This is a genomic window from Nocardioides sp., assembly GCF_029937575.1.
Lineage (GTDB): Bacteria > Actinomycetota > Actinomycetes > Propionibacteriales > Nocardioidaceae > Nocardioides.
The window spans coordinates 1,554-59,224 of record NZ_JAPYPS010000003.1; the positions used below are offsets into that span (position 1 = coordinate 1,554).

Consider the following 57,671-nt stretch of genomic DNA (forward strand, 5'->3'; position numbering starts at 1 on the left):
TCAGCTCGTCGGTCACGATCGTCTCGGGGAGCGGGATCTCCATCGTCTCGAGCATCCCCTCGAGGACGGCGTCACGAGCGGCGGCGGCCTGCTCGAGGCGCTTGCCCCGGACCAGGCGCTCGCGCACGTCGACGTTGAGCTCCTCGATCGTGTCGAACTCGGAGGCGAGCTGGGCGAACTCGTCGTCGAGCTCGGGCAGGTCCTGCTCCTGGACCTGGCTGATGCTGACGGCGACCTCGACCTTGGTGCCGACCAGGTCACCACCGACGAGCTCGCTCTCGAACGTCGTCTCGCCGCCGGGCTCGAGCCCGACGAGTGCCTCGTCGAGGCCGTCGATCATGCCGCCGCGACCGACGCGGTAGCTCATCCCGGAGACCTCGGCTCCCTCGACGACCTCGCCGTCCTGGCTGGCCTTGAGGTCGAGCACCACGAAGTCGCCGTCGGCCGCGGCACGCTCGACGTCGCGCAGCGTCGCGAAGCGCTCACGCAGGGCCTGCACCTGCTCCTCGACCTCGGCGTCGCTCAGCTCGATGTCGTCGACCTGGGCCGCCAGACCGGTGTAGTCGGGCAGGGTGATCTCGGGACGGACGTCCACCTCGGCGGTGAACTCCAGGACGTCGTTGTCCTCGAACTTGGTGACCTCGATCTCGGGCTGGGCGACGGGCGTCAGCGAGTTCTCCTCGAGCGCCTCGACGTACTTCTGCGGCAGCACCTCGTTGACCGCCTCGTCGAGGACCGCGGCCCGGCCGACCTGACGGTCGATGACCATCGGCGGCACCTTCCCGCGGCGGAAGCCGGGGACGTTGATCTGCTGGGCGATCTTCTTGTAGGCGGCATCAAGGCTCGGCTGGAGCTCCTCGAAAGGCACCTCGACGGTGAGCTTGGCCCGGGTCGGGCTCACGGTCTCGACGGCGCTCTTCACAGGGGTGTCTCCTCTTGGTCCAGGGGTGGTGCTGGTCAGGTCTGATCGATCGGTGGTGGTGCGTGGTGATGGCTCGTGGTGCTGCTAGTCAAGCCAGGCGTGCAGGTCGAACACAAACTCGGGGTCGGGGCGACAGGACTCGAACCTGCGGTCTCCTGCTCCCAAAGCAGGCGCGCTAGCCACTACGCTACGCCCCGCCAAGACGGCATCCGGGGTGGCCGGACGACCGCTTGGAGGGGATGACGGGAATCGAACCCGCGTGGTCAGTTTGGAAGACTGAGGCTCTACCATTGAGCTACATCCCCGCGCTCCGAAACGCGTCCGGAACCCCTGAATCGTGCCACAGGGGCCCGCACGACGCCCAACCGGCACCGGCCCGGTCGGAGACGGGACAGCTCAGGTGTGGCGCACGACCACCATCGCCCGGTCGTCGTCGCGCGAGCCCAACGACGTCACCAGGCGCTGGGCGGCACCGACGAAGGAGCCACGCAGCAGCGACTCGGCCTCTCCCAGCATCCGATCGATGCCCAGGTCGATGTCGCGCCGCGGCTCCTCCACCATGCCGTCGGTGTAGAGCAGCACGGCGTCGCCCCGCCCCAGGCGCCCCGGGACGCACGTGAACTCGGCGTCCTCGATCAGGCCGAGCACCGGACCGTCGCTGCGCAGCACCGACCACCGACCGGCACCCGCGGTGCGGTGGGCGGCCGGCGGGTGGCCAGCCGTTCGCACCTCGAAGTCGCCGGTGGCCAGGTCGACCCACAGGTGGATGGCCGTGGCGAAGCCCTCGGCCCAGTCCTGGCGCAGCAGGTACTCGTTGGCGGCCGGGAGGAATCCGTCCGGAGGCAGCGCGCCCAGCAGACCGCCGAAAGCACCCGAGAGCAGCAGGGCACGGGTACCGGCCTCCTCCCCCTTACCCGAGACGTCGACCACCACCAGCTGCATCGCAGAGCCGTCGGGGGCTCGAGCCGCGACGATGAAGTCACCGGCGAACGCCGTCCCGCCCGCGGAGTCCAGCGCCGACTCCACGACCCAGCCGACCGGCAGGTCCGGGATCTCACCCTGGTTGAGGATCCGGTCGCGCAGGTCGACGAACATCGTCTCGCCGCGCAGGCCCGCGACACCCAGCCGCGAGCGGCGCAGGCTGGTGAGGAAGACGATCAGGCAGACCGAGAACTGAACGCCGGCTGCACCGAGGGTCCGGCTGGTCAGGCTCTCCTGGTTGGCCAGCGCGATGGCGAGCATCCCGACCACGAAGAGGACGAACCACGGCAGCGTCCGAGGCCCGAGGAAGAGACTCCCGACGACGACCGGGATCACCAGGCTGGTGAACGGCATCGCGGTCGGGGCCAGGGCGACCAGCGAGGTGATCACCACTGCCAGGATCCCGAGACCGAGCGCGACGCGCAGCTCGAGGCTGTCGTTGCGTCGCCGCAGTCGGACCCACCGCAGCCGCAGGCCCGCCAGGGGCGACCTGGTGGTCGCCGACGTCGCGGTGGTCATCGGGGGTGTCGCCTCTCTGGTGCTGCGGTGCAGCCGAGTCTGGGTGCAGCAGGTGGTGGGCTCAGCCTACGGCTCGGGAGCGGAACACGGGCTGGCATCGCGAACACCAGTAGGAGTTCCTGGCCCGCAGGGCCTCGATGCTGACCCGCCGACCACACACGAGGCACGGCTGGCCGTGGCGGCGGTAGACGTAGACCTCTCCCCCGTGGTCGTCGACGCGTGGTGCGCGACCCATCGCCTCCGGCGTGTGCTCGGGTCGCACCGTGTCGATGCGACCGGTCCGCACTCCCTCGGTCATGAGGGGCACCAGGTCGTCCCACAGCGCCTGCCACTGCCCCGACCTCAGGGTGTTGCCCGGTCGCAGCGGATGCATGCCGGCCCGGAAGAGCAGCTCGGCGCGGTAGACGTTCCCCACGCCTGCCAGGACCGACTGGTCCATCAGCAGGGCCCCGATGGGCAGGCGGCTGCGTCGGATCCGGTCCCAGGCCCGGCCCGGGTCGCCGTCCTCGCGGAGCGGGTCGGGTCCCGCGGCTGCGACCACGGCGTCCCGCTGGCTCGCGGTCCACAGGTCGCATGCGGAGGCGCCCCGCAGGTCGGCGTACACCGACTCCCCGACGAGACGCAACCGCACCTGCCCGACCGGCGGCGGCACCTGGTCGACGTACGTGTGAAGGTCGAGCTTGCCGATCAGGCCGAGGTGGATGTGGATGAAGCGGTCCCCGGCAAGCTCCACGAACAGCTGCTTGCCCCACGCCTCGGCCCCCACGAGCACGTCGCCGTCGAGCTGTGCCGCCGACTCGGAGAACCGCCCCTGGGGGCTGGTGACCGAGACCGACCTTCCGGCGAAGGCCGCGGTCAGGTGACGGGCGAGCCGGTGGAGGGTGTGGCCCTCAGGCATCGGTCCCCGCGGGACCGCGACCCACCGCCGACTCCGGCAGCGCAGGCAGGTCGCGGGTCCGCTCGTAGTCGGCCATCAGACCGATCCGGCGGACGTGACGCCCGTCGTTGCTGAACGGCTCGGCGAGGAAGAGCTCGACGAACCGGGTCATCTCCTCGAGGCTGTGCATCCGCCCGCCCACCGAGATCACCTGGGCGTCGTTGTGCTCGCGGGCGAGTCGAGCGGTCTCGTCGGACCAGACGAGCGCGCAGCGGATGCCGACGACCTTGTTGGCCGCCATCTGCTCGCCGTTGCCCGACCCCCCGACCACGACGCCCAGGCTGTCGAGACCCTCGGCCCGGTCCCGGGCCACGCCCTCGGCGGCCCGCAGGCAGAAGACCGGGTAGTCGTCGAGGGCGTCGTAGACGAAGGGACCGTGGTCGACCGGCTCGTAGTCGTGGTCGCTCAGCCACTGGCTGAGGTGGTCCTTCAGCTCGAGGCCGGCATGGTCACTACCCAGGTGCACGCGCATGCGCGAAGTGTCTCAGCCGTGGGCCCGGAGGAACGAGGCCACCTGCCCCATGAGCGGCTCCGCGGCGGCGAACGCGTCCGGGTGCCGCCAGAAGCCGTGCAGCTGACCGAGGTAGCGCGTCGCGACGACCTGCACTCCCTGCTGCGCGATCATCCGAGCCAGGTGCTCGCCCTCACCGCGCAGCGGGTCGTGCTCGGAGGTCATCACCAGGGTCGGCGGGAGCGTCCAGAGCTTGTCGGAGAGCAGCGGCGCGAGGTCGGGGTCGTCGTACAGGCCGAGGTCGCCGCCGGAGTACTGGGTCCAGTACCAGACCACCTCCCGGGGGTCGAAGCCCTCGGTCTCGGTACGGTGCGAGTCGAAGCGCGAGGTGGGATCCAGGAACGGGTAGATCAGGGCCAGACAGGCGAAGCGGCCCGGGTGCCGTAGCGCCGCCACGAGCGCGAGGTTGGCTCCTGCGCTGTCCCCGTGGGCCAGCAGCGGTCCCGCGAGCCCGTGGCGGGGACCCTCCTGCTCGATCCAGTCCAGGACGGAGTCGACGTCGTCAGGGGCTGCCGGGAACGGGTGCTCGGGCGCCAGCCGGTAGTCGACGCTGACCACAGCGCGATGCGACCGGTTGGCCAGCCGGCGCGCCGAGGCGTCGTGGACGTCGATGTCGTTGAAGACGAAGCCTCCGCCGTGCAGGTGGATGACGCTCCCCGGTGCCGCACCTGCAGGTCGGTAGATCCGACACGGGACACCGCCGGCATCGACGTCGCTCACCTCGTCGACGTCCTCGCGCGGCTGCGCTGCCGCGACGAGCCTGGCCTGCTCCCGGGCGGCTGCGATGTCGTAGTCCGGGGCGAAGACGGGAGGCTCCCCGGCCGAGTGGTCGAGGGCAGCGCGAGACTCGGGGAACAGCACGGGGTCCACCTCCGGTCGGTGTCGGGACGCTGGGGCCAGCGGTCAGGCCGTCACCCTATGTCCGCGCCGCAGGCTCGCCGCTCACCGCGCTCCGCTGGCCGCCCTGACCTCCGGCCACGCCTCGACGACCTCACGGTTCCCCGGTGTCGCCAGGCGATCGAGCAGGTCGCGCCAGCGGTGCACCTGGTCCCGGTCGCCGAGGGGCACCAGTCCTCGGGCGAGGAACTGCACCGCCTCTTCCTCGGCCAGGCGGCCGGACTCCAGGAGCCGCGCGGTGTTGTTGGGCGGCAGCTGACCGTTGACCACGGCGTACTCCGCGGGAGTCAGGGTCCCGACCCCGTCCAGGAGCGCGAGCGCGACCCGGTGTCCGCCGTCCACGAGGACCCACCGGTCCTCGGCGAGGCTCCAGCCGTCGATCTCGGTGCCGGCCGGCACCCGCGTGACGGTGACCCTGCCGAGGGACTCCCGCCCGAGACGGTCCTGCCGGTCCAGCAGCTGCAGGCTCGAGCGGACGATCGAACGGAACGTGCGCTCCAAGGCTGCCGGGTCCGACCCGGGCACGTGGCCCTTGTGGACGAGGACCTCGTCGAACCACGCCCCGTAGCCGCCGGCCCGGGCGAGCCGCAGGAAGGCCGGCTCGTCGTTCACCCTGAGGTCGGCGTGCTCGCGAGCGAGTCGGAAGAGGTCCGCCCGTGCCAGCACGTCGGCGCGGAAGGGGCTGATCAGGTCGTCGACCCGCAGCGACGCGTCGTTGCTGCCGGCGTGACGGAGCTGGCGTTGCACCCGCCAGCGGCGCAGCTGGGGCAGCCGCAGCGAGATCGCGCGGGAGAGCGCGTCCCTCTCGGCTCCGGACAGGCCACGCAGGACCACCACGGAGCCGTACAGGCCGATGACCAGCACCGCAGCGACGGCCAGGCGAAGCCACTCGTTGGCCGGCAGCAGGTCGGTGACCAGCTCTGCCAGCAGCGCTGCCGCGAGCGCTGCGCCCAGGGACACCAGCAGCGGTCGACTCCAGGGCCACCTCCCGGTGGCGACCCGGCGCACCGTGACGACCCGGACCACGGCGCCGACGGCCATCGTGAAGGCCCAGGCGAACGCGGCGCCGTTGATGCCGTACACGGGGATCAGGGCGAAGTTCAGCCCCACGTTGACGACCAGCGACGACACGTTGATCACGAGGTTGAGACCGTTGCGCCCGATCTGGTTGAGCAGCACGGCCGAGGGTGCCCCGAGCACCTCTGCCGCGGCCCCGACCGCGAGGATGAGCACGACCGTGGAGGCGTCACCGAAGCCGGCACCGAACAGCTGGAGCACCGCGGTCGGCACCGCCACCAGGCCGGCCAGCATCGGCCAGGTCAGACGCGAGCTCCACAGGATGGTCCCGGTGTAGCGCTCGTCCACGGCGTCGATGTCGCCGCGGACCCAGGCGGTCGCGATGCGCGCCGACACCGCGGCGTTGAGAGCGGTGATGACGAACATGCCGATCAGGACCACGCGGGCGGCGACCTGGTAGACGCCGACCTCCTCCGTGGACACGAGCGCCCCCAGGATCACCACGTCGGCCCAGAGGAGACCCTGCGTCGCCATCGAGGCCACCCAGCTGGTGGCCGCAAAGCTGGTCAGCGCCCGGCCCGGGTAGGTCCGCTGTGCCGGCGGCAGGGTGCTGACCATCCGCACGAGCGTCGCCAGCGCCACGATCCCGGAGACCACGCTGGCCGCCAGCAGCGCCGAGGCGGCCGCCACGGTGCCCCCACCGAGCAGCAGGAGCAGGAGCGTGAGGGCGAACCTCAGTCCGGGCTCCAGCACCTGTCCGATCCAGACGTAGGCCTGCATCGAGGAGAAGCCCTGGGTCGCGGCGAGCGCGACGTTGACGAGGACGAAGAACGGCAGGCTCAGCGCCACGACCTGCATGGTGGTGGCGAGCTCGGGCTCGTCGAAGACCGAGGTCGCGAGCGCGTCGGCGGCGACGAACCAGCCGAGCGCAACCACGGATGCGACCCCGACCGGCACGGACACGCCGAGCACCACGGCGCCCCGGAGACCGCCGGGGTCGCCGGTGGCGAGGTGTGCCGCCACGAAGCGCGTCATGGCCGTGCGCATGCCGAGGCCGCACACCAGCAGCAGGATCGCCCGGACCGCGAAGGCGAGCGTGTACTCACCGACGGCGCCGACGCCCAGCATCCTGGCGATGACCAGGATGACCAGGACGTTGGCGACGTTGCTGACCACCGCACCGAGGACGGAGCGTCCTCGGTCGCGGGCCAGGCTGGGTCGCCGCGCCTGCGGCGTGGACGTCTGCGTCATGACGTCACACCCTTCCACGGGTCGGGGTCACGCGCGGGATCAGCCGCGGATCCTGATCCGCTTCCGCAGCGGCTCGGCGGGGCTGTTGCGGGTGCCGTCGACCGGGGTCACGTACACGACGTACTTCCCGGGCGACAGGTCGAGACCGAGCGCCCAGCGGCTCGTGCGAGCGCCCGGTGCGGCGAGGGTCGTGGACAGCGTCTTGGCCTTGCGGCCCAGCCTGCCCTTCTTGGTCACCCACTTCTTCTTGCCCTTGCCGGCCTTCTTGACCTCGACCTGGACCTTGCGCACCGACGAGTCGTCGCTGGCCACTCCCGAGACCTGAGCGGACCGCTTGGCCACCTTCGCCACCGGAGCCGACTGGTCGTTGCCCACCTGGAAGGGCACGAACGGCGAGCTCGGGTCCTTGTTGTCCGAGGTGTCGACGGCCTTGGCGTCCAGGCCGTAGAGACCGTCCGGCAGCGGGATCGAGATGCTCCAGCCGGTGCTGGTCGCCCCCGGGTCGGCCAGCGTCGCCGAGCGGAAGGCGTAGCTCGGTCCCCAGGTGCCGTTGGCCTGCAGCCACTTGTTGGTGGAGTCGACCCGGTTGTAGATCGCGACCCGCATCTGGCTGACGCCCTTGTCGTCGGTCGAGGTACCGGTGAAGGTGACCGGGCTGCCCACCGTGGCGTTCTTGGCGGGCGAGGCGACCGTCGTGGAGGGCGCCTGGTTGTCCGGGGCGGAGACGTCGACCTCGAACGGGTGGTAGGTGCTCGGGGACTGGTTGCCCGACGTGTCGGTCGCCCGGACGTCGAGGGCATAGCTGCCCGTCGCCAGCGTGAGCGGCAGGCTCCACGTCGTGCTCGTGGCCCCCGGGGAGGCCAGCGCGGGAGTGCGCGAGGCGAAGCCCGGAGCCCAGGAGCCGTTGTCCTGCAGCCAGTCGCCCGTCGTCCGGTTGCGCACCGCCACCCGTACGGAGTCGACCCCGACGTTGTCGCCGCTGGTGCCGGTCGCCGTGAACGACGTGGCGCGGACCGTGTCCCGCTTGGCCGGCGACATCACGGCGACCACGGGCGCCTGGGTGTCGGCCTGGACCGGGTTGTCGTCGACCGAGAACCTGCGGAAGACGCTCGACAGGTCAGCGTTCCCGACCCCGTCCACGGCGACCGCGTCCACGGCGAAGTTGCCCTCGGGCAGCGTGACGTCGATCGACCACGTGGTCGAGGCGACGCCGGGCTCGGCGAGCACCGGGGAGCGGTAGGCGTAGCCGGGACCCCAGGTCCCGTTCGGCTGCAGCCACCGGTTGGCGGCGTCGTCGCGGTTGTAGATCGCCACGCGGACCGACGTGACGGCGCGGTTGTCGCTCGCCGTCCCGGTGAACGTCACCGGACCGCTGGCGACCACGTCGTCCAGCTGCGGGCCCGAGACGCCGGTGTCGGGTGCGATGTTGTCCGGCTCCAGCGGCGCTGCGGGGGCGTCGACGACAGCCGTGGACACCTGGATCTGGGCGCCACCGGAGTTCTCGTAGAACTCCACGCGCACCGTGTGGTCCCCGCCCGAGAGCGCGGCGGAGGTGCCGGTGCGGGTGCGGGCGGAGCTGTCGACCCAGTCGTTGATGACGCGGACGCCGTCGACGTAGACGCGGACCCCGTCGTCGGCGGTCGCGGTGACCTGGAGGGCCTTCCCGTCGGGCACCGAGATGCTGCGGGTCCAGCTGGCCGAGAAGTTGTTGCTCGGCAGGTTGGTGCCCGAGGGCGCTCCGCTGCCGTAGTTGTAGTTGACCTCGCCCTCGCAGCGCATCGTGTCGGGCGCGCCGTCGAGCTCCTGGTTGGACCAGTACTTGGCGCGCCACGGGAGGCTCGTCGAGCAGGTGTAGTCCGGCTTCGTCGGCTGCACCGCGGCACCGGTGCCGGGCGTGGCGAAGAGTCCCTTGACCTGGCTCCAGTTGGTGGTGCTCGAGTCGACGAGGGAGTTGCTGTCGAAGTCGACCTCTCCGCCCGGAGCGTAGAAGCGGTACAGGCCGCCGTTGGACCAGGCCGCGTAGAGCCAGTCGCCGATGAAGGCCAGGCCTCGAGCGTTGGCGAACGACCGGCCCGACGCGACCTGCTCGCCGGCGTCGATGATGCCGCTCTCCAGCGAGTAGCCCCGCTTCATCAGCTTGCCGTCGCTCTTGACGTAGTAGATCTGCCCGTTGGTCGGGTTGTAGGTGGCGACGTTGGTCTCGGCCACGCCGTAGGGCTGGTCGTACGGCGTGAGGTTGGCGCTGTAGTCGACGTAGCCCACCGTGCTCGACAGGTTGGTCTCCGACCCGATGGACGAGGCACTGAAGGGGCGCGAGTAGAACGCCTGGGAGGATCCGAAGTAGTGAAGCTTGCCGTCCTGGACGAAGCCGCCGCGGAAACCGCTCCAGTCGATGCCGGTCGAGGCAGGCACCTGGCTCGTCGAGCCGAAGCTCGCGCCGTCGAAGGCGACCGAGCGCAGCTGGGAGCCGGTCACGTAGTTGAGCGTCACCGGCAGGTCGACGGGCGTCGGCTGGGGGTTGGCGAGGCCACCTGCCACCGGTAGCGGGGCGAGCCGCTGACGCAGCTGACCGGCGAAGAACTCGGTGTCGCTGCCCACGAGCAGGAAGTCGTCGGTGGCGGTGATCGCCTCGGCGCCGCGACCGCGGTCGCGACCCGGGTTCCAGGACAGCGGTGCGCCGGTGAGCGGGTCCAGCGCCACGATGCCGTCACGCTCGACCGAGCCGGGACCGTCGCTGTCGCCACCGGGCGAGGGGCGCGGGTTGTTGACCCAGCGCTGGTGACCGCCGACGTACACGGCGCTCTCGGTGACCTCGGCGGTCCAGAACGTGTCGCCGCCCGTGAGCGTCTTCCACGTCGGGCTGAGGTGGTCGCCCGACTGCGTGGGCGGCAGCTCCCAGCGCGCTGCGGAGTCGCACAGCGTGTCGGGCACGTAGGCGCCGGTGCCGGCCACGACCATGTAGGAGCTGTCCGGGGAGATGTTGACCGAGCGGACCCAGGAGTCGTCGTAGACGTCGGCGCAGTCGACGCTGTAGGCGTCGGTCGACCAGTTGGCCACCCGAGGCGTCCCGCCACCGGGCTCGAGGTCGATCAGGGCGACCTGGTTGCGCGCCACGGTGCCGACCGTCTGGAAGTTGCCCGCGATGGCGAGCCAGTTGCCGTCGGGCGAGGCGTCCATGTCCTGCAGGTACGGCGCGAACTCGTCGCGCGAGTCGGTCAGCGGCAGGTTGAAGTCGCTCTGGGTCGCCCCGGTCTGCGGGTCCAGGGAGACGAGCCGCTCGACCGGCTGCTGGTTGACCTTGCTGAACTCGCCGCCGACGATCAGGCGGCCGTCGGTCAGCTCGAGGTCGTTGACGGTGTTGTTGACGCTGGCCGAGAAGCCGGCGGTGAGCGAGCCGTCGAGGTTGAGCCGGACGACGCGCTGGCGCGACTGTCCGTTGACGCTGGTGAACCAGCCGGCGACGTACATCGACTTGCCGTCGGGAGCGAACTCGATCGCCTCCACGCCGGGCTGGTCGGCGACCAGTCCGGTCGTGGACGGCGCCGGTCCGCGCAGGGTCGGGTTGAACGACTCCACGATCTTCCCGGTCGCCGTGTTGTAGAGGAAGATCCACTGGCGGGCCTGGTCCGGCGAGCCACCGGCGCCGTTGCGGACCGAGGTGAACGTGCCGCCCACGGCCACGAGGTCACCGGCGGCGGCGATCGCGTAGATCCGTCCGTTGAGGACGCGCGGGTGGGTCTGGTCGGGCAGTTGGGTGACCACGACGTTCTGGGCAGCCTGCGCCGGCGGTGTCACGGCCGGACCGGCCGAGGCGACCAGCGCCAGAGCAAGTGCGCCCACGATCTTCGAGGCGCGAGAGGGAGACTTCATCGGTTGCTGCTTCCTGTTCTGAAACGGTGTTCGGTGCGTGGATCCCGAGAGGGACGACGAGGCACTCAGGCGTGAATGGCCTCGTCGCACCGGGCACCGGCCAGGTGATGGTTGACGCGGTGGAGCTGGTGGACGTTGCTGTTGCGCCGGCGACGCTGCCGGCGCGTGGAGTGCACGGCGGTCTCGTAGACGCCCTCCAGGGCGTCGACGCAGGCCGACCAGTCGTAGACCGACAGCACCGAGTCGCGCATGGCGACGCTGGAGGCCTTCTCGGTCGCGGTGTCCTGGGCGACCTTGCGCAGGGCGTCGGCGAGCCCGGTGAGGTCACCGTCGCGGAAGACCCGGGCTCCGGCCCGGTCACGGCCCACGATCTCGAGGTGCGGGTCGATGTCCGAGACCACGACCGGCAGCCCGCTGCCCATGGCCTCGAGCAGGGTCAGGGGCAGGCCCTCCAGCGCCGAGGGCTGCACGAAGCCGGCGGCGTTGGTGAACAGCTCGTCCAGCACGTCGCCGTACAGGTAGCCCGGCATGATCACGCGCGGGTCCTGCGCGGCGAGCGCCCGGAGCTCCGCGACGTACTCGTCGGTGTGGCTCGAGCCCCCGACGAGGACCAGCTTCTTGTCGGTCTCCACCTGCGCGAAAGCCTTGAGGAGCAGGTCGGGGCGCTTCTCGGGGACCAGTCGTCCGACGAACAGGAAGTAGTCGCGACCCGAGAGCCCGTAGGCCTCGCGGATGAGCTGCGGGTGACGGCGCGGCTTCATGTTGACGCCGTTGGGGACGTACTCGCAGGCCCGCTCGTAACGCGTCGCGTAGTGGTCGGCCAGGGCCTGGGAGACCGTGATGGTCGTGTCGGGCACTCGGGCGCTCAGCCAGGTGGCGGCGTTGAGCACCGATCGGGCGCCGCCGCCCCACTTGGCACGGTCGGCGTCGAGTCCGTGCACCGTCTGCACCACGGCGCCACGGGAGCCGAAGCGCGCCAACGGGGAGAGCAGACCGGGGCCGACCGCGTGGTAGTGGAAGACATCATGGCCGCGGAAGAGGCCGTGCACGGTGGACAGGGCCGAGTGGCACAGCGCCTCGAAGCCGCGCACCGGCACCGTGGGCATGGTGACCACGCGCATGCCGAGGTGCTCGGTCAACGCCTCGCCGTCGCCGTAGCGGCTCTGCGAGTAGACGGTGACCTCGTGGCCACGCTCCACGAGCCGCGCGCCGATCTGCTCGACGTGGTGCTCGACCCCGCCGAACGAGGCGGGCAGACCTCGCGTGCCGAGCATCGCGATCTTCAGACTCATCAGTTCTTCCCCCATGATGGTGCGGCGCGTCGTGCGACGACACGCTGGTAGATCTCGTCGAGCCCACGGACGTGGGCGTCGATCGAGAAGGCATGGGTGCGCTCCCGAGCGACCATCCCCATGCGGTGAGCGGTGGCCGGGTCTCCGGCCACCTCGGACAGCGCCGCGGCTAGCGCGGCCGGGTCGTCGTGCGTGACGAGGCGTCCGGTGACGCCGTCGTCGATCAGCTCCGGGAGACCACCGAGCAGCGACCCGACGACCGGGCGGGCGGCTGCGTAGGCCTCGAGGATGGTCATCGGCTGGTTCTCGTACCACCGCGAGGGGACGACCACGACGGCGTGGTCGCGCATCTGCTGGTGCAGCTCGTCGCCGGGGATCCGACCGAGGAACGTGACCCGGTCGACGACGCCGCGGTCGGCGGCCCGCTTCTCCAGGGCCGCGCGCTCGGGGCCGTCCCCGGCGATCGTGACGCGCAGGCCCGCGGGCAGGTGGGCAGCGGCATCGACGAGGACGTCGACGCCCTTCTCGGGCGAGAGCCGACCGGCGTACAGGATGCCCTCTCCGGGCTGGGCGGCCGCCGTGATCTGACGGAGGTCGCAGAAGTTGGGCAGGTGGACCAGGCGCTCGGGGTAGACCCGACCCTCGGCCATCTTCGTCTTCAGGAACTCGCTCGGGCAGATCAGGGCGTCCACGGCGTCGTAGGCGTGCGTGGCGCGGTGCACGCTCAGCTCGATCGTGGCCAGCGCGCTGCCGGCCAGCGAGCCCTGGTTGCACCGCTTCTTGGTCGCGTTGCGGAACTTGCCGGGCAGGCACGCCTCGCAGATCTTCCCGTCGGCGTCGAGGAACTGGTAGGTCGGGCAGGCCAGCTTGTAGTCGTGCAACGTCATCACCGCCGCGATGCCGCGCTTCTTGACCGGACGCAGGATGGACGGCGAGAGCTGGTGGTAGATGTTGTGGAGGTGGACGACGTCGGGGCGGACCCGGTCGAGGACCGCATCCATCCCGGCCCGCGCGTCGGGGCGGTAGATGATCTGGCCGGCCGTGCGCACCCGTGCCGCCAGGCCCTCCGGCGGCGGGTTGAGCTCCATCCGCGCAGGGAAGAGGTCGTCGTTGACGTCCCCGTCGTTCTCCGGGTGCTGCATCGCGAAGAAGTCGACGTCGTGGCCCTCGGCGCGCTGGGCGGCTGCCAGGTCGAGCATGTAGGCCTCGGCGCCACCGCGACGGTGCAGGAACTTGTTGACGTGCAGGATGCGCATCACGACACCGCCAACGGGGGTGCGAAGGGAGCCAGCGCGCTCCCGGCGCCGCCGATCGTCTCGGCCGAGTTGTCGTCGACGACGTGGAGCGCCAGGTCGATGCGCTCCATGTCGGCCAGGAAGCTCTGCTGGTCGCCGCTGGTCTCCTGGACCCGCCCGGCCATGGGGTAGCCCCAGGTCTGCTCGAACTCGTCGGTGACGCGCCCCTGCGGGCCCCACTCGACGGAGTAGGCCACCGTACGGCGTCCGGCGTCGTCGACCACGTAGGCGCCGTACTCCTGCAGTGCGGTGGCGATGATCCGGGCCGGCTCGGTGGCCAGCTCGTCGACGTCGAAGTCGGTGGCGAGCGCGAGCAGGGCACCCATCCGTGCCTCGGGGACCGAGCCGAGGTAGGTCGTCGCCCAGTCCACGTCGGCGCGGTCGGCCGGCCACCGGAAGCCGCCCTCGCTGCCCGACAGCTCGTCGCCGGAGACGGTGACCTTCAGGGCGTGCCGGATCCGGCCACCCGGCACCCACTCCCCCAGCCTGATGGTGCCGCCGAAGGCGGTCAGCCCGGAGCCGCCGTGGGAGCCGCCGCCGATGTCGCCGGCGACGCCACCGGTGATGATCGAGCTGCCGCGCCAGGCGGGAGCCGCGTACTGGGCGACGGGGGTGCCGTCAGGACAGACGTGGAAAGGCTGGAGCTCCAGCAGGGTGTCGTCGGGCAGCAGGATCGCCGTCGACTGGTTGGGCGTGGCGCCGTCGTAGCCGGGGTCGGTCGTCCAGTCCTCGGGGATCGGAAGATCCTCGACGAGCACCTCGTCGGTCACCGAGCCGCACCGGGTCTGGGCGGGGTCCCAGCCGGCCGTCGTCGCGTAGACGTCCTGCAGCGGGGCCTCCGGCGCGATGATGAGGAGGTCCTCCTCCGGCACGAGGGTGACGTCACTCGGCTCGACGGGGAACGGCACCAGGCTCGCCTCGTCGCCGAGCGGGTGGTTCCAGATGGAGTCGGACGGGTAGGGCCACGTGCGCGCGTCGCGCTCGCCGACAGGTGCGTCCGTCGCCTCCGGGGACGGGGCGGGGGTGGTCCCGCCCGACGGCGCCGTGGTCGGCTCGGGGGCGACGGCCTCGTCCGGGGCACCGCACGAGGCGCCCAGCAGCATGCCGACGACGCCCGCAGCGACGGCGGTCACGCGGCCCGGAGTGGTGTGGAGTCCTGCGGTGCGCACCATCAGAACGCACCGCGCCGGAGCAGGACGGCATCGATCGTGCGCAGCAGGATGCGCGCGTCGCCGGCCGGGTGCCAGTTGTCGGCGTAGCCCGCGTCGAGCTGCATGGAGCGCTCGCGGCTCAGCGACGAGCGTCCGCTCACCTGCCACGGACCGGTCACGCCGGGCTTGACCGCGAGGCGACGGCGCTCCAGCTCGTTGTAGACCGCGACCTCCTCCGGCAGGGCGGGGCGGGGACCCACGAGGGACATGTCCCCGAGGACGACGTTCCACAGCTGGGGCAGCTCGTCGAGCGACGAGGCCCGCAGCCACCGGCCCACGCGCGTGATCCGTGGGTCGTTGCGCATCTTGAAGAGCACCCCGTTGCCCTCGTTGAGCTCGAGCAGCGTCTGCTTGACCTCCTCGGCGTCCACGGTCATCGTGCGCAGCTTGAGCAGGGTGAAGGTGGCCCCGTCACGGCCCACGCGGGTCTGGCGGAAGAAGGCAGGACCCCGGGAGTCGAGGCGCACCACGAGGGCGAGAATCGCCAGCAGGGGAAGGAAGCACACCACGAGGACGAGGGCGAGGACACGGTCGACGATGCTCTTGACGGCGCGGGCCACGGTCGAGGAGGGCGATGCGATGACGCTGAAGGTCGTGCCGTCCACCGCCGTCCAGCCCAGCCGGCGCGGCGCCACGTGGCCGGTCTCCCCGGCGCACAGCACCGCGACGCGCGCGTCGGCCAGCTGCCACTCCAGGCGACGCACCTCGCCGGGCACGGCCGCCGTACGGCTGTCGACGATGACGGCGTCGGCACCGGAGCTGCGAACGAAGTCGGTCAGCGAGGCCGCCCCGGCGACCAGCGGGACACCGAGGTCGCCCGCGTGAGCACCTCGACTCAGCGAGCGGGGACCGGTGGCGCGGAGCAGCGCGCCGGCGACGTGAAGGTGGCGCCCGCTGCCCCATCGGACGAGGAGCTCGGCGACGCCGGCCTCGTCACCGACGACCACGACGCGGGGCACGGCGCGCCGGGCAGAGACCAGCAGGTACCCGAGCGAGGCGCCGAGCGCGGCACAGGTGCCCAGCAGCGCGAGCTCGGTGCGCAGCTGGGTGGGCTGCTGGAGCACGGCGAGCGCCAGGACCACGAAGGCGGTGGGGACCGCCAGGGAGCGCGCGACGACCGCGGCGCCGCGCAGGCGGCTCTCGGTGGACGGGTGGCACAGGCCCAGGGACCGGGTGGCGGCGGCAGCGGCGACCGCGACGGCGAGCCGGGGCTCGGCCGAGGCGAGGACGGCGGCCAGGCCGACGGAGCAAGCGGCAGCGAGCGGTACGGCGATGCGCAGGTGGCGGTCACGTCGGTGAGCGGCGCGTGCAGGGCCGGGCGTGGCCGGGCGGGCGTCGTCCTGTGCGAGGGGAAGGAGAGAGGTCTCCCGGACGATCGACGGATCGTCGAAAAAAGCCTGCCGCACAGAAATCAGCCCCCCAGCTGTCGACCCAGTCCCCCACGGACACCCACCAGGCCGAGTCGATAGCCCGGCGGGATAGGGAAACACTAGTCAGAACGGGTCGGGGTGTCATGCCCGAACGGGCCTTCTGGAGAGACCGTGGCGCAGCCTTGGTAACCCTGATGGCTGCTGTGGACGTGCCGTTGGTGCAATGTGGATTTTGTGTGGGGCGAGCGTGGTGCTGACGTGGGTCGGCGCGGGCACGCACCGATGAGGTTCAGCTGTTGAAGGCACCCTGCGTGCGGGCCAGGCCCTGCTGGATCAGGCTCTCGACGGCGTCGGCCGCGGTGTCGACCTGGAACGGCAGCTCCTTGCGCTCGGTCGAGGAGTAGTTGGACAGCACGAAGTCGGCGACGTCCTGCCGGCCGGGGGGGCGACCGATGCCGGCCCGCACCCGGTAGAAGTCGCCGGTCCCGAACGACGAGCGCAGCGACTTCAGGCCGTTGTGGCCGTTGTCGCCGCCCCCGAGCTTGACGCGCAACGTGCCGAAGGCGATGTCGAGCTCGTCGTGGATCGCCACGATCCGGTCGGGATCCACCTTGTAGAAGCTCGCCAGCGCCTTGGTGGGACCGCCGACCTCGTTCATGAACGAGCGCGGTCGCGCGAGGACGATCCGCGGACCGTCGGAGCCGGGGGCGCCCAGGCGACCCTCCACGACCTCGGCGCGGCCGCTCTTGTGCGCACGCCAGCTTGAGCCCAGGCGCCGGGCCAGCTCATCGGTGACGAGGTAGCCCACGTTGTGCCGGTGACCGGCGTACGCCGGTCCGGGATTGCCGAGCCCGACGACGAGCCACACCTCACCAGCGGTCATGTCCTGCTCCTCGCGAACGGGTGAGACCAGGCGGCCCAGGAACCACCTGAGCCGCGCGCCGATCACGACCCGATCACTCGTCGGGGGTCTCGGTGCTCTCGCCCTCGCCGGACTCCGCGTCCGACTCGTCGCGCTCGATGCCGGCATCGGCCTCGGCGGACTCGAGCTCGGCCTCGAGCGCCTCGGCGCTGACCTGCTCGGTGATGTTGACGATGAGGGTCTCGGGGTCCAGGAGCAGGACCGAGCCCTCGAGCAGCGTGAGGTCGGAGGCGAGGATCTGGGTGCCGGCCTCGAGGCCCTCGATCGAGACCTCGACGTACTCGGGGATGTTGGTGGCCTCGGCCTCGAGCTGGATCGTCGAGGTGCCGACGACGACCAGGGTGTCGCGGGCGGCATCGCCGTTGAGGTGCACGGGGACCTCGACGGTGACCTTCTCGCCCTTGGTGACGGCCACGAAGTCGATGTGCTCGAGCGTGCGGCGGATCGGGTCGATCTGGATCTGCTTGGTCAGCGCGAGCTGCGAGGAGCCGTCGATGTCCAGGTCGAGCAGGGCGTTGGCGCCACCGTGCTTGAGGGCCATCATCGTGTCGTGACCCGGCAGGGTCAGGTGGAGCGGCTCGTTGCCGTGGCCGTAGACCACGGCGGGCACCTTGTCGTCGCGGCGGATCCGGCGCGCGGCGCCCTTGCCGAACTCGGTGCGGGTCTCGGCCTGGATCTTTTCGGCAGCCATGGTGTGTCTCCTCGTGGGTTGTGCTCGTCAACGGCATGGGGCCACCGGCGGAAACACAGAACGCCGCGCGACAGCGCGGCGTCCACACCTACTGGTCAGCCGGCCCTGTCGATCACGGAGCAACCGCTCCCTCGCCGAGGCAACCTGGCGATCCTAGACGTCCGGGCCCACCCAGCGCGAATCGTTGTTGCTCGTCAGCTGCCGGCCCCGGTGACTCTCACCGAGTCCTCGGCGACGAGGAGCTTGCCGACCTCGACCTCGATCGAGCAGCTGCGCCCGCCGCCCACCAGGCCGCTGACCTGGTTCTGCGCCGTGACCTTGACCGCCGGGCACGCACTGAGCCGTACGCCGTCGTAGCCCCCGGCGATCTGTCGGAGGAATCCGGACGGAGCCCCCGAGGTCGTGAAGCTGTCGAAGAAGGCGGGCCCCCGCTCCCCGGTCACGAACTGCGGGCCGACCTCGACCCGGATCTCCTCGCGCAGCCGCACGCTGAACGGCGACGCCTCGAGCCACACCCCCGTCACCCGTTGGGCAGGGAACTGGTCGTCGCGCACGCTCTCGCCGGCCAGCGCCAGGGTCGTGGCCGCGGAGACGTCCTCGAGCCAGTCCTGCAGGGCCCCGGGGTCCTGCGCCGTGTCGAGTCCGACGCCCGAGACGACCACGCTGACCTCCTCACGCCCCTGCGCGGGGAGCGCCGGGACCTCGACGACGTAGGCGGCGCACTCGGTACGCACGCCCGACGAGGTCGTGGAGGTGCGCTGCTGCTGGCGCCCGTCCCAGGCGGCGAGGGGGCAGCCCGACCCGTCGGCAGCCGGCGGGAAGACCTCGAGGAAGGGTCCGGTCAGCGGAGCAGTCGAGGCGGAGTAGGCGATGGTCAGGTCGATCGCACCGCTCGTCGGGTCGTAGGTGGCCGACCGGGATACCGTCAGTCCGAGCGGCAAGGTGGTGTCGGTCCGCTGGGCGGTCGCTGCCGGACCGCCTCCTGGGGGTGCCGGCTCTGCTGTGGGCTCCTCACGCGGGGAGTCTCCGCCGCGCGCGGTGGCCCACGTGATGCCACCGACCCCGAGCAGGACGACGGCAGCGGCAGCGGCCGCCCACGGGACCCAGCGCGATCGGGTCGGCGCAGCAGCCCGCCGGCGTGCGGGCGGTATCGGCGGATGCTCGGGGGGTGGGCCCTGACTGCGCCGATCGGACCCGCCCTCGGTGGTCGGCGCGCCGGAACCGGTGCCGGGGTCCGTCCCGGGCGCTCCCTGCGGCCAAGTCGGCTGGGCGGCGGAGGCACGCCGTGCCTCGGTGGCTTCGCTGCCGAGTCCCGAGGGGCCCGCCGACGCCGGACGCCGTACGACCGTCTGCGCGACGTCCTCCCACACCTCGGGCACGGGCTGGAGCGGAAGCGCGTCGGCACCCAGGGCGTCGCTCGGCAGGCCACGCAACAGGCTCGCCGTCGCGGCGGCGCGCAGCCGGTCGCGCGGGTCCTTGGCCAGCATCTGCTCGATCGCGGCCCACAACGGTTCCGAGACGGGGAGCCGGGGAGGCAGGGACGAGACGTGCCGGTTGCCCATCGTGTGGGCGGTTCCGGAGCCCGCGAACGGAGTGCGTCCGCCGAGCATCTCGTAGAGCAGGATCCCCGTGGCGTAGACGTCGGAGGCGGCACTGAACTGACCCACCCGGAACAGCTCGGGCGGCATGTAGTTGGGGGTGCCGAGCAGGCCCGTGGACTGAACGGTCGAGTCGTGCGCGAGCCGGGCGATGCTGAAGTCCGAGAGCCGGAGGTTCTGGGGCCGGGCCACGTCTCCGTCGACGAGCAGCACGTTGTCGGGCTTGACGTCGCGGTGCAGGCAGCCGGACTGGTGCGCGGAGTCGAGGGCATCGAGGACGACGCAGGCCAGCGGCACCGCGTGGTCGGCGGCGATGGGCCCGTGCTCACGCAGGTGGTGCCTCAGGTCCCCGCCCTCGATCAGGTCCATCACGATGGCCAGGCGCTCGCCCTCCACGACCAGGTCGCGGACGCGGACGATGTTGGGGTGGGTCAGCCCCATCAGGATCGAGCGCTCCTGGATGAAGCGGGTGACGATGTCGGTGTCGCGGGCGAACTCGGCCCGCAGCACCTTCGCGGCCACGCGCTGACCGCTGCGCCGGTCGAGGGCGCGCCAGACCTCGCCCATGGCGCCGACCCCGAGCTTCTGCTCGAGCTCGTAGCGGCTCCCCAGTGCGTTGGGGCCCTCCACGCAACACCTCCGTCAGGTGGCCTCGGCCGTCAGCGGGACCCGGGGTCGAGCGCGAACCAGAAGAGTCGCGCGCCACCGTCGGCGACCGGCGGCCGCACGCCCGGATCCTGCACCGTCGCGAGCAACGGTACGACGGCGGAATCGGCGAGCGTGTCGGAGTCCGAGAAGTCGAGGTCCGGGCCGGCGAGCCCGTCCGTCGTCGAGACCGTCAGTCCGCCCAGGGACTCGAGCACGGCTGCGGGCTCGAGCGATTCCGCTGCGGCCGCGGCCGCGGCGATCGCGATCACGGCGTCATGACTCGCGATGTCGGCCTCCCCCGCGGCGTCGGAGAAGGGGCCGTCACCGAAGAGGTCGGTGACCGCGTCGTCGCCGGCGGCCAGGCGCAGCGCGGCGAAGTAGGCGGCCACGGCGTCGGCGGCCGGGCTGCTGGTCATCGTGGTCGCGTCGGAGGCGTCCACTCCGGCGCTGGAGAAGCGGGAGGCGATGGTGCCCGCCTCGGTGTCGAGCGACGTGGCGAAGGTCGGGGTCTGCGCCTCGGGCGTCAGCACGATCGGCAGGTCCTCCAGCCGGCCGCGCAGGGCACTGACGATCTCGGCCTGCGTCGCCGCGGCAGCGGCGATGACGACCGAGTCGATCCGCCCGTTGCCACGCGCGACCGTGATCCGGCGGGCGAGCTTCTCGACGTTGTTGCCGCGATAGGCCAGGGCGTCGGCGGAGCCGACACCGTCGGCCGAGAGGCCGTCGGCGGTCAGCACGAAGGGCTTGTCGAGGCCCTGCTCCCCCAGTGCGGCGAGCAACGCCGCGTCGACGTCGTCCTCGGTCGGCGCCGTGCGGAACGCATGGGCCGGCAGCCCTCCCGACCCGCGGTAGTAGGGCAGCAGGACCGGGGTCTCCGAAGCCGCCGAGGACTCCAGCGCTCCTTGCACGTGGTCGCCGTCCGTGGCCAGCACGATGCCGGCGACCCCCGACTCCACGAGCTGCTCGACAGCGGTGATCGCTCCGTTGGCCGTGCCCTGGTCGTCGAGGACCTCGAGGTCCACGGCGCCGCCGCCCTGGTCGAGGCGGTACTCCGCGACCCGGGCGCCCTCCGCCCCGTCGAGCCAGTCCTGGCCCTGACCGGGGTCCGAGGTCAGCGAGACCACGACGCCCACCCGCAGCGGCGCCTGCGCCGTGCCGGCGTTGGCGACGCCCACGGGCTGCGGCGAGATCGCCGATCCGTCACCGGGGGACCCGGCACCGGGCTCGTCGTCGGAGCCCGAGCAGCCGGCGACGGCCAGGCTCAGTGCCGCCAGACCGACGAGGCTGCGGCCCACGAGACTGCGGCCCCGGCAGGTCCCGCGGCCCCCGTGGTGCTCGAGCACGTCGCGTCGAAGGCCTCGCGTCACCGCTGACCCACGTGGAAGGAGAAGACCGACACGAAGCGGCTCCCCGCGGGCAGCTCGAGGCCGAAGGCGGGCAGCTCCTGCTGCAGCTCGAGGGACCGCGCGAGCTGCGCCTGCTGGAGGAGGGTGTCCTCCATCGCGGCGCTACGCAGGTTGCGGAACGCGCTGGCCGTGTTGCTGACGCGCACGATCGACTCGTTGGCCAGGCTCGTCTCGCTCGCACCGCTCGCCAGGGCACCGAGCAGTCCGGAGCCGTCCCGGCTGCCGATGTCGGTCAGCACGCGGGCCAGGTCGCTGACCAGACGCTGCTGGGACTCGCCGAGGTTGCCGTTGGCGGTGCGCACGCGGCTGTCGATGAGTGAGACCGCGCTCTTGATGTTGTCGCTGAGCAGCTGGGTCACCGTCTTGACCTCGGTGTCGAGCCGACGCCGCTGAGCGGCGATCTCCCTGGCACCCTTGGTCCGCAGCGCGTTGCCGGCCTTGTCCAGGCGCTTGCTCAGCTGCTCGGTCGTGCTGTCCACGGTGTCCTGGGCGGACGTGCGGGCCGAGTCGGCGTCCTCCTGGCCGTCGGCCAAGTCGTCCTGCACGTCCCCGAGAACGGTCCCGGCGTTGCTGAACTGGTCGGCGATGTAGCTCTCCAGCCCGACCTGCTTGCAGTAGAGCCGGCCGAAGGAGCGGTTGAGCGCGGTCAGGGCGTCCTCGTCGTCGTCGGTGGCGGCGGGGCACGCCGTACCGCTGGGCAGCGTGTCGGTGCCGACGCCCAGTGCGTCGAGCCTGTCGGCGAGCGCCTTGACCCGGCCCTTGAGACCGGCACCGTCGTCGGTGATCAGGCCGATCACCAGCGTGAGCAGGTCACCGACCGAGAGTCGCAGGTCGCTGAGCTGCTGGTTGACCGGGTTGGCGGGGTCGGAGAGGTCGGAGAGGCCGACCATCTCGTTGACCGCTCCGAGGGCCGAGTCCGCGCGCTCGGCGACCGAGACGCCGCCGTACCCGCTCGGGACGGCGGTGTTGCCCCCGGCGCAGGTGCGCCCGACGAGCAGGGCGCTGACCTCCTCGCGCAGGTCGACGGTCGGCGTGGGCGGGGGGTCGGTCGACTCCGAGGCTCCTTGGTCGTCGACCGGGCGCGGGGCGGCCGGCACCGGGTCGGCGATGTCGCAGGCACGCTCGGCTGCGTCCTGGGCCTGCTGGCTCACCGAGCCACCACCGGCGCCGGCCCCGAGGGCGCCCTGGGCGATGCGGGCCTGCGTGTTGATCGCCGCGAGCTGGGCCGGGATGCCGTTGGACGAGCCCGGCTGCAGGGCGGCCTGCAGGTCGGTCAGGCCGCCCTGCAGCTCGCCGAGGCGCTCGAGGAACGGGTCGAGCGACGAGCTGCCGTTGGCCAGCCCTCGCGCGGTGCTCTGCAGGCCGCCGACCGTCTCGTTGAGGTCGTCGACACCGGAGCGCACGTCCAGGAGCCGGTCGGCGTCGAACCGGTCGGCGACGTTGGTCCCGACCGTGGAGAGGTCGACCGCCTTCTGCTCGATGCTCAGGCTGGTCTGCCCCAGGGCACAGATCAGGGCCTCGGAGGCGGCCTCGCACGTGTAGCCGGGATCCGTGGAGCCGATCGCCTCGCGCAGGTCCTCGGCGAGCACTCCGGCGCACTTCTGCGACGCCCCACCGATGGCGGTCAGCTGGGCCTTGACCCGCAACAGCTGGGCGTAGACGGTGGCGTCGGAGCCGAACAGCTTGTCGGTGAAGTCGAACGCACAATCCGTCACCTTGATCGGCTTCGGCTCGGGTGTCGTCGTCGGGTCGCCCAGACGCTTCTTGATCGCCGCGACGGTGTTCTCCAGCTGGCTCAGGGTGGAGGACTGGGTCGTCCTGAGCTGGGAGTCGATGTCGTCGTTGAGCGTGCCGAGGTCCTTGGCCAGGCCGCTCAGCTCCGTGGTGATCCGGTCGGAGCTGCCGGTGAGGTCGGCGATCGTGCGCTGCCCGATCGTGCGGGCCGAGGTGTCGAGCAGCTGCTCGATGTCGGAGAGCCCGTTGGAGGCGACCTCGAGCGCGCCGGTCACCTGGCCGATCAACGCGATCGTGCGGCCCTCGAGCCGCAGCGTGCTGCCTGCCTCGTCGGAGAAGGCGGACTCGAGGAGGTTCTGCACCGAGGTGTCGGTGACCAGGCCCGGTTGGACGTTGACGTCGAAGGTGGGGACCTCGAAGCTCTCCGTCTCCTGCACCAGGCGGAACGTCGCGCTCGGGCTGAGGCGCGGCGGCGCCAGCAGGCTGGCCCACTGGACCTTGACCCTGTCGTCCTCGCCCCGGCTGAGCACGCCGTTGGTCGCGGCCTCCGAGGCGGCGTTCCCGCCGTCGTCGGTCACCACCCGGGCCAAGCCGGCTTCACCGAGGTCGGCGGTCGCGACGACGGTGAGGGGAGCGCCGACGAGGGCGAACTGGCTGCGCTCGGTGGAGTCGACGTCGTAGGTGAGCCTCTGCGGACGCACCGTGGTGTTCTGGACCACGACCTCGATCTCGACACGACCACTCTCGCCGACGATCTCGCTGAGGTCGGTGCCCGAGCGCTCGCCCAGGCGGTACGACGTCAGGATCCGCACCGGGAGGTCGCCGGCCACCGACGCGGGATCGAAGCTCTCGTCGGCGGTCGTCAGGTCCGACGAGTCGGTCTTGCTGATGCTGGTGCTGTCGATGCCGGTGATGCTTCCGTCGGGGCCCACGCCGACCGAGACCGACTGCAGGACGCGCTGCGGATCGTCGTCCGCAGCAGCCAGGGACTGCGGCGCTCGCCCGGCGGTGGCCGAGGCGGAGCTCGTGATCGTCGCGGTGCCCAGCAGGGACAGCGCCAGCAGGGCGACTCCCCCGCGCGCTCCCCAGCGACCGGTGGCCGCGCGGGCTCCCCTGACGTGCTTGTGGCGGTTGTCCGACCCCATGCTCACTATCCCGATCCGATCGACGCGACGACTGCTCGACGGCAGGCGGTCCACCTGCGCTCGCAGGGCCCTTTACCCAAGCCGCGAGGAGGGTAACCCACCGGTCTGGACCAGGGGGAAATTTAACCGGGACTACGCGTGGCCGTCGAACATCGAGGTGACCGAACCGTCCTCGAATACCTCGCGGATCGCCCGGGCCACCAGGGGGGCGATCGACAGCGTGGTGAGCTTGTCGAACTCCTTGTCATCGGCCAGGGGCAAGGTGTTGGTGATCACGATCTCGGTCGCCGGGGAGCTCTTGAGCCGCTCGACGGCCGGGTCGGAGAGCAGCGCGTGGGTCGCGGCGATGATGACACCGGCCGCACCCTCCTCCATCAGCGCGTCGGCGGCCTTCACGATCGTGCCGCCGGTGTCGATCATGTCGTCGACCAGGACGCACATGCGGTCCTTGACGTCACCGACCACGCGGTTGGCGACCGTCTCGTTGGGGCGGTCGATACGGCGGGACTTGTGGATGAAGGCCAGCGGTGCGCCACCCAGGCGGGCCGACCAGCGCTCGGCGACCTTGATCCGGCCGGCGTCGGGCGACACGACGGCGAGTGCCTGCCCGCCGTACTTGCCCTTGACGTAGTCGGCCAGGACGGGGAGCGCCATCAGGTGGTCGACGGGGCCGTCGAAGAAGCCCTGGATCTGGTCGGCGTGCAGGTCGACGCAGATCAGCCGGTCGGCGCCGGCGGTCTTGAAGAGGTCGGCGACCAGCCGCGCCGAGATCGGCTCACGACCGCGGTGCTTCTTGTCCTGGCGGGCATAGCCGTAGAAAGGCATCACGACCGTGATCCGCTTGGCCGAGGCGCGCTTGAGCGCGTCGACCATGATCAGGTGCTCCATGATCCACTCGTTGATCGGCGCGGTGTGGCTCTGGATGACGAAGGCGTCGCAGCCGCGCACCGACTCCTCGTAGCGCACGTAGATCTCGGAGTTGGCGAACTCGTAGGCCGACGTCGGCACCAGCGGGGTGCCGAGGAGGTCGCTGACCTCGGTCGCCAGGGTGGGGTGGGCCCGTCCGGTGAAGACCATGAGGTTCTTCTCGGTGGTCTTCTGGATGCCCGTCACGCGCTGCTCCTGGGTGGTTGCTGGGTGTGGCTCGATGCACCGGTCAGTCTCGCCCATGTCCTGCCGGTCGCATCACCCCGGGTCGGTATCGTGAGACGCCTCACCCGGCGCCTCCTCGCGCGGGGCACCGGCTGCCTCGGCGGCGTGCGCCTGCGGTGTGCCCGCGCGGCGCCGCAACGCCCACCCCATGATCGTGCGCTGGGGTCCGGCGCTGACCGCCAGCGCGCCCGCCGGGACGTCGCGCCGTACGACGGTGCCGGCTCCGGTCGCGGCACCGTCGCCGACCTCGACCGGCGCCACGAACGTGTTGTTGGAGGCGGTCTTGGCGTGCCTGCCGATGCGCGTGCGGTGCTTGGCGACACCGTCGTAGTTGGCGAAGATCGTGCCGGCACCGATGTTGGTGCCCTCCCCGATGTCGGCGTCGCCGACGTAGGAGAGGTGCGGCACCTTCGCCCCGTCGCCGATCACGGCGTTCTTGGTCTCGACGAAGCCGCCGATCTTGCCTTCGCTGCCCAGCCTGGTGCCGGGGCGCAGGTAGGAGAAGGGGCCGACCTCGGCCGACGCCCCGACGACGGCCAGCTCACCGTGGACACGCACGACGCGCGCACCGGCGCCGATCTCGCAGTCCTTCAGGGTGGTGTCCGGCCCGATCACGGCGTCCTCCGCGACGACGGTGACCCCCAGCAGCTGGGTGCCGGGCAGGATCGTGACGTCGCGCTCGAGCACGACGTCGGAGTCGATCCAGGTGGTCGTCGGATCGATGATCGTGACGCCCTCGCGCATCCAGCGGGTGACGATCCGGTCGTTGTGCTCGCGGGCGAGGGCGGCGAGCTGGACCCGGTCGTTGACGCCCTCGGTCTGCATGACGTCGTCGATCGGGTAGGCGCCGACGGTCAGGCCGGCGTCGCGCGCCAGCTGCACGGTGTCGGTCAGGTAGTACTCGCCGTTGGCGTTGTCGTTGCCGATGCGAGGCAGCGCCTCGGCCAGGAACTCGGCATCGAAGGCCAGGATGCCGGAGTTGATCTCCGCGATCTCGCGCTGCTGCGGCGTCGCGTCCTTCTCCTCCACGATGGCGAGCACGTCGCCGTCCTCGTCACGCACCACGCGGCCGTAGCCGAACGGCCGGGCCACGATGCCGCTCAAGATGCTGACCGCACACTGCGCCGCCTCGTGCTCGGCCGCGAAGGAGCGCAGCGAGTCACCCGTGAGCAGCGGGGTGTCGCCGTACGCCACGACGACGGTGCCGCGCAGCGCCGTACCCGGCTGACCGTCCGAGGATCCGACGGTGAGCGCCTCGACGGCGACCCGGACGGCGTGGCCGGTGCCCTGCTGCTCGTCCTGGACCGCGAGCACGGCCTCGGGCATCAGACTGGTGATGTGGGGGCCGACCTGGTCGCGCTGGTGGCCGACCACGGCCACGACGCGTTCGGGCTGCATCGCCTGCACGGCGGCCAGGACGTGGCCGATCATGCTGCGTCCGCCGATGGGGTGCAGGACCTTCATCGTCTTGGAACGCATCCGGGTGCCACCACCGGCGGCGAGGACGATGACGGTCAGGTTGCTGCTGCTCACGCGGGCTCCTGGAAGTGGGGGTGGAGTCGAGCGGCTGCCTGTCCGATGGCCACGATCCTCGGCGACGGGGCGCGACACGGCCGCTCCTTCCCCATGACGAGCCACCTTACTCACGAGTCGGCCGCGCGCCAGAGCCGTCACTGCTCGCGCGACCGCCGGGCAGAGGCCCGAGGTCAGCCGGCCGTGGTGCCGATCGGCTTCGCGGTGACGACCACGTTGGAGAGGTAGACCGACCCGTCGTAGTCCTCGCACGTGATGACCACCAACCGGCCCGGCGAGGTCTGGCTGAAGAGCTCGGTGGCGCGCTCGGCGACCCGGCCCTTGTCGAAGACCTGCACGTCGCGGACGCGGTAGCCGATCCGGCCGTTGACTGTCCGTACGGCGATCCGGTCGCCGACCTCGAGCGTCTCCAGGTCCTGGAGGGCCGCTCCACCCCGGCTGAGCGTGTGCCCGGTGACGAGCGCGCTCCCCGTCCTCGCGCCCGGCTCGGCTCCCGGCGACCACCAGCCCACCTGCTGGGCGTCGGCCGGCGGCGTCAGGGTCCCACCTGGTGCGGTGATCGGCACGATCGCGCTGTCGACGCCGAGGCTCGGGATGAGCAGGCGCTCCGGCGAGCCCGCCTGGATGCGGGGCTTCGGCTCGGGGGTAGGCGTCGGTCTCAGCGGCGGGATCTCGATCCGGAACTCCGGGTCGGGCCCGGTGCGCGGGATCGGAGACGCCGGCGCCCCCTTCGCTGCCGCAGGGCCGTCCCCGGAGTCGTGCTGGACGGACCACACGATCCCTCCGACCGCCAGGATCCCCACGGCCCCGGCGCTCGCCCACACGAGCAGGCGCGACCGCCGCCGCGGCTGGGGGCCGGGAGGGTCGGTCTGGCCGCTGGGGGTCGGCGTTCGGCGAAAGGGGACTCGCACCCCTTCAGTATGCGTCGCGCGTGGGCGCCGCGACGTGCACCGGCCCCACCCCGGACCCGCCAGGAGACAGCCGGCGAGGAGGACGGGTGGGCGGCGGGTCCGCCGCGCCCCGGAGTCGTCCGCGCGCTCGCCGCGGCGAGTGGAACCGGGCCCCGGCAGTCTGCCGACGATGGTCGGGCTCCTCGATCCAGATCGTGCGTCAGCACCTGCTCCCCGGGATGGAGTCGAACCATCGTCGCTAGTCCTGATTCAAAGTCAGGCGGGCCCTGCCGGCAGACCAACCGGGGATAGGGCGCTCACTTTAGTGCCCCTGTCGCCCTGGGCGCAGACGGCTGCGGTCTCACCGACGCCTGCCCCACGCGGGAACCGACGAAATGGCCCCTGGAAGCAGTCCCTCGGGGCCATTTCGTCGATTCCCGTCGCGCCGGGGGCCGGCTCCTCCCGCGGGCGTCTAGGTTGGGCTCGTGGACCTGCCCGTGATGCCACCCGTGCGCCCGATGCTCGCCAAGGCGGTCACCGGCGTGCCCGACCCGGGCAAGCACACCGTCGCCGAGATCACCGGTCTGAGCTTCGAGCCGAAGTGGGACGGCTTCCGCTGCCTGGTCTTCAAGGACGGCGACGAGATCGAGCTCACCAGCCGCAACACCAAGCCGCTGACCCGCTACTTCCCCGAGCTCGTCGCCGCCGCGCGCGAGCAGCTGCCCGAGCGCTGCGTGCTGGACGGCGAGATCTTCGTGGCGATCGGACCGCGGCTGCAGTTCGAGGTGCTCCAGGAGCGGATCCACCCGGCCGAGTCGCGGATCACGATGCTGTCCGAGAAGACCCCGGCCAGCTTCGTGGCCTTCGACCTGCTCGCGCTGGGCGACACGTCGTACGTCGACCGGCCGTTCGGCGAGCGTCGTGCGGCGCTCGAGGAGGCGCTCGGCGGGCTCGACGGGCCCTGCTACCTGACCCGCACCACCGAGGACCCGGCCCTTGCGGAGGAGTGGTTCCACCAGTTCGAGGGAGCCGGACTCGACGGTGTGATCGCCAAGCCGCTCGGGGCGCCGTACGTCGAGAACGGCCGCACGATGATGAAGGTCAAGCACGAGCGCACCGCCGACGTGGTGGTGGCCGGCTATCGCGAGCACAAGACGAGCACGCCAGAGCGGCCGCTGCTCGGCAGCCTCCTGCTGGGTCTGTACGCCGACGGCGAGCTGCAGCACGTCGGCGTCAGCGCCAGCTTCACCGCGGCCCGGCGCGCGGAGCTCATCGAGGAGCTCCAGCCCCTGGTCTGCGACATCTCCGACCACCCGTGGGGGAAGTGGCAGGAGTGGGCGATCGCGAACCCGGACCGCGCACCCGGCACCCAGAGCCGCTGGAGCGCCGGCAAGGACCTGTCGTTCACCCCGTTGCGTCCCGAGCGGGTGCTCGAGGTGAAGTACGACGCGATGGAGGGGCGACGCTTCCGCCACACCGCCCACTTCAAGCGGTGGAGACCCGACCGTGAGCCCGCGTCGTGCGGCTACGACCAGTTGGAGCAACCTGTCTCCTACGACCTCGCTAGTGTCCTGTCCGGAGGAGAGTGACGATGACCAACACCCCAGATACCCCTGACGGCCCCCCGTCCGCAGCAGCCCCCAGCTACGTGGTGGTCCTGCTCGTGGAGCAGCGACTCAGCGACCAGGACGCCGTGCAGGTGCGCTCGTTGCACGAGTCCATCGACGAGCCCGTGCGCTACCACGTGCTGCTGCCCGTGGACGACGCCGCCGCCCGCGTCGAGGCGTCCCTCGGCTCACTGTCCGGCGGCGAGATGCTCGCCGCCCCGGCCATGCCGATGGCCGACGTCGACCTCGACGCCGTCGAGGAGCACGCCCGCAGCCGGACCGAGCAGGAGCTGCACGACACCGTCGCCGCCCTCGAGCGCGCCGGAGCCATGGTGGGCGACAGCGCACTGGTCAGCGGACCCCCCGCCGACGAGCTCGCTGCCAAGGTCGCCGCCATCGGTGGTCGCGAGGCGATCGTGCTCACCCGCCCCCACGTCGTGACGGAGTTCTTCCACCTCGACTGGACCTCGCAGGCCCGGCGCAAGCTCGGCGTCCCCGTGCTGCACCTGCTCGAGCACCAGACCTTCGACGAGCAGGCCGAGGGTCTCTGACGCTGTGAAGCTGGCCCTGCGCCGACGCTCGGGCCGGTCGAGCGAGCCCCCTGCCGCCTCCTTCGCCGCGATCCTGGACGGCCACCTGCTGTGGGTGGCGGTCCCGGCACGGCCGGGCCGGCTCGCGCTGCGCCGTGCCGACACGGCGGAGGTGCTGGACGTCGCTGTCGAGGACGTCACCGACCAGTCTGCGTATCTCGCCGCCCGCATCCACCTGAGCGGGCTGGACGGCGCCGAGAACCGCTACGACGTGGTGCTGGTGTCGCCGGGCCAGGACCCCGTCGCGCTGCTGACGCCACCACTCCCCCGCGCCGCCGTGCGACCCAGCCGTGACGACCGCACCGAGCACACCCTGGTCCGCAGCCCCGACGGGACGCTGCGGGTCCGGACGACCCTGCTCCCCGCCGCCGCGAGCCTGCTCGCCGTACGGCGGCTGGACGACGCGCTCGAGGTCACCCTGACCGGCGCCGGTCGAGAGCTGGCGGTGCTCGACGACGACGACCGTCCGCTCGTCTCGTGGCCGGTCGCCGGCGAGGTCGTGACCATCACCCGCGAGAGCCTGGCCGGGCTCGCGCCGATCACCCGGCCGGCCGTGACGGGCTCCACGGGCCACTGGCGTCCGGTCCGGCGCCGCGACAACGACCTCGCCGACCCGCGCAGCGGTGCCCCGCTCCCCCAGATCGACCACCCCGAGGACGATCGCCCACTGTTGCGGCTCCCCTGGTCGCGCGCGGGTCTGCTGCAGGTCCGCGTCTTCGGCGAGGACGGTGACGACGCGTGAGGATCGGCTTCCTGGTCTTCAACCTCGACGGCATGGGCGGCACCAGTCGTTCGGCGATCACCCAGGCGAACGCCCTGGCGGCAGCCGACGACGGAGCGCACGACGTCCGCATCCTCAGCGTCACACGCAGCGCCGACGCGCCGCACTACGACCTCGACCCCCGCATCGCGGTCGAGTACCTGGTCGACGTCCGCGAGCCCCGGTCGGACGAGCGACAGGCCCAGGAGTCCTCCCTGGTGCCGGCGCGCTGGGACGCCCAGTTCACCGCGGCCACCGACCTCGCCCTCGAGCAGCGCCTGCCCCGGCTCGAGTCCGACGTCCTGGTCACCGTCACCCCGGGGCTGCTGGCCTGCGCGATCACGCTCACGCCCGACTCCGTCGTCGTGGTCCACCAGGAGCACCGCTCCTCCAACGACCGCACCTCCGGGCTCGAGCCGCTGCTCGCCTTCGCGCCCCGCGCGGACGTCGTGGCCCTGCTGACGCCCACGATCGAGGAGTGGCTGCACGATCGGCTCGGCGCTCTCACGCCTCCCACCGTGGTGATGCCCAACCCGCTCCCGCTCGGCTTCACCCCGCGCGCGGCGCTCGAGTCGCCGGTGATCATGACCGCGGGGCGCCTGGTGCCGGAGAAGCAGTTCGTCAAGCTGGTCGAGGCCTTCGCGCTCGTCGCCGACGACCTGCCCGACTGGCGGCTGCGGATCTGCGGCGACGGCCCGACCCGGGGCGAGCTGGTGCGCCAGATCCGCAAGCGGGACCTGTGGGACCGCGTCGAGCTGCCTGGCAGCCTCCCCGACCTGGCGGCGGAATGGCCGAAGGCCTCGATCGCCGCGCTCTCGTCACGGGCCGAGGGCTACCCGCTCGTCCTGCAGGAGGCGATGGCCGCCGGTGTGCCGGCCGTCAGCTTCGACTGCCCGTCCGGGCCGCGCGAGATCATCGACCACGAGGTCAACGGCCTGCTCGTCGGGCCGCAGTCGGTCCCGGGCCTCGCCGCAGCACTCCGCTGGGTGGCCACCGACCACGACCTGCGCCGACGCCTCGGCGCCGGAGCCCTGCAGACCGCGCGCGCCTGGGAGGCCGGAGCCCTGGCCGAGCGGTGGCTCGGCATCTTCGACGACGCCGTCGTACGGCGGGCCGGTCGCGGCCGACTCGCGGCTCGTGCCGCCGAGCCACCCACCCGCGCCGGCGACCAGCCCCCGACACCGGGCACCGCCGGGCTGACCGGCCTGGAGGGTGTCACCCCGGCCCAGGCTCGGCAGCACGCCCTGCAGACCTGTGCCGTCGCGGCATTGCGGGCCGCCCCCGGCTCGTGGCTGGTGATCCCGGCCCACGAGCACCCCGAGCCCGTCGTCGTCCTGCCGATCGGGCGACGCACCGCTTTCCTCGACGCCCTCGCCGCCGCACCCGGCGCGCCGTACCTCTCCTTGCGCGACCCCGCCCTGCACGGCTGGCACGAGCGACGTGGCCCGGTCGCGACCTTGGCCGCCGACCTGCGCCACGGCATGACCCAGACCCTGTACGTCGAGCCGTGGCCGGAGGTGGATGGTGCCGCCAGCCTCCTCGGCGCCGACTGCGGCGTGCGCGTGGAGCTCTGGGAGCCAGACGCCGCGGGAGGTCTCGTGGCCCCGGGACCGAATCCCTACGCCACGCGGATCGGTGCCGCGACGCTCAGGAGCCTGGTCCCCGCCGACGTGCACGGGGTGGAGGTGCCGACGGTGCCGCTGATGACCGCTCCGACGATCACCGAGTGTCGCTTCCCGATCGACGTGGTGCTCACCTGGGTCGACGGCGCCGACCCCGTCTGGGACGACGCCCGCGAGCGCCGACTCGCGAGCCTCGGCACCGCCGAGGACACCGCCCACCGTCGCGAGGCCAGCGGCCGCGCGCGCTTCCTCGACCACGGGGAGCTGCGCTACGCGATGCGCAGCCTCCACCTCTTCGCGCCATGGGTGCGTCGCGTCCACCTCGTCACCGCCGGGCAGCGCCCCGACTGGCTCGACGCGGACCACCCGCGGATCAACCTGGTCGACCACCGCGACCTCCTGCCGCCCGAGGCGCTGCCGACCTTCAACTCCCACGCCATCGAGACCGCCCTGCACCGCATCGACGGCCTCGCCGAGCACTTCGTCTACCTCAACGACGACACCATGCTCGCGCGTCCGACCCGCCCCGAGCGCTTCTTCAGCCCGTCCGGACTGACGGCCGTCGCCCTCTCGTCGGTGACGGCCGACCTGGGCGACGACGAGGCGGCGCCGCCGTTCCTGCAGGCGGCCTGGAACAACCGCGCCTTGCTCGCCGACGCCTTCGGCGCGAGCCTGACCCACACGCTGCCGCACGCGCCGTACCCCCACCGGGTCTCGGTCATCGAGGCGCTGCACGAGCGCTTCCCCGGAGCTCTCGACGCCACCGCCCACTCGCCGTTCCGCAGCGCCACGGACGTCTCCCCCCTCAGCTCGCTGGCCCAGCACTTCGGACTGCTCACCGGCACCGCCTTCGTCCAGCCGGTGGACCTCGCCTACGTCGACCTGAGCAACGCCGACCTCGAGCGGCGCCTGCACGCCCTGGCGTCGCGCGAGCAGGACGTCATCTGCCTGGCTGACCACCACGACCACGCCCTGCGACCCGAGCGGCTCGAGGTCGTGCTGCGCGACTTCCTCGAGGGCTACTACCCGGTCGCCGCCCCCTGGGAGCTGGACGCCTAGGAGCGACCGAGCAGGGCCTTGATCCGCGCCTTCGCGCCGCCGCCCACCCGCAGCGACTCGACCTCGGCCTCGAGCGCCTTGATCCGGCCGGCCTGCCGCTCGACCCGCTTGGTCTTCTCGCGCAGCCGGCCCTCGTGGTCGCGCTTGGTGCGGACGACGTGCATCGCGGTCTCGTCGTTGGCGATCGCCGCGGCGACCTCGAAGTACGCCGCGTAGTCGGCCGCGAGCCGGTCGAGCTCGGCCATCGCGGCCTCGTCGTGGGGGGTCTCGACGAGCGTCGTCGCCGCGGCCCAGGTCGCCTCGGCCTGCGCCCGTAGGTCGTCGGGCACCGCCAGGCCGTCCCACGAGTCCGAGGACCGGTTGAGCGAGGTGGTCAGGAAGTCGTCGACGTCGTGCGGCGCCGTCAGGTCACCGGGGTCGAGGCCGAGCTGCCCGCAGGCACGGGTCATCGCCGCGCGCCAGTCGCCGATCAGGTCGTAGTACGGCACGAAGGCACGCGGGTTGTCGCGAGTGGCGCGCTCGGTGACGAAGATCGAGTTCATCCACGCCGCGACGTTGGCGACCTCGCGCTTGCGGCGCAGCTCGTCGCTCTTGTCGGCCAGGTAGGCCGAGTCGCGCGAGCGCACCACCTGGGTGGGGTGGCGCAGCATCGTGAGGCTCGAGACCTCGGCCCCGGTCGCCTCGGCGACGCGCTGCCACAGCGGGTAGACCCAGTAGGCGCGGGTCTCCTTGACCACCACGACCGCCCCGTCGTCGTACGGCGCGAGCTCGGCGGCCAGCCAGACGCGCAGCTCCTCCTCGCGCTCCGGGGTCACCGAGTCCATCGCGAGGTCACCGGCGTTCGGGCGGGTGTCGATGGTGCGCACCGGCAGGTCGTTGAGCCAGTACTTGTGGAAGTCGGCCACCCACAGCGGCTCGTAGTAGCCGCGCGGGTTGTTGTCGTCGGTGGGCACCTCGGGCTGCGGAATGTGGAAGCCGAGGCGCTTCAGGGTCCCGGCGACCGAGCTGGTGCCGCTGCGTCCGGAGCCGGTGACGATGAGGAGCTTGACCACGACCGCGAGGCTACTCGAAGCGCTAGTCCACCCGGTTGCCCTCGTCGTCCCAGTGCTCGGCGACGCGTCTGCTCGGCTGCACCCGCGGCGGCTCGCCGGGCATCTTCGGGTGGTCGGGCGGGAAGTTCAGCTCGCCGTGCCCCTCGGCCACCTGCGCCTCCCACAGGTCGAGCAGTGGCTCGAGCGAGTGGTGGGTCTCGTCGATGCCGGCCCACGGGTCGCCGTCCGCGAGCCGGTCGGGGACCGAGAAGAGGTGGTACTCGCCGGGGTCGGTGACGCCGGCCAGCTCCGACCACGTCATCGGGGTCGACACGGGCGCGCCCGCGATCGGTCTCAGCGAGTACGCCGACGCGATCGTGCGGTCGCGACAGTTCTGGTTGTAGTCGACGAAGATCCGCTCACCGCGCTCCTCCTTCCACCACGCGGTCGTGACCTGCTCGTCGCGCTGCTCCAGCTCGCGACCGAAGCCGATCGCGGCGTGGCGCACCTCGGCGAACTCCCAGCGCGGTGCGATGCGCACATAGATGTGCACGCCCCGGTTGCCCGAGGTCTTCACGAAGCCCACCAGGCCCAGCTCGCGCAGCAGCTCGTCGGCGACCCCCGCCACGCGGACCGCGTCGGAGAACGACGTACCGGGCTGGGGGTCCAGGTCGATGCGCAGCTCGTCGGGGTGGTCGACGTCGTCGCGCCGCACCGGCCACGGGTGGAAGGTGAGCGTGCCCATGTGCGCGCACCAGACGGGTACAGCGATCTCGGTCGGACAGATCTCGTCGGCGGTGCGCCCGCTGGGGAAAGTGATCCCCACCGTCTCCAGGTAGTCGGGCGCCCCCTTGGGCACCCGCTTCTGGTAGAAGGCATCTGCGCCCTTGTCCTGCGGCCCGGTGGCCAGCTTCATGCCCGGTCGTACGCCGGAGGTCCACCGCTCCAGGGCGGTCGGCCGGTCGCGCAGGGCCCGCATCAGCCCGTCGTCGACCGAGACGACGTACTCGGCGACCATCAGCTTGGTCACCTCGGGCGTGCGCTCGGTGGCCTCGTAGATGACCCGGTCGGGGCTCGACACCCGCACCTCGCGGTCGCCGGCCTGCACGTGCGCCGCAGCGGTCTTCGCCATGCCCGCAAACCTACTCGTGCCGGGCGGCCGCTCCGCGTAGGTTGCGCCCGTGACCACCACCGAGCTCCCGGGACTCATCTTCCACACCCTGACCGCCGAGGACGGCGACGGCGACCGGGCCGCCCTGCTCCGCGGGTGGAACGAGGCGCTCCTGCGTGGTTTCCACGAGGGCCGGCTGTCGGAGGACCACGAGCGACACTGGCTGGAGGCCACCCGCGCCGACGGCATCCGGATGACGGGGGCCTGGCCCTCGTCGGTCGCCGTCGGGGACGCGGCGATGCCGGTGGCGACGTACGCCTCGTGGGGCGGTGAGCTCAACGTCGGAGCCGGGCACCGGGTGCCGCTGCACATGATCAGCGACGTGACGGTGAGCCCGACCCACCGGCGCCGCGGCCTGCTGCGTCGGCTGATGGTCGACGACCTCCGACGGGCCCAGCAGCAGGGCCTCGCTCTGGCTGCTCTGACCGCCAGCGAGGGCGCGATCTACGGACGCTTCGGCTTCGGGCCGGCCACCCGGCTGCGCGTGGTCGAGGTCGACGTGACCTCACGCTTCGCGCTGCGACAGCCCCCGGTCGGCGACGGCAGCCTGGAGCTCGTCGAGCCCGAGGCCGCCTGGGAGACGATGCGGGCGGTCATGGAGCGGCACTGCTCGGCGACCCGCGGCGCCGTCCCCTGGCCGGCCTTCTACGAGCCCATCATGAGTGGCCGCTACGACTTCGACGCGGGCGGTCCCAACAAGAAGTCGCGCGTCGTCGTGCACCTGGACGCCCATGGCACCGCCGACGGCTTCGCCGTCTACGAGCACGCCGGCCAGGTCGAAGGTCGCGGGACCGTCGACGCGAAGGCCCTCGTCGGCCTGACCGATGCCGCTCACCTCGCCCTGTGGCGCTTCCTCGCCGACGTCGACCTGACCGAGCGGGTGCGCTTCCGCCGCCACCGGGAGGTCGACCCGCTCGACTGGGCACTGGTCGACCACCGCGTCGTGCGCACGACCAGCGCCTACGACCTGCTGTGGCTGCGCGTCCTCGACGTCGTCGCGGCGCTCGAGGCCCGCCCCTGGTACGGCGACGGCACGGTCGTCCTCGGGGTCGAGGACTCGCTGGGCCTGACCGACGGGAGGTGGCGGGTGAGCGTCTCGGAAGGTCGCGCCGACGTGGCGCCGACCGACGAGCCCGCCGAGGTGCGCCTGTCTGCGGAGACGCTCGGTGCTCTGTACCTGGGCGGGATCGACGTAGCGACCCTGACCGCCGCCGGACGGGTCGCCGGTGAGGACGGCGCCCTCGAGCAATGGTCGGCGATGGCCGACGGCGGGCCCGCGCCCTACTGCGCGACGGGCTTCTGACCCCTCCCGGTGCGTGCGGCCCCACCGGTCGCGATGTGGTGGCGCTCGCACGCCAACCCGACGTGGCAGCCAGTGAGGATCGGGTCAGAGCAGCGAGTTGGGCTCGAACGTCGGTCGCTTGTCCTCGTCGTGCTTGGCGGGGCGGACGAACTCGAACCCCCCGGTCAGCACCGTCTCCCACGAGGGGTCGAGCAGCCGCCGTACGTCCGCTGCGCAGGCCTCGTGCAGGGGCGGGGCGTGGAAGGCGTTGCGGCCCACCTCCTCGGCCGTGCCGACGAAGGCGACGGGGCGCGCCAGGGACCCCCCACACGCCCCGCACACCCGCGACAGCGCGCACTGGGTGACCTTGGCCTTGACCAGGGCACCGTCGTCCCAGGCGAACAGGACGGTGCCGTCGACCCTGCTCACGAGGCCGAGCGCGACCAGCCGCCGAGCTCGAGGCGGCGCTGCTGACGCTCCTCGTCCTGACGGCGACCGTGCTCCACGGTGATGTCCTTGCCGGTCGGCGGCTTGTCGTCCTGCGTCAGCTTGTTGGGCAGCGACAGCTTGTGGATCACCCGCAGCACCTGGCCGTACTGCCGGTGCAGCGGCCCGGTCGTGTAGGGGATGTCGTACTTGTCGCAGAGAGCCCGCACCTTCACCGAGATCTCGGCGTAGCGGTTGCTGGGCAGGTCGGGGAAGAGGTGGTGCTCGATCTGGTAGCCGAGGTTGCCGCTCATCACGTGCAGCAGCTTGCCGCCCTCGAAGTTGGCCGTGCCGAGGACCTGTCGCAGGTACCACTCGGACCTGGTCTCGTCCTCCAGCTCGTCCTCGGTGAAGTGCAGAGCCCCGTCGGGGAAGTGACCGCAGAAGATGATCAGGTAGGACCAGACGTTGCGCATCACGTTGGCGGTCGCGTTGGCCTTGAGCGTCGACCTCCACTGCTTGCCCGACAGCGCCGGGTAGAGCACGTAGTCCTTGAGGATCTGGTTGCGGCCCTTCTTGGCGATCTGCTTGAGCTGCCGCTTCATCTCCTTCGGGTCCTTCTTGCCCTTGCGGATCGCCTCGAGGTCGAGGTCGTGCAGCGCGACTCCCCACTGGAAGAGGCTGGCCAGCAGCGCGTTGTAGACGGGCTGGCCGAGGTTGACCGGGTGCCACTTCTGCTCGCGTGCCATCCGCAGCACGCCGTACCCGATGTCGTTGTCGAAGCCGAGCACGTTGGTGAACTGGTGGTGGATGTAGTTGTGGCTGTGCTTCCACTGCTCGGCCGGCTGGCCGGTGTCCCACTCCCACGTGGAGGAGTGGATCTCGGGGTCGTTCATCCAGTCCCACTGGCCGTGCATGACGTTGTGGCCGATCTCCATGTTCTCGAGGATCTTGGCCAGCCCCAGGGAGACGGCACTCGCGGCCAGCACGGGGCCGCGCACCTTCTTGTCCATCGGCGAGCTGACGATCATCCCGATCCGGGCCGCGGCCGCCATCCAGCGCTGGACCGTGATGACCCGGTTGATGTACGCCGCGTCGGCGTCACCGCGCGACTCCTCGATCTCGGCGCGGATCGCGTCGAGCTCGGCTCCGATCTGCTCGACCTCCTCGGGCGTGAGGTGGCAGTACTCCTTGACGTCTGCGATGGCCATGGGTGTCTCCTCAGATGTTCAGGACGCAGGGCCCGACCGGGACGGTCACGCACGTCTGCACCTGCTCGTTGGGCTGGTCGAACTCCGCGCCGTTGCGGAGGTCGCGGACGGTGCCGCTGATCTTGGTGACGGTGCAGGTGTGGCAGATGCCCATCCGGCAGCCGTAGGGCATCCCGACGCCGGCCGACTCCCCGGCCTCCAGGACGGTCGTGGCGCCGTCGACGTCGATGTTCTTGCCGGAGTTCTGGAAGCTCAGGCTGCCGCCCTCGCCCCCGTCGCCGCCGAGGCTGAGCGAGAACCGCTCGAGGTGGAGCGAGTCGGCGATCCCGGCCTCCTCCCAGTGTGCCTCGGCCGCGTCCAGCATCGGCCCGGGCCCGCACGCCCAGGTCTCCCGCTCGCGCCAGTCGGGGCAGATCGCGTCCAGGCCGGCGTCGCTGGATGCGAGCTCGAAGATGCCGTCGGTGTCGGTGTGCCGAGCGTGGAAGCTCAGCCCGGGGTGACGCTCGTGCAGGGCGGCGATCTCGTCGCGGAAGATCATCCGCTCCGGCGTCGTGGACGAGTAGTGCAGGACGATGTCGCCCATCGTGCCGCGCCGGTCGAGGGTGCGCAGCATGGACATCACCGGGGTGATGCCCGAGCCGCCGACGAGGAAGAGCATCCGCGCAGGCGGCGGGTCGGGCAGCACGAAGTCGCCCTGGGGCGTGGCCAGGCGCACGATGGTGCCGGGAGAGAGCCCCTTGACCAGGTGCTCGGAGAGCTTGCCCTCCGGCATCGCCCGCACCGTGATCGCCAGCGTGCGGCCCGAGCGCTTCGGCGCCGAGCTCACCGAGTAGGAGCGCCACTGGAACTTGCCGCCGACCTGGACGCCGATGCCGACGTACTGACCGGGGCGGTGGTCGTAGTGCCAGCCCCAGCCGGGACGGATGACCAGGGTGGCGGCGTCCTCGGTCTCGGGGATCACCTTCTCCACGCGTCCGCGCAGCTCGCGTGAGCTCCACAGCGGGTTGAGCAGCGTGAGGTAGTCGTCGGGCAGCAACGGTGTCGTGAGAGTGTCGGCCGCCTTGCGGAAGCCCTCCCACGAGACGCGCGGACGCCGCTCCGGTGTGGTGCTCGTCATGGAACCAGTGAACAGTTGTCTACTGACCGCGTCAATGCCCCGACGGGGTGGCCCGGCTCGGGGCCCGGGCTAGTCTCGAGGCCGTGTCACTCTTCCGCAGGAGCCGCAAGCCGGCCCGCTGGGCCGAGACCCGTAGGCTCGAGGGCATGGCCTACGACGTGGAGAAGACCGACGACCAGTGGCGCTCGGAGCTGTCCGCCGAGGAGTACCAGGTGCTGCGCAAGGCCGGCACCGAGCGTGCCTTCGTCGGCAAGCTGACCGACACCGAGACCACGGGCGTCTACAAGTGCAAGGCGTGCAGTGCCACGCTCTTCGAGTCCGACACCAAGTTCCACTCCGGCTGTGGCTGGCCGTCGTTCTACCAGCCGGTGACCGACACGATCGAGTACCTCGACGACTCCACGATGGGGATGAAGCGCACCGAGGTGCGCTGCGCCGCCTGCGGCTCGCACCTCGGACACGTCTTCCCCGACGGCTACGGCACGCCGACCGGCGACCGCTACTGCATCAACTCGGTCAGCCTCACCCTCGAGCCCGCCGACGGCTCGGGGTCGGTGGCCGGCTGAGCCGAGCCGGAGCCCACCGGTCAGCCGACGTCCACGAGGGCGGCGCTCTGCACCACGACGGTGCCGGCGCCGTACTCGCGGTCGAGCCACGCCGCGATGGTGCCGTCGTCGTAGACCAGGTCGACCTCCACCACGCCTCTGCTGCTGCCGCTGCCGAGGAGCCCGGGGACGCGGTCCATCTCACGCTGGATCGCGCGCAGCGACCTCTGGGTGTGATCGGCGGTGCCGACGCAGAGCCCTCCTCCCCAGACCTCCCGGATCGCCGCCTCGGCCACGGCCGGGTCACCGGTGACGAAGACGTTGACGATGTCGCTCGACACGGCGCCCTCCTGCTGCTCGGCGAGGGCCTGCTGCTCGGCGTCCTCGTCGCTGAGCCCGTCGAGCGAGGGCTGGTCGACGAAGGAGTGGCCGAAGTCGTCGAGCCGCGAGGCGACCCGGAACGCGCGCGACTCGTCGGCCAGGCCGGCCCGCGACGCATCGACGACCCAGCCTCCGGCGGGCTCGGGGCAGGCGGTGACGAACGGGTCGTCGTCGGGGTGAGCAGGTGCGTCGTACTCCTCGCCCGCCAGCACGGAGGTCGGGGTCAGGTCGGTCCCGTCGAAGGTTCCGGACACCACGAAGTCACCGAACTTCGTGCCCGAGACGTCCTCGTAGGCGCCAGGGTGGTCGTCCCAGTCCCACCCGATCAGCCGCGGCCCGCCGCACTGGGGAGGAAGCGACTGCGGGACCCCGCCCAGGCACAGCTCGGGCCCGTCGCCGTCGTCGATCACCGTGACCGGCCCCAGCGTCGTCACCTCACCGCGCGTCGGCGGGATCGCGGTCGGGATGCTCGTCGGCGTCACCACGGCCGGTGACGGCGACGTCGCGGTCGAGGCGCCGGTCTCGCTCCCGCAACCGGCGGCGAGGACCGAGAGCGCCAGCGCTGCGGCCGCCGCTGCGACGGACCTCATGCCTCGAGCAGGGCACCGTTGACGACGACCACGCCGTCACCGTACGCCTCGTCGGCGTAGGCCTGCAGGCTCCCGTCGTCGTAGACGACGTCGACGAGCACGTGCCCGGCCTCGTCGGCGTAGGACCCCTGGTAGCCGGGGAGCTCCTCGGACAGCGCCCGGGAGATGTCGTCCAGCTCGGCGGCGCTGTAGTCGACCGTCGGCTCCGGCAGCTCGACCGGCGTCGGCATCATCGGGTCGTAGAGCGGTCCGGGGATCGAGCTCGTCACGGTGAAGGCGCTTCCGTCCCAGGTGCCGGTGACGGCGAAGGTGCCCCACCGCACCTGTCCCTGCTGGTCGAAGACGCCGTCCTGCGCCGCCCAGTCCCAGTTGGTGATGCGCGGACCACCGCACTGGGGCGGGTACGACTCGGCGATCGCGCCCAGGCACAGCTCGGCACCGTCACCGGTGTCCATCACGGTCGGCAGTCCGGCGGAGCGCACCTCCCCCGACGAGGCGGGGACCGCGGTGGGCGGTGTCGGCGGGTCGGCCGGGGCCCCGGGCGCGGCCGGGTCGGAGGCGGTCGCCGGGCCGTCGTCCCCGCTGCAGGCGGACACGCTGAGGCTGAGCGCAAGGACCAGGGCGGCGGCGACGAGGCAGGTCTTCATGGCTCTAGGACGCCTCCGGGAGGCACCCGGTTCCCGACGGGTCAGGGCAGCCGGTCGACCAGGTCGGCGACCGGCGCCAACGACCCCGTGTAGAACGGGATCTCCTCGCGCACGTGGCGCCGCGCCCGCGACGCCCGCAGGTCGCGCATGAGGTCGACGATCCGGTGGAGGTCGTCGGCCTCGAAAGCCAGCATCCACTCGTAGTCCCCCAGCCCGAAGGACGCCACCGTGTTGGCGCGCACGTCGGGGTAGGGCCGGGCCTGCATGCCGTGCTCCTTGAGCATGTCGCGCCGCTCCTCGTCCGGGAGCAGGTACCACTCGTAGGAGCGGACGAACGGATAGACGCACACGTGGCCCCGAGCGGGCTCGCCGTCGAGGAAGGCCGGCACGTGGGACTTGTTGAACTCCGCCGGGCGGTGCAGGGCCATCTGCGACCACACCGGGGCGAGGCGCGAGCCGAACGCCGTACGGCGGAACCGGTGGTAGGCCGCCTGCAGGTCCTCCGAGCGGGCGGAGTGCCACCAGATCATCACGTCGGCATCGGCGCGCAGACCGCTGACGTCGTAGACACCGCGGACCACGACGTCGTCGGCTGCGAGCGAGGCGAAGAGCTTCTCGACCTCGGCGCCCTCGGCCGTCCGGTCGGCGTCGGCGCCGAGCACGTCGTCGAGCCGGAAGACCGACCACATCGTGTAGCGGATCGAGTCGTTGATCTCTCGCAGCCGGGCGGCGTTGGTCTGGGAGTCACTCATGTGCATCATTGTGCCGTGATGACCCAGATCACCCGTGCCCTGTCCGTGCTCCGCGTAACTCCCGCCGCGTCCCGGCGTTGACCCGACGTGGGTAGGGGGAGATTCTCGCGCGGCGGAGCCGTGCTCTCGCTGGTGTTCGCCGTGCTGGTCGGACTGCTGGCCACCGTGACGACCGTGATCGTCACGTCGTCGGCGTCGACGTCTGCTCGCCCGGAGCCGACGACTCCCCCCTCGAGCGGCGCCGGTGAGGCTGCGGCTGAGCTCCGCCTCACCTCGGGCGAGCCGGTCAGCCCGCGCTCCCAGGACGACGCCCCGCAGCCGACGACCACCACGGCGGTTCTGCCCGCCCGCTGCCTCGACACCGGGGACACGCTGCCCAGCCGTCCGGGTGCGTGCGCCCTGACGTCGTACGGCACGAAGCGACCGACGGTCGTGGTGTGGGGCGACTCCCACGCGTGGCAGCAGCTGCCCGCACTGCGCGCCCAGGCCGAGCGCACCCGCACCAACCTCGTGGCGTTCGTGATGGGGGCCTGCCCTCCCATGGACCTGAGGGGCCTCGGCTACCGCGGGCTGTGCGTCCAGCAGACCGAGAGGGCGTTGGCCTACATCGGCAAGCGGGTCAAGCGCCAGCAGCCGATCAAGGTGGTCCTCGGCGGGTTCTGGGAGCTCTACCGCGACTACGACGTCCGCGCTGCCGCAGGGTGGGAGCCCACCGACGTCCACGAGCGCTTCCTCGTCACCCGCGCCGAGATGTTCTCCGCCGGCGGCGGGCGCCTGTTCCGGGTGCTGGGCCGCCGCAACGTCGCCACGGCGGCGATCGCGCAGACCCCCTGGGTCAGCGAGGGCGCTCCGGCGTGCGCTGCCGGCGAGCAGCCCTACGCGTGCGACCTCCCGCGCGCGACCGCCATCCCCGACGAGGCCGAGACCGCCGAGTGGGTGCGGGCCCAGCTGGGGCGGATCCGGCTGTCGGGCTACATCGACACCTCGCGCTTCGTCTGCGACACCTTCGTGTGCCACCCGTCGATCGAGGGCCAGCCGGTCTACCTCGACGAGCTGCACCTCGACCCGGCGATCACCGGCTCGTTCGCTCCGGAGTACCGCGACCTGTTCCGCTAGGAGTCGGTGAGGGCGGCGGCAGCCGCGTGGCCCGACGCGATGCAGGCTGCGATCCCCACGCCGTCGTACGCCGCCCCGCACACCGCCAGGCCGGGCACCTTCTCGACCGAGGCCCGGATCCGGGCCACCCGGTCGAGGTGACCCACGGCGTACTGCGGGAGACCCCCGCCCCAGCGCTGCACGTGCGTGTCGACCGGGACCGCCTCCAGAGCCACGGCGTCGCGCAGGTCGCCGAGCGAGGCAGCGACCAGCTCGTCGTCGGTGCGCTGCAGGGCGACCTCGTCGCCGAGACGGCCCAGGGAGGTGCGCAGCAGGGCGAGGTCGCCTCCGGCCTCACGCACCCAGTCCCACTTGGCGAAGGAGAAGGTCGAGGCCTTGATCCGGCGCCCGTCGACCGGGGGCACCAGGAAGCCGGAGGACTGCTCCATGCCCGCCGGCAGCTCGGCCATCGGCAGCGCGAGGGTCACCACCGCCATCGAGGCGTAGTCGATCGCCGCGAGCTCGGCGGCTGCTGCGGGTGCCAGGTCGGCGAGCAACCGGGACGACGGGGTCGCGGGCACACCCAGGACCACCACGTCGGCCTCGAGGCGCCCCGGCGCCGGAACCGGTCCGGTGACGAGCCGGAACCCGCCGGCCGTGCGCTCCACGGAGCGCACCGTCGTCGAGGTCCGCACGTCGAGACCGGCGGCGAGGGCGTCGACGAGGCCCCCCATCCCCCCGGCGAGGCCGGCGAACACCGGGACGTCGGACGTCGGCACGGCCGAGGCGTGCTCGACGATGCCGCCGCGTCGGGCCAGGTCGAGCAGCTGTGGGATCGCCGCCTGAGCTGAGATGCCGCGTGCGTAGCCGGCGTACACCCCGCCGAGCAGCGGCTCGACGAGTCGGTCGACGACCTCGTCGCCGTACTCCTCGGCGACGACCTCACCGACGGACACGTCTCCCTCGGGCAACCCACCGGAGTACCGGTGCCGGGCCCGGAGCATGCCCTCCGGCGAGAGGATCCCGGAGGCCTCCAGCTGGTCGAGGTCGAGCGGTGCCCCCATCAGGGTGCGCGGCAGCGGCCGCAGGGCGCCCCGGGTCCAGATCCGCGACGTGGCACCCGTGGGATGCACCACCGCCAGACCGAGCGCACGCGCCAGGCCGATGCCCTCGGGACGGCGATTGACCATCGCCTCGGCGCCGACGTCGACGGTGACTCCCCCGACGGACTCGCGCCGGACCTTGCCGCCGGGTCGGTCCGCCGCCTCCAGGACGACCACCTCGTAGCCGGCAGCGACGAGGTCGCGGGCCGCGGTCAGGCCGGAGACACCGGCTCCGACGACGACCGCCCGCAGGGTCTCCCGCTCACTCACGGGTTCACCCTACGGGCGGTCATCTGCTCGTCGACGCGAGCCTCACGCGGCTGCGATCAGTCGCGGTCCACGTCGCAGATCGCGTCCTTGACCGACAACGTGATGTCGCCGAGCACGGGTACGTCGTAGACGGTGACGTCCAGCTTGGTCGCCGAGACGCAGTTGACCTCGCCCGTGCCGCCGGTGCCGGAGAGCCCGATCGGCTGACCGAACAGCTTGTCGACCTTCAGGTTGGTGACCGCGTCCTTGGCGAAGAAGCCGTTGCCCGGGTCGAAGCGCAGCCCGGCCGAGCCCAGGTTGACGTCCACGCGCCCGCCCTCGATCGGTCGGACGCAGCCCTGGGCGCCACACTCCCCACCGAACTCCGTGGTGTTGAGGTAGACGTCACCCCCGTTGTCCACGTCGAGGCTGCCCGTGATGTCGAGGACACGCAGGCGCAGGTTCTGTGCCTGCAGGCCGCCCTCGGCGTCCGTCAGGTTGAGCGTGGTGGTCTCGCTGGCCGCGAACCGGATCGATCCGAGGTCGGGATCGGCGATCCCCACCTCGGGCAGGCACGCCTCGTCGCCGGCGATACAGATCTGCAGGTCGGCGGGCAGCGGGTCGCTGATCGAGCCCGACAGACCGCCGAAGTCGAACGACAGGCTGTCCGTGGCCTCCGAGGCCGAGTAGCTCAACCGGGTGGCGCCGGAGCCGTCGTCCACCAGCGCCAGGCGCATGTCGGGCACCAGGCGGTCGAGGGTGGCGGTGACGTCCTCGCTCGCGCCGTTCTCGTCGACCTCACGCAGGGTGATCGAGAAGACCTGGCCGGCGACGGTGTCGAGCAGCACCTCGGGGGCGCTGCCCAGGGACGCCTCGACCCGGCGCAGTCCGGAGATCCGGCCCGCGAGCGCCGTACCGTCGGGTGCGTTGCGCACGAGCAGCCCGTCGCCGCCACCGGGTACGGCGAGCCGGGTGCCGTTGTCGGCGAAGACCTCGAGGAGGCCGACCGCCTCGCCGCCGGTGTCGAAGACCACGCCGTCGTCGGTGATCCCGACCGACAGCAGCGCGGGCACGTCGACCAGGCGCAGCGACAGGTTGCTGGCTCCGTCGAGGATTCCGCTCTCGTCGGTGGCCTCGACCGTGACCTCGCTGATCGGGGCCGAGCCCTCGACGCGGACCGCACCATCGGGCGACAGCGCCAGCGACAGCTCGTGCGGGGCGTCGCTGATGCGGGCGTCGAGCACGCGTCCGTCCTGATCGATCAAGGCTCGCAACGGCGTGGGTGCCAGGGTGAGCCCCAGGGAGACCTCGTCGCCCAGGTCGAGGTCCAGCCCCTCGAAGCCGGGCAGGCGTACGGCGATCGACTGCGTCTCCGCGCGCTGCAGCAGACGCAGGTAGGCCGGGTCGTCGAGACCGAGGACGTTGCGCCCGGAGGCGTAGCCGGCCTCGAAGACGCCGATCGGTCCGCTCGCCGTCAGCTCGCCGGCACCGTCGGCGGTGAGGCCGAAGGAGACGACGTCGGGGACGTCGCTCAGGGCCAGGCGTACGTCGCTCACCGTGCGGCCGGTGTCCAGAGCCGTCGCCGTCAGGTCGAGCGAGTCGAGCCCCGCGTCGCTGGTGATCTCGGCGACGAGGCCGGAGTCCTCGGTGCCGGAGAGCACGACTGCCAGGTCACCGTCGACGCTGTCGAGCGTGCCGTCGGCGGAGAAGACCTCCTCGGCGCCGCTGTCGTCGATCAGGGAGAGGCCGATCTCGGTGGGCTCGTCGGTGCGCAGCGACGCAGCGATGTTCTGCGCTCCGCCGGCGCCTCCCAGGTCGAGCCCGAGGCTGGCGCTGGTGGGCACCTGGCTGAAGGAGACCCCGAAGCGCTGCTCACCCGGACCCGTGGCCGGCACGATCGCTCCGGTCACCTGCACGGGCGAGTCGCCCTCGCCGGCCACCTCGAGTGCTGCGCCCCCGTCGGCGACGACCACGTCGGCGGTGAAGGAGCGGGGCGCGTCGCCCTCACGGGTGTCGTAGCCGAAGCGGTAGGTGTCGTCGCCACCCGGCAGGTCGACGAGCGCCTGCAGGCTCAGTGGCAGGGTGGCGCTCACGTCGCCGACCCGGGCCACCTCGATCCGCGGCACGACCGAGGTGGGGCTGAGCTCGGCGAGCGTCACGTTGGCCAGGACGTCGGCGCCTCCGTCACCGTCCACGTCCAGCGGCTGCGGGATCCCGATGACGGCGTCGAACTCGGCGCGGCGGGTCGAGCCGTCGGGCTGCGCCAGCACGGCACGCCACTCGAAGCGGGCGGTCTCGGTGAGGTCGCCGAGCGGCGTGTCGGCCAGCCCGTCCAAGATCGCCTGGAGGGCGTCGTCGACCGGGTCACCGACCTGCGCGAGCACCGGCTGCACCGGGCCCAGCAGGGTGTCGAGCAGGTTGACCAGGCCCTCGTTGCCGACGGCTTCGCCGAGGATCGGCAGCTGGGTGTCGAGGACCAGCGGCCCGTCGTCGCCCAGCAGCGAGCCCAGCAGCGAGCCGAGCAGCCCGCCCACGGCGGTGGTGGTGCTGCCGGCCGGTCCCGACTGGACCGGGGCAGGTGCCGCCGCGGCGTCGCCGACGTAGAAGGTGACCGCGTCGTCGCTGCCCGCGTACACGGAGCTGCCGGCGTACGTCGCGGTGACGGGGACCAGCCGAGACTGCCCTCGCACCGGGACCGTGCGCAGCGCGCGGCCCGAGGCGACGGTCTCGATCTCGGCGACGTCGTCGCCGAAGGCCAGGGCGAGGGGTGCTCCGACGACGGGGTCGCCGAAGCGGTCGCTCTCGGGCGTCGCGTCCACCACCAGTCCCTCGAGGGTGGCCTCGGTGCCTGGCTCGGCGCGCGTGTCACCTCGGTAGTAGGTCGCGGTGGAGCGGGCGGTGAGCGTGGTGGAGGCCGTGGCGTCGCGCCCGGAGTACGCCGTGTCGTCGGCCACCGCGGCGCTGACCTCGAGGACACCGACCGAGAGGTCGGGGAGGTCGAAGCTGGTGCTGGCGAGGCCGTCGGCGTCGGTGACGACCTCGTCGCTGCCCACGCCGGGCACCGAGATCGTGACGGTGCGACCGCCGAGCGGCTGGCCGGTGACGCCGGTGGCGACCACCGAGGTCGCGACCTCGACGTCGAGGTCCTCGCCCGTGACCACGCTCGCGGGGAGGGTGACGTCGACCCCCGCGCCGTTGTCCAGGGTGATCGTCACCGTGGACAGCAGCGACTCGCCCTGGTTGGAGCAGCCGAGGTTGAGGAAGCCCGACTTCTTGCCGTCGCGGGCGTAGGAGCGCACGACGTACTCGCCGCGCGGCTGGCCGATCGAGCTCCACGTCGTGGAGTAGCTGCCGGTGCCCGACTTCGAGGCGGTGTGGACGACGGCGTTGTCGGCCGAGCGGGTCACCGTCAGCCGCGAGCCGCCGCTTCCTCCGCTCACGCAGTTGGAGGTGGCACCGCGGCCCTCGGAGATGGGGACGTTGCCACTCACGGTGCTGTTGTCGGCGGGCCCGGTGAGCGCGGCCTGGGCACCGGGCGCCAGGGCGATGGCGCTGAGCGGGACAGCGAGAGCGAGCGATGTCGCCATCGCCAGAAGGGGTCGGCGAAGTAGCCGGGGGCGCATCATGCAGGGGACTCCTGGGGTCGTCACTGGGGCGTGAGGGAGGGAGCGGATGGGGGAGGGAGCGCGGGTCACCCGGAGACCCAGAAGACGTGCTTGTGACGGACGTCACGAGCACGATGACACCCTAGTCGTCACGCCCCCCGGAGTGTCCAGGGACGCCGCACGCATGCCGTACGGCGAGTCCGTGAACGACACGGGAACCGGGGCGAGGGAACCGGTTCGACCGTTCCTGCGTCGCATGAGCATGACCACACCCGCTCGGGGCCTCTCCCGCCCCGCCCCCAACCGCACGCAGCGCCCGGCCCGTCGCCATCGCGTCCTGGCCGTCACCGCCGCCATCGCCCTGCTCGCCCTGACCGGTGCGTGCGCCGCCGGCTCGGACGGCGAGACCGCCTCGTCGAGCGGGTCCGCTGCCGACGTCGCCGTCGCACCTGACGCCCCGGACGCGGCGTACTCCGACTCCGACGGCGCCCAGGATGGCGGCGGCGACCTCTCGGTGCTGGCCGACTCCGCGGTGGCGGAGTCGTCGGCCCGCGGCGACACCGGGGGCAGCACTCGACGCAACGTCGCACCCGCAGCCGACGTGGCGGCGCCGGGCGACCAACGTTCGCTCATCAAGACCGGCAACGTCGCGCTCCGCTCCGACGACGTCCCGACGGCTCGCTTCGACGTCGGCAAGGTCCTCGACTCCCACGGAGGCGAGGTCGCCGAGGAGAACACCCAGGCCGACGAGGACGGCAACGCCGAGCGGGTCCGTCTGGTGCTGCGGGTGCCCGTCGCCGAGTTCGACGCGGCGATGACCGGTCTCCAGGGGGTCGCCGACCTGATCGACGTCTCGACCAACACCGAGGACGTCAGCACCGAGGTCATCGACAACAGCGTCCGCGTCGAGCTGCAGAAGCGCAGCATCGACCGGATCAGCATCCTGCTCGACAACGCCGCGGACCTGCGCGACATCGTCAGCATCGAGCGCGAGCTGTCGCGCCGGGAGGCCGACCTGGGCTCGCTGGAGAAGCGGCAGACCTTCCTCGCCGACCAGACCGCGATGGCGACCATCACCCTGTCCATCGAGCCGCCCCGAGAGGAGAAGAAGGAGAAGGAGCCCGTCGAGGAGGAGAAGGACGGCTTCCTCGCCGGCCTCGACGGTGGGTGGACCGCCCTGAAGGACGTCACCACCGGGCTGCTCACCGTCGGGGGCGCCGTGCTGCCCTTCGCCCTGGTGCTGCTGCTGATCGGCATCCCCGGTCGACTGCTCGTGCGCCGCTACCTGCCGCGCACGCCGGCGACCGCCGGCGCGACTCCCGCCGGCCCGCCTCCTCCGGCGACCGCCTGACGCGGCGGGGCATCTGGTCGAGGATCGGTGCCATCCCGTGGCACCGATCCTCGAGCAGTCGGCTCGCTCAGTCGCGCTCGAGCGGGTAGGACTGCACGAACTCGGTGAGCCGGGCCAGCTGGCCGGGGTCGGTGGAGGGGATGACGCCGTGGCCGAGGTTGAAGATGTGGCCGCGGGCGGCGCGGCCGGCCTCGATCACCTCGGCTGCCCGGGCGGTCATCACGTCGGTCGGGGCGAAGACGAGCGTGGGGTCGAGGTTGCCCTGCACGACGCGGTCGCCGACCAGCGGGATGGCCGAGGCCAGCGGGGTGCGCCAGTCGACGCCCACGACGTCGGCCCCGGCGTCGCCCATCAGCCCCAGCAGGTTGCTGGTCCCGACGCCGAAGTGGATGCGCGGGACGCCGAGGGAGCCGACCTGCTCCAGCACCCGGGCAGAGTGCGGCATCACGTGCTCCTGGTAGTCGGCGGGAGTCAGGGCTCCGGCCCAGGAGTCGAAGAGCTGGACGGCGGCGGCACCCGCCGCTACCTGGACCTCGAGGTAGCCGGCCGCGATCCCGGCGATCTTGCGCATCAGCGCGTCCCAGACCTCGGGGGCGCCGAACATCATCGCCTTGGTCTTCGCGTGCTCCTTCGAGGGCCCCCCCTCGACGAGGTAGGACGCGACGGTGAACGGGGCTCCGGCGAAGCCGATCAGGGGCGTCGGCCCGAGCCCGGCGACCAGTCGCCGTACGGACTCGGAGATGAAGGGGACGTGCTCGGCGGTGAGGTCCGGGATCGCCTCGACGTCGGCGAGGGTCTCCACCGGCGAGGCCACGACCGGTCCGATACCGGGCTTGATGTCCAGGTCGACGCCGACCGCCTTGAGGGGCAGCACGATGTCGGAGAAGAAGATCGCGGCGTCGACGCCGTAGCGGCGCACGGGCTGCATCGTGATCTCGACGACGAGGTCGGGCTCCATGCACGACTCGAGCATGCCGACGCCTTCGCGGAGCTTGAGGTACTCGGGCAGCGAGCGACCTGCCTGCCGCATGAACCACACCGGGGTGTGCGGCACCGGCTCACCGCGTGCGGCCTTCAGGAAGGCGCTCTCGCGGGTGGTGGGTGCAGGGGTCGAAGTCTCGGACACGGGGCCAAGCCTCGCAGGTCCACCGGCGTGTTCGCATGTCGGATCCGGCGCCCCGACCTACTGTGAGGGCATGGTCGTGCGTCATGAAGCGAGCCCGGGACCGGGCGCGGTGCCCGCGGAGTTCCGCGATGCCGTGGCCTCGCTGCGCTCGGCCACCCTGCGACCCGAGGTCTTCTGCGAGGAGATGCCGGCCCCCCAGCGCATCGCGCCGTACGCCGCGGCGCTCTCCGCCGACGTCACCGTCGACGACACCGACGTCGGCACCGGGCGGATCATCCTGCTCCACGACCCCGCCGGCAACGACGCCTGGGAGGGCACCTTCCGGTGCGTGGCCTACGTGCGCTGCGACATCGAGCTCGACCTCGTCGCCGACCCCCTGCTGGCCCAGGTCGGCTGGACCTGGCTGACCGAGGCGCTGGATGCCCACGGCGCCGACTACGTCGCCGAGTCCGGCACCGTCACCCGCGTGGCCACCGAGAGCTTCGGCGGCATGGTGGAGGATGCCGGGAGCGCGCAGATCGAGATCCGTGCCTCCTGGACGCCTGCCGCCACTGGCGGCGCCGGCGGTCTCGCGCCGCTCGACGTCACCCCGCACGTCGAGGCGTGGGGCGAGCTGCTCTGCACCGCCGCCGGACTCGAGCCCGTGCCCGAGGGGGTCGCGGTGATGCCCAGTCGCCGGGGCCAGCGAGGCACCGCCGGATGAGTGCTGAGGACCCCGTCGTCACTGGCGACCCCTCCCTCGATCCCGACGCCGGCGCACCCGAGGGTGAGCCGGAGCCGGAGCCCGCAGCGCTGCTGACGCTCGCCGACGGACTGCCCGAGGTCACCGAGACCGACGAGGCTCTGGCCGAGGTCTGCCGTCGACTCGCCGCCGGCACCGGTCCGGTGGCGATCGACGCCGAGCGAGCCTCCGGCTACCGCTACTCCAACCGGGCCTACCTCATCCAGCTGCGCCGCAACGGCAGTGGCACCGCCCTGATCGACCCCATCGCCTTCGAGTCGATGGCGCCGCTGCAGGAGGTCCTGGAGGGCACCGAGTGGATCCTGCACGCGGCCACCCAGGACCTGCCCTGCCTCAACGAGATCGGGCTCCACCCCTCGGAGCTCTTCGACACCGAGCTGGCCGGGCGCCTCCTGGGCTACCCGCGCGTTGGGCTGGCCACCCTCGTCGAGACCCTGCTCGGCTTCCGGATGAAGAAGGAGCACTCGGCCGCCGACTGGTCGACGCGCCCCCTGCCCGCCTCCTGGCTGGAGTACGCCGCGCTCGACGTGGAGGTGCTCGTCGAGCTGCGCGATCGCCTGGCCGCCGAGCTCGAGGAGGCCGGCAAGGCCGAGTGGGCGCGCCAGGAGTTCGACGCGTTGCGCAGCTTCGTCGCCCCCGTGCGGCACGAGGCCTGGCGCCGTACGTCGGGCGTGCACCGGGTCCGCGGACGTCGTGCCCTCGGAGCGGTCCGCGCCCTCTGGGAGACCCGCAACGAGATCGCCGCCCAGCGCGACGTCACACCGGGACGGATCATCCCCGACGCCGCACTGGTGGCGGCCGCGGTCGCCCAGCCCGAGGACCGGGCGAGCCTGCTGGGGACCAAGGGCTTCCACGGCCGGGGCGCCGAGCGCTACTCCTCGCGCTGGGTCGATGCCCTGTCCGAGGCCGCGGCCCTCGACGAGGACGACCTGCCCACGCGCTCACCGCGCGGCGACGGTCCGCCGGTGCCGCGCGCCTGGGCCGAGAAGGACCCGGTGGCGGCGCGGCGGCTGCAGTGGGCACGAGAGGCGATGACCGGCCTCTCCGAGCAGCACCACCTCCCCGTCGAGAACCTCCTCACCCCCGACACCCTGCGCCGGGTGCTGTGGACACCTCCGGCGACGCGCGACGTCGGAGACCTGCTCGACCAGGTGGTGGACCGCTTGGGTGAGCTCGGGGCACGCAACTGGCAGGTCGCGCTGTGCGCGCCGCTGATCACCTCGGCGATCCTGGAGGCCGAGCGCGAGCCGGAGCCCCGTGCTCAGGGAGACGGCGAGACCGACTCCGAGGGGGACGCGCTGGCCGAGGGGGACGCGCTGGGCGAGGCCTCGGGCGACTCGGTCGGCGACACGTAGGTCGGGTCCAGGATCGGGCGGGAGATCTCGTCGATCTCGGCGGTGGCCAGCTCGATCTCGGCCTCACCGACGGGAGTCGCGGAGGTGAAGAGCGCCTCCACGAGGGGGCCGACGCCGGCGCGCAGCAAGCGGTCGTCCGCGACGACGTTCTGCAGCTCGAGCGCATCGATGCTGGCGTTGAAGGCGCCGGCGTTCTCGGGCTGCTGCCCCGGCTGCAGGAACACGTCCGAGCGCGCGACCGATGTGTTGGCCGGCACGAGGTAGCCCGCCTGCGCAACCGGCGCGAAGCCGTCGGCGGAGATCAGGTGGACCAGGAAGTCGGCGGCGCGCTGCACCTGCCCGCCGGCGGAGATGCACACGCCGGTGACCGATCCGGTGGTCACGGTGCGTCCGACCCGCGGCATCATCATCACGTCGAAGGACAGGTCGGGGACCTCGCGCAGCGCCGGGGTGATGGAGCGGTCCCCGGCGAACATGCCGAGGCGACCGCGCTCGAACCACTCCAACGGCGTGGCCTGGCTCAGCTGGGCGTCAGTGAGGGTCGTGCGCGGGTTGCGGGCCAGCTCGAGCAGCGTCGCCAACGTCTCCCGGTTGTCGTCGCTGCTGAGATCCAGCGACGTGGGCTCGTCGTTGTCGTCGAAGAGCGAGCCACCGCCGGAGAGCAGGTACGGCGCCAGGGCGCCGAGGCTCGGATCGATGCTGAACCCCTTGGCCCGCAGCCGCGGGCGGGTGGCGAAGTTGATCGCCGCGGTGAACTGCTCGATGTCCATGCCGCGCAGCGGGTCCTCGGGCACGGGCAGCTCGCGCAGGGCCATCCGGTCGAAGTCGACGAGGTCGGTGTTGAGGTAGAGCACCATCGGCGAGATGCCGTAGGGCATGCACTGCAGGTCGGTGTCACGGGAGAAGGCCTCGATCGTGTCGAGGGGGTAGTTGTCGCCGTAGCTGACGTCGCGGTCCTCCAGAAGACCGAACAGCGGGACGTTGCGCTCGGCGTCGACGACGCCCGCGAGCTCGTCGCGCGAGACCTGGTAGATGTCGGGCGCCTTGGCACCCTCGTCCAGGTCGCGCACCATCGCTCGGCTCGTGGGCCAGCTGAGCAGCTCGACCTCGACCGTGGTGGCCTGGGCGTTGTAGGCGTCCACGACCTCCTGGGACGCCGCGACCTCGGCGGCGGAGCCGAACACGCCGTACGTCAGCGTCGCGCGCTGCTCCGGCGGCTGCGGGTCGGGGGACGCCGACTCGCTGGGACTGCCGGAGGGGTCGGGGTCGGGGGGTGAGGCCTCGGTGGAGCAGGAGGCGAGGGCGAGGCACACGGCCACGGCGCACCCGGTTCGGCGCAGGAGCGCCCGGCGTCGCGTCATCGTCACCTCTCGCGCTGGGGGCAGTGCAGTACTGCTGGGGCATGGGGGTCGGGGCGTCCACCGGATGGAGGTCCCGGCTGCCACACCCTACCCAGGCGCACCATGCCCACGACGCCAGGCATCCACGCCTGACGCGTGGTGTCGAGCACGTCGGACCGGGAGCGCCTCACGGCGCGTGGCCGCTCGTAGCGGCTTATTGTGGGACCCGGGGCTGCCGCAGCCCGACGTGCTCGACGGGACCACTGTAGTCGCTGTCCGGCTCAGGCCAAGCGGTCTTCGAGCTCGAGCTCCGAGGCCGCCGCGAGCTGCTCGGCCAGCAGCAGCATCCGTCGCACCTCGACGTCGCTCGGCTCCGCCAGGAGCGCGCGCCCGGTGGCCACGACACGGGCGAACGCGGAGGCTCGCAGCAGCACGTCGGCGTAGTCCCGCGTCGCGATGCCGCGCAGCACCTCGTCGACCATGGCGCGCAGCTCGTCGGGACCGGGCGGGTCGGCCACCCCGGCCACGACCTCGGCGACCTCGGCGCGGGCGCGCCCGGCGTCGTACTCCCGGGCCACCCGCAGCGGGTCGGCATGGACCCAGGTGCGCAGCAGGTAGAGCCGCCACACGCTGCCGGCCAGGGAGTCGACCGGTGAGCCGGCCCACACCTCGGCGATGGTCTCGATGCCCTCGGTCTCGGCGAGGTGGAGGAGCCGCTCGGCGACCTCGTCGTCGTCGCTGTCGCGGGCGCCACGGACGAACAGCACTGCCGCCCGGTCGGCGGCCTCGCTCACCAGCGCCGGGTCGGCGCCTCCCTCGAACTCGTCGAAGTAGTCAGCCCACCTGGCCAACGGCTTGTGGTGCGGCCTGGGGGCGGAGTCGGGCATCGGGCCAGGCTACGCCTCCATGACACGCCGGATCCGCTGGTCGCTCACGGGTCCGTCGGTACCGAGCTGCTGGGCCCACAGGGAGACGCGGAACTCCTCCAGCATCCACCGCACCCGCCGCAGCGACTCCCCCGCGGGGCTGCCGTCGGGAAGCGCCTCGAGCCGATGCAGGTAGGCCTCCTGGAGCTGGGCAACCTGGTCGTGCAGGAGGCGGTCGCGGTGGATCGCGCCCCCGCCCTCGTCGAGCTTGGCGCGACGCTGCTCGATCGCTCGCAGGTACGTCGGCAGGCGGCGCAGCCGGGCGGCACCCGCCTCGCCCACGAAGCCGACGCCGACCAGTCGTCCGAGCTGGGCCTTCATGTCGGTCAGGGCCGGCAGCTGGGTCATCTCGGCCCGGCCAGCCAGCACCTTGTCCGCGGCCCGCCACCGCTCGAGCACGGTCATCACGTCCGACAGCGTGGCTCGGACCGCGGCCTCGTGGTCGCGCGACGCCTCCGCGACCAGCGCCGCGAAGGCCTTCTCGTCGCGCACCTCGGGACGTGCGTCGACGAGGTCGCTCAGCACCGCCGCGCGGCAGTCGGCGAGCAGGTCGGCGGTGGTGGCGTAGGGACTGGCCACCAGGGCGAGCTTGTCGCGCGTCGACAGCCCGCCGTCCAGCTCGTCGCGCGACTCGAGCCGCGGGTCGGGCACGGCGAGCAGCAGCAACCGTCGTACGCCGAGCCGGTGCCGCGCCGCGGCCTCCTCGGCCGAGCCGACCACCGCGAGCCCGACGGTGGCACCCTCGTCGACGAGCGCCGGGTGCGCGGTGACCTCGTGTCCGGCGCGACGCTGGGTGATCGAGGCAGGGAGGTCCCCGAAGGACCACGTCGTCTCGCCGGTGCGCGAGAGGCCGGAGTCGTCGGCGACCTCGGCGAGCGCCTGGGCGAACTGAGGTCGCAACGGCGCCTTGAGCGCCTCCAGGTCCTTGCCGCGCGCCTGCTCCGCGCCACTGTCGTCGACGACTCGGTAGGTCGGTCGCAGGTGCTCGGCGATCTTGGACCAGTCCCACGCGTCGCGTGGCACGACCACGCCGGTCGTGGCACGACACCAGCGTTCGAGGGCGTCGAGCAGCGGCTCCTCCCCCGCCGGGACGGCGGCGAGGAAGTCGCGGGCCCGATCGGGCGCGGGCACCAGCGAGACCCGCAGTGGCTTGGGCAGGCTGCGGATCAGCGAGGTGACGAGCTCGAGGCGCAGACCCGGGACGTTCCAGGAGAAGTCGTCACCGTCGACCTGGTTGAGCGTCGCCACCGGTACGTCGATGGTGAGTCCGTCGTCGTCGGCGCCGGGCTCGAAGTGGTAGCTGATCGGGAAGGTCAGCCCCTGGCTCGCGTCGGTCCCCCTCCCGGCGCCCTGCCAGGTCGTCGGGTAGTCGGCCTCGGCGACCGGAGCGGCGGTGTCATGGGTGAGCATGGCGAGATCGAAGGTGAGCAGGTCCGGCTGCTCGCGGCGTGTCTTCTTCCACCAGGTGTCGAAGTGGGCACCGCTGACGACCTCCGCGCCCACGCGCTCGTCGTAGAAGTCGAAGAGGGTGTGCTCGTCGACGACGATGTCGCGGCGGCGGGCGCGGTGCTCGAGCTCGGCGGCCTCCTCCAGCAGCGCGCGGTTGTGGCTGAAGAACTTCTGCTGCGTCGACCACTCGCCGTACACCAGTGCGTGGCGGATGAAGAGCTCGCGGCTGAAGGCCCGGTCGACCTTGCCGAAGGAGACCAGGCGGTCGGCGACCAGCGGTACGCCGTACAGCAGGACGCGCTCGTGGGCCATCACCGAGGCGCGCTTCTTGGACCAGTGCGGCTCGGAGTAGGTGCGCTTGACCAGGTGGGCGCCGATCGTCTCGGCCCACTCCGGCTTGATCGCTGCGTTCTGCCGGGCGAAGAGGCGGCTGGTCTCGACGAGCTCGCCGGCCATCACGAAGGCGGGTGGCTGCTTGGCCAGGCCGCTGCCGGGGAAGATCGCGAACTTGGTGCCGCGCGCACCGAGATACTCGCGCATCGGGCGGCGCCCGGTGGGTCTTCCCCTGCCCGGCGGATCCTTCTCGCGCTCCTCGAGGATCCCGACGTGGCTGAGCAGACCGCTCAGCAGCGCCTGGTGGATGCCGTCGGCATCGGGCTGGTCGGCGGGGCGGCCGATCTCGAGCCTCATCTCCTTGCAGACCTGGCGCAGCTGGGACTCGAAGTCCTGCCACTCGCGCACCCGCAG

At 72.0% G+C, this 57,671-nt stretch carries 43 protein-coding genes and 3 tRNA genes (1 of these 46 only partly in view); 10 read left to right on the forward strand and 36 right to left on the reverse strand.

The window, feature by feature from the left end:
• The 22 genes from tig to Q1K33_RS01835 all read right to left on the reverse strand — a co-directional run.
• The coding region (gene tig / locus Q1K33_RS01730) for a trigger factor (RefSeq protein WP_300399960.1) at positions 1-922 on the reverse strand (922 nt) is incomplete at its 3' end.
• 124 nt (positions 923-1,046) lie between these two features.
• Positions 1,047-1,119, reverse strand: a tRNA-Pro gene (locus Q1K33_RS01735).
• 34 nt (positions 1,120-1,153) lie between these two features.
• A tRNA-Gly gene (locus tag Q1K33_RS01740) sits at positions 1,154-1,227 on the reverse strand.
• A gap of 91 nt (positions 1,228-1,318) precedes the next feature.
• Positions 1,319-2,422, reverse strand: a complete 1,104-nt coding sequence (locus Q1K33_RS01745) for a PP2C family protein-serine/threonine phosphatase (protein WP_300399961.1) — start codon at positions 2,420-2,422, stop codon at positions 1,319-1,321.
• Positions 2,423-2,483: 61 nt separating this feature from the next.
• Positions 2,484-3,320, reverse strand: coding sequence for a DNA-formamidopyrimidine glycosylase family protein (locus Q1K33_RS01750; protein ID WP_300399962.1), 837 nt, complete (start codon positions 3,318-3,320; stop codon positions 2,484-2,486).
• Positions 3,313-3,831 carry a ribose-5-phosphate isomerase gene (locus tag Q1K33_RS01755; protein ID WP_300399964.1) on the reverse strand — a complete coding sequence of 173 codons (519 nt, stop codon included), beginning with the start codon at positions 3,829-3,831 and terminating at the stop codon, positions 3,313-3,315. The genes Q1K33_RS01750 and Q1K33_RS01755 overlap by 8 nt, the downstream gene beginning before the upstream one ends.
• 12 nt (positions 3,832-3,843) lie before the next feature.
• A complete protein-coding gene (locus Q1K33_RS01760) occupies positions 3,844-4,731 on the reverse strand; it encodes an alpha/beta hydrolase (protein ID WP_300399965.1) in 888 nt (295 codons plus the stop codon).
• 81 nt (positions 4,732-4,812) lie between these two features.
• On the reverse strand, positions 4,813-7,035 hold the full coding sequence (locus Q1K33_RS01765) for a flippase (RefSeq protein WP_300399966.1): 2,223 nt from the start codon (positions 7,033-7,035) through the stop codon (positions 4,813-4,815).
• Between the two features lie 39 nt (positions 7,036-7,074).
• Positions 7,075-10,905, reverse strand: a complete 3,831-nt coding sequence (locus Q1K33_RS01770; RefSeq protein WP_300399967.1) for a PA14 domain-containing protein — start codon at positions 10,903-10,905, stop codon at positions 7,075-7,077.
• A 65-nt stretch (positions 10,906-10,970) separates the two neighbouring features.
• Positions 10,971-12,197, reverse strand: a complete 1,227-nt coding sequence (locus tag Q1K33_RS01775) for a glycosyltransferase family 4 protein (RefSeq protein ID WP_300399968.1) — start codon at positions 12,195-12,197, stop codon at positions 10,971-10,973.
• Positions 12,197-13,453 (reverse strand): glycosyltransferase family 4 protein, encoded by a 1,257-nt coding sequence (locus Q1K33_RS01780; protein WP_300399969.1) that lies wholly within the window; start codon positions 13,451-13,453, stop codon positions 12,197-12,199. The genes Q1K33_RS01775 and Q1K33_RS01780 overlap by 1 nt, the downstream gene beginning before the upstream one ends.
• On the reverse strand, positions 13,453-14,664 hold the full coding sequence (locus Q1K33_RS01785; RefSeq protein ID WP_300399971.1) for a hypothetical protein: 1,212 nt from the start codon (positions 14,662-14,664) through the stop codon (positions 13,453-13,455). The genes Q1K33_RS01780 and Q1K33_RS01785 overlap by 1 nt, the downstream gene beginning before the upstream one ends.
• Entirely contained in the window at positions 14,664-16,109 is a 1,446-nt protein-coding gene (locus tag Q1K33_RS01790; protein ID WP_300399972.1) for an exopolysaccharide biosynthesis polyprenyl glycosylphosphotransferase, read from the reverse strand. The genes Q1K33_RS01785 and Q1K33_RS01790 overlap by 1 nt, the downstream gene beginning before the upstream one ends.
• A gap of 253 nt (positions 16,110-16,362) precedes the next feature.
• Complete coding sequence (gene pth / locus Q1K33_RS01795) at positions 16,363-16,956, reverse strand: aminoacyl-tRNA hydrolase (RefSeq protein ID WP_300399973.1); 594 nt, start codon at positions 16,954-16,956, stop codon at positions 16,363-16,365.
• A gap of 73 nt (positions 16,957-17,029) precedes the next feature.
• Positions 17,030-17,686 (reverse strand): 50S ribosomal protein L25/general stress protein Ctc, encoded by a 657-nt coding sequence (locus Q1K33_RS01800; RefSeq protein WP_300399974.1) that lies wholly within the window; start codon positions 17,684-17,686, stop codon positions 17,030-17,032.
• Positions 17,687-17,880: 194 nt separating this feature from the next.
• Positions 17,881-19,914, reverse strand: coding sequence for a serine/threonine-protein kinase (locus Q1K33_RS01805; RefSeq protein ID WP_300399975.1), 2,034 nt, complete (start codon positions 19,912-19,914; stop codon positions 17,881-17,883).
• A 29-nt stretch (positions 19,915-19,943) separates the two neighbouring features.
• Positions 19,944-21,299 (reverse strand): ABC transporter substrate-binding protein, encoded by a 1,356-nt coding sequence (locus Q1K33_RS01810; protein ID WP_300399977.1) that lies wholly within the window; start codon positions 21,297-21,299, stop codon positions 19,944-19,946.
• Complete coding sequence (locus Q1K33_RS01815) at positions 21,296-24,217, reverse strand: hypothetical protein (RefSeq protein WP_300399978.1); 2,922 nt, start codon at positions 24,215-24,217, stop codon at positions 21,296-21,298. Before Q1K33_RS01815 ends, Q1K33_RS01810 begins: the two co-directional genes overlap by 4 nt.
• A 132-nt stretch (positions 24,218-24,349) precedes the next feature.
• A complete protein-coding gene (locus tag Q1K33_RS01820) occupies positions 24,350-25,330 on the reverse strand; it encodes a ribose-phosphate diphosphokinase (RefSeq protein ID WP_300399979.1) in 981 nt (326 codons plus the stop codon).
• Between the two features lie 72 nt (positions 25,331-25,402).
• Positions 25,403-26,902, reverse strand: coding sequence for a bifunctional UDP-N-acetylglucosamine diphosphorylase/glucosamine-1-phosphate N-acetyltransferase GlmU (glmU, locus tag Q1K33_RS01825; RefSeq protein WP_300399980.1), 1,500 nt, complete (start codon positions 26,900-26,902; stop codon positions 25,403-25,405).
• A 173-nt stretch (positions 26,903-27,075) separates the two neighbouring features.
• The gene (locus tag Q1K33_RS01830) at positions 27,076-27,813 is read right to left on the reverse strand and encodes a class F sortase (RefSeq protein ID WP_300399981.1); all 738 of its coding nucleotides are present in this window, start codon (positions 27,811-27,813) and stop codon (positions 27,076-27,078) included.
• Positions 27,814-28,022: 209 nt separating this feature from the next.
• Positions 28,023-28,101: transfer RNA gene (locus Q1K33_RS01835), tRNA-Gln, on the reverse strand.
• Between the two features lie 176 nt (positions 28,102-28,277).
• Between Q1K33_RS01835 and Q1K33_RS01840 the strand changes: the two genes are divergently transcribed.
• The 4 genes from Q1K33_RS01840 to Q1K33_RS01855 are packed head-to-tail and all read left to right on the forward strand — an operon-like array spanning position 28,278 to position 33,430.
• Complete coding sequence (locus tag Q1K33_RS01840; protein WP_300399982.1) at positions 28,278-29,381, forward strand: ATP-dependent DNA ligase; 1,104 nt, start codon at positions 28,278-28,280, stop codon at positions 29,379-29,381.
• 2 nt (positions 29,382-29,383) lie between these two features.
• Complete coding sequence (locus tag Q1K33_RS01845; RefSeq protein ID WP_300399983.1) at positions 29,384-29,950, forward strand: hypothetical protein; 567 nt, start codon at positions 29,384-29,386, stop codon at positions 29,948-29,950.
• Positions 29,951-29,954: 4 nt separating this feature from the next.
• Positions 29,955-30,731 (forward strand): hypothetical protein, encoded by a 777-nt coding sequence (locus tag Q1K33_RS01850; RefSeq protein WP_300399984.1) that lies wholly within the window; start codon positions 29,955-29,957, stop codon positions 30,729-30,731.
• A complete protein-coding gene (locus Q1K33_RS01855; RefSeq protein WP_300399985.1) occupies positions 30,728-33,430 on the forward strand; it encodes a stealth conserved region 3 domain-containing protein in 2,703 nt (900 codons plus the stop codon). The genes Q1K33_RS01850 and Q1K33_RS01855 overlap by 4 nt, the downstream gene beginning before the upstream one ends.
• Here the strand turns inward: Q1K33_RS01855 and Q1K33_RS01860 are convergent.
• Together Q1K33_RS01860 and Q1K33_RS01865 are read right to left on the reverse strand one after the other, a co-directional pair.
• Complete coding sequence (locus Q1K33_RS01860) at positions 33,427-34,482, reverse strand: hypothetical protein (RefSeq protein ID WP_300399986.1); 1,056 nt, start codon at positions 34,480-34,482, stop codon at positions 33,427-33,429. The two genes, Q1K33_RS01855 and Q1K33_RS01860, sit on opposite strands and share 4 nt — an antisense overlap.
• Before the next feature lie 22 nt (positions 34,483-34,504).
• Positions 34,505-35,593, reverse strand: a complete 1,089-nt coding sequence (locus Q1K33_RS01865) for a DNA polymerase domain-containing protein (protein WP_300399987.1) — start codon at positions 35,591-35,593, stop codon at positions 34,505-34,507.
• Between the two features lie 49 nt (positions 35,594-35,642).
• Here Q1K33_RS01865 and Q1K33_RS01870 point away from each other — a divergent pair, with 49 nt between their 5' ends.
• The gene (locus Q1K33_RS01870; protein WP_300399989.1) at positions 35,643-36,935 is read left to right on the forward strand and encodes a GNAT family N-acetyltransferase; all 1,293 of its coding nucleotides are present in this window, start codon (positions 35,643-35,645) and stop codon (positions 36,933-36,935) included.
• An 84-nt stretch (positions 36,936-37,019) separates the two neighbouring features.
• Here the strand turns inward: Q1K33_RS01870 and Q1K33_RS01875 are convergent, their stop codons facing one another.
• Genes Q1K33_RS01875 through Q1K33_RS01885 form a run of 3 tightly spaced genes read right to left on the reverse strand, consistent with a single transcriptional unit; the run spans position 37,020 to position 39,668 of the window.
• Positions 37,020-37,343 carry a hypothetical protein gene (locus Q1K33_RS01875; protein WP_300399990.1) on the reverse strand — a complete coding sequence of 108 codons (324 nt, stop codon included), beginning with the start codon at positions 37,341-37,343 and terminating at the stop codon, positions 37,020-37,022.
• Positions 37,340-38,551: an acyl-CoA desaturase gene (locus Q1K33_RS01880; RefSeq protein WP_300399991.1), complete on the reverse strand. Its 1,212-nt coding sequence runs from the start codon at positions 38,549-38,551 to the stop codon at positions 37,340-37,342. The genes Q1K33_RS01875 and Q1K33_RS01880 overlap by 4 nt, the downstream gene beginning before the upstream one ends.
• Before the next feature lie 10 nt (positions 38,552-38,561).
• Positions 38,562-39,668: a ferredoxin reductase gene (locus Q1K33_RS01885; protein ID WP_300399992.1), complete on the reverse strand. Its 1,107-nt coding sequence runs from the start codon at positions 39,666-39,668 to the stop codon at positions 38,562-38,564.
• 146 nt (positions 39,669-39,814) lie between these two features.
• Between Q1K33_RS01885 and msrB the strand changes: the two genes are divergently transcribed.
• Positions 39,815-40,234 carry a peptide-methionine (R)-S-oxide reductase MsrB gene (gene msrB, locus Q1K33_RS01890; protein ID WP_300400112.1) on the forward strand — a complete coding sequence of 140 codons (420 nt, stop codon included), beginning with the start codon at positions 39,815-39,817 and terminating at the stop codon, positions 40,232-40,234.
• A gap of 20 nt (positions 40,235-40,254) precedes the next feature.
• On the opposite strand, the gene Q1K33_RS01895 is transcribed toward msrB, so the two are convergent.
• Genes Q1K33_RS01895 through hemQ form a run of 3 tightly spaced genes read right to left on the reverse strand, consistent with a single transcriptional unit; the run spans position 40,255 to position 42,583 of the window.
• On the reverse strand, positions 40,255-41,184 hold the full coding sequence (locus tag Q1K33_RS01895) for a hypothetical protein (protein WP_300399993.1): 930 nt from the start codon (positions 41,182-41,184) through the stop codon (positions 40,255-40,257).
• Complete coding sequence (locus tag Q1K33_RS01900) at positions 41,181-41,831, reverse strand: hypothetical protein (RefSeq protein WP_300399994.1); 651 nt, start codon at positions 41,829-41,831, stop codon at positions 41,181-41,183. The genes Q1K33_RS01895 and Q1K33_RS01900 overlap by 4 nt, the downstream gene beginning before the upstream one ends.
• 41 nt (positions 41,832-41,872) lie before the next feature.
• Positions 41,873-42,583, reverse strand: a complete 711-nt coding sequence (gene hemQ / locus Q1K33_RS01905) for a hydrogen peroxide-dependent heme synthase (protein ID WP_300399995.1) — start codon at positions 42,581-42,583, stop codon at positions 41,873-41,875.
• A 120-nt stretch (positions 42,584-42,703) separates the two neighbouring features.
• On the opposite strand from hemQ, the gene Q1K33_RS01910 reads away from it, so the two are divergent.
• Complete coding sequence (locus Q1K33_RS01910) at positions 42,704-43,699, forward strand: SGNH hydrolase domain-containing protein (protein ID WP_300399996.1); 996 nt, start codon at positions 42,704-42,706, stop codon at positions 43,697-43,699.
• Here the strand turns inward: Q1K33_RS01910 and hemG are convergent.
• A complete protein-coding gene (gene hemG, locus Q1K33_RS01915) occupies positions 43,696-45,051 on the reverse strand; it encodes a protoporphyrinogen oxidase (protein ID WP_300399997.1) in 1,356 nt (451 codons plus the stop codon). The genes Q1K33_RS01910 and hemG overlap by 4 nt on opposite strands.
• A gap of 56 nt (positions 45,052-45,107) precedes the next feature.
• Positions 45,108-48,617: a hypothetical protein gene (locus Q1K33_RS01920; RefSeq protein ID WP_300399998.1), complete on the reverse strand. Its 3,510-nt coding sequence runs from the start codon at positions 48,615-48,617 to the stop codon at positions 45,108-45,110.
• A 274-nt stretch (positions 48,618-48,891) separates the two neighbouring features.
• On the opposite strand from Q1K33_RS01920, the gene Q1K33_RS01925 reads away from it, so the two are divergent.
• Positions 48,892-49,986 (forward strand): DUF4349 domain-containing protein, encoded by a 1,095-nt coding sequence (locus Q1K33_RS01925; RefSeq protein ID WP_300399999.1) that lies wholly within the window; start codon positions 48,892-48,894, stop codon positions 49,984-49,986.
• A 67-nt stretch (positions 49,987-50,053) separates the two neighbouring features.
• Here Q1K33_RS01925 and hemE read toward each other — a convergent pair whose 3' ends face one another.
• Entirely contained in the window at positions 50,054-51,112 is a 1,059-nt protein-coding gene (gene hemE, locus Q1K33_RS01930; protein WP_300400000.1) for a uroporphyrinogen decarboxylase, read from the reverse strand.
• Between the two features lie 70 nt (positions 51,113-51,182).
• On the opposite strand from hemE, the gene Q1K33_RS01935 reads away from it, so the two are divergent.
• Both Q1K33_RS01935 and Q1K33_RS01940 read left to right on the forward strand, forming a co-directional pair.
• The gene (locus Q1K33_RS01935) at positions 51,183-51,815 is read left to right on the forward strand and encodes a DUF3000 domain-containing protein (RefSeq protein WP_300400001.1); all 633 of its coding nucleotides are present in this window, start codon (positions 51,183-51,185) and stop codon (positions 51,813-51,815) included.
• Positions 51,812-53,209, forward strand: coding sequence for a ribonuclease D (locus Q1K33_RS01940; RefSeq protein WP_300400002.1), 1,398 nt, complete (start codon positions 51,812-51,814; stop codon positions 53,207-53,209). The genes Q1K33_RS01935 and Q1K33_RS01940 overlap by 4 nt, the downstream gene beginning before the upstream one ends.
• Here Q1K33_RS01940 and Q1K33_RS01945 read toward each other — a convergent pair.
• The 3 genes from Q1K33_RS01945 to hrpA all read right to left on the reverse strand — a co-directional run.
• Entirely contained in the window at positions 53,116-54,570 is a 1,455-nt protein-coding gene (locus tag Q1K33_RS01945; protein ID WP_300400003.1) for an extracellular solute-binding protein, read from the reverse strand. The genes Q1K33_RS01940 and Q1K33_RS01945 overlap by 94 nt on opposite strands.
• Positions 54,571-54,830: 260 nt before the next feature.
• Positions 54,831-55,436, reverse strand: coding sequence for a hypothetical protein (locus tag Q1K33_RS01950; RefSeq protein WP_300400004.1), 606 nt, complete (start codon positions 55,434-55,436; stop codon positions 54,831-54,833).
• A 9-nt stretch (positions 55,437-55,445) separates the two neighbouring features.
• Positions 55,446-57,671: the 3' portion of an ATP-dependent RNA helicase HrpA gene (hrpA, locus tag Q1K33_RS01955; protein ID WP_300400005.1), read on the reverse strand. It continues 1,788 nt past the right edge of the window; the window shows 2,226 of its 4,014 coding nt (coding positions 1,789-4,014); its start codon lies off the right edge, out of view — the gene reads right to left on this strand; the stop codon is at positions 55,446-55,448.

Coding starts and splice junctions, on each gene's coding strand:
- msrB (WP_300400112.1), top strand. CDS start 39,815: ATGGCCTACGACGTGGAGAAGACCGACGACCAGTGGCGCTCGGAGCTG.
- Q1K33_RS01785 (WP_300399971.1), bottom strand. CDS start 14,664: ATGGTGCGCACCGCAGGACTCCACACCACTCCGGGCCGCGTGACCGCC.
- Q1K33_RS01945 (WP_300400003.1), bottom strand. CDS start 54,570: ATGACGCGACGCCGGGCGCTCCTGCGCCGAACCGGGTGCGCCGTGGCC.
- Q1K33_RS01845 (WP_300399983.1), top strand. CDS start 29,384: ATGACCAACACCCCAGATACCCCTGACGGCCCCCCGTCCGCAGCAGCC.
- Q1K33_RS01885 (WP_300399992.1), bottom strand. CDS start 39,668: ATGACGAGCACCACACCGGAGCGGCGTCCGCGCGTCTCGTGGGAGGGC.
- pth (WP_300399973.1), bottom strand. CDS start 16,956: ATGACCGCTGGTGAGGTGTGGCTCGTCGTCGGGCTCGGCAATCCCGGA.
- Q1K33_RS01880 (WP_300399991.1), bottom strand. CDS start 38,551: ATGGCCATCGCAGACGTCAAGGAGTACTGCCACCTCACGCCCGAGGAG.
- Q1K33_RS01755 (WP_300399964.1), bottom strand. CDS start 3,831: ATGCGCGTGCACCTGGGTAGTGACCATGCCGGCCTCGAGCTGAAGGAC.
- Q1K33_RS01815 (WP_300399978.1), bottom strand. CDS start 24,217: ATGGGGTCGGACAACCGCCACAAGCACGTCAGGGGAGCCCGCGCGGCC.
- Q1K33_RS01935 (WP_300400001.1), top strand. CDS start 51,183: ATGGTCGTGCGTCATGAAGCGAGCCCGGGACCGGGCGCGGTGCCCGCG.
- Q1K33_RS01780 (WP_300399969.1), bottom strand. CDS start 13,453: ATGCGCATCCTGCACGTCAACAAGTTCCTGCACCGTCGCGGTGGCGCC.
- Q1K33_RS01900 (WP_300399994.1), bottom strand. CDS start 41,831: ATGAAGACCTGCCTCGTCGCCGCCGCCCTGGTCCTTGCGCTCAGCCTC.
- Q1K33_RS01925 (WP_300399999.1), top strand. CDS start 48,892: ATGAGCATGACCACACCCGCTCGGGGCCTCTCCCGCCCCGCCCCCAAC.
- Q1K33_RS01775 (WP_300399968.1), bottom strand. CDS start 12,197: ATGAGTCTGAAGATCGCGATGCTCGGCACGCGAGGTCTGCCCGCCTCG.
- Q1K33_RS01770 (WP_300399967.1), bottom strand. CDS start 10,905: ATGAAGTCTCCCTCTCGCGCCTCGAAGATCGTGGGCGCACTTGCTCTG.
- Q1K33_RS01800 (WP_300399974.1), bottom strand. CDS start 17,686: ATGGCTGCCGAAAAGATCCAGGCCGAGACCCGCACCGAGTTCGGCAAG.
- hemQ (WP_300399995.1), bottom strand. CDS start 42,583: ATGAGTGACTCCCAGACCAACGCCGCCCGGCTGCGAGAGATCAACGAC.
- Q1K33_RS01750 (WP_300399962.1), bottom strand. CDS start 3,320: ATGCCTGAGGGCCACACCCTCCACCGGCTCGCCCGTCACCTGACCGCG.
- Q1K33_RS01745 (WP_300399961.1), bottom strand. CDS start 2,422: ATGACCACCGCGACGTCGGCGACCACCAGGTCGCCCCTGGCGGGCCTG.
- Q1K33_RS01920 (WP_300399998.1), bottom strand. CDS start 48,617: ATGGCGACATCGCTCGCTCTCGCTGTCCCGCTCAGCGCCATCGCCCTG.
- Q1K33_RS01865 (WP_300399987.1), bottom strand. CDS start 35,593: ATGGCGAAGACCGCTGCGGCGCACGTGCAGGCCGGCGACCGCGAGGTG.
- Q1K33_RS01895 (WP_300399993.1), bottom strand. CDS start 41,184: ATGAGGTCCGTCGCAGCGGCGGCCGCAGCGCTGGCGCTCTCGGTCCTC.
- Q1K33_RS01765 (WP_300399966.1), bottom strand. CDS start 7,035: ATGACGCAGACGTCCACGCCGCAGGCGCGGCGACCCAGCCTGGCCCGC.
- Q1K33_RS01950 (WP_300400004.1), bottom strand. CDS start 55,436: ATGCCCGACTCCGCCCCCAGGCCGCACCACAAGCCGTTGGCCAGGTGG.
- Q1K33_RS01940 (WP_300400002.1), top strand. CDS start 51,812: ATGAGTGCTGAGGACCCCGTCGTCACTGGCGACCCCTCCCTCGATCCC.